Source organism: Psychrosphaera ytuae (assembly GCF_017638545.1).
Classification (GTDB): Bacteria; Pseudomonadota; Gammaproteobacteria; order Enterobacterales; family Alteromonadaceae; genus Psychrosphaera; species Psychrosphaera ytuae.
In genome coordinates this window covers 1383003-1440673 of record NZ_CP072110.1, presented here as the reverse complement: position 1 = coordinate 1440673, position 57671 = coordinate 1383003, and the positions used below count along the sequence as shown (strand labels likewise).

Here is a 57671-nt window from a genome sequence, read left to right as displayed (position 1 = left end):
TCCGAATTCAATTAGGCGTTGTATCTCTACTCTGCGAAAAGCACTAAAGGATGACGCTAAACAACTAATTTCGACTCATGCTAAAGTCGGATATAGCATTAATATTTTACCGACGTTTATAAATGCTCAAACATCGGCTCATCGCAAAAACAATTCTTCAATATGGATTGTGGCCTCAATCCTTTTCTTGTTATCTATTGGGATTTATTGGCAAATAATACCTAGTACGCAACAACAGCTTTTGAATGTAACTGGATTACAACCGATAACGGCAACAGAGGTAATTGAAGATTTTATTGCAGTCTCTCCTGACGAGTCTCTTTTGGCATTTAGCCGCTACCCACAAAGAGGGTTGGATGAAGGAGAACTCTGGATAAAAGATCTAAATAGCTCGACAGAGACAAAGTTGAATTTACCGCTGGCCCACAGACGGAACTTGGCATGGTCCATTGATGGTACTTCACTTTATTATGCTTATATTGGTGACAAGGCTTGGCAAATAAAGGAGTTCTCGTTAACAAAAAAAGCGTTAATGGAATCGAACTCTGAAGTTTTAAAAGAAAGGTTGGTCGTAGAAAACAACGGTGACCAACCGAGCCGCTGGATTGGATCGATTCATCCTAGCCCTGACAAGAAGTTATATTTTGTTGCCAGTGATAGCAGCACTCGTCATGTTTACGAACATGACATTGCTACTAATAGTTCAAGCAAATTAATGGTATCTAATACAGATTTTAAACCTTATGAACTTGCGTTATCTAAAAGTGGAAAAATATTAGCCGTTTCAGGCCAGTTAGAAAATGGCCGAAATGCCATCCGACTATTGTCATTGGAGCTGACAAATAAAGGCCAAGTACTTCATTCGATCTTATTGAGAGATCAGCAACGCGTATCGGTTGAGTGGTTAAATGGTGATTCCGGCTTATTGCTAAATGATGGTAGCCAACTCTTTTATACATTCATTGATGAAAACTCAAATGGTTTCACTCACTCTATTCCATCGCAACTCAACTTCCAACAAAGTCACTTTTTGCGCTTTGCCAAAGTTGGTCCTAAAAGTGGTGATATATATTTTATAGAGTCTAGGCTAGACCACGACCTAATGTTGTTTGACTTAACGTCACAGACTATAAAGGGAGCAATCGACAGCACAGCGATGGATTACTTTCCTGTGTTTTCTCCCAATGAGCGACACATTGCTTTCTTCTCAACAAGATACGGCAAACCTCAATTATTTTTGCATGAATTAGCTAGTGGGACCGATACTCAGTTGTTTGAAAATCCGAACGACTATTTAAATGTCGATCATGTCGCTTGGAGTAAAAGTGGCGGAAAGTTAGCTTTTAGCATGGGTTACAGTGTACATGTGATTCTAAATCCCAAAGCACCAGCAAAAACAAAGGTCAATGTATTAGAAACAGTTCAAGGTATAGCGTTAGCTTGGTATCCCAATGAACGAGATATTTTACTAGAAAAGCAAATCGGTGAGCGTAAACAGTTAGTTAAACTAAACTCAGAAACACTCGACCTTGAGATCATCACTGAGTTTTCAAAAGGCCGTGCTTCCTTGTCTCAAGAGGGTAATCTATTGTTAGTCAAAGACGACGCTATTTATGAATGGCATGAGAGTGAGGGGTTCAAACACAAACAGTCGTTTTCTAAACCTATTACAAGAAGCGTTGCCAGTGAGAAGGGGATTTATCTACAGTTTTCTGGTGAAGAGTCTACGTGGTCATTCTGGTCTTTTGACACCTCCATTGTAGAGAGTCAGTTTGAGTTACCCATCAAAGAGCGAGTGGCAGAATTCAATACTCTGGGTAATAAAGCCTTAGTATCAAGGGGGCACACAGAAAGAGAAATTGCGAAAATTTCAATTTCGAAGGGCGACCCCTAATTTAGAACGTTACTTATTGGCGTACAAATACCGCAGTGGTTAACGGTGGTACTGTAAAGCCTTCCTCTTGCGCCTCTGAGCGCTTAACTACGTCGTCGACACCGTCTGCAAGGACAGGGTGTAATTCGTAGTCGCTGCCGTCGGCACGAAACGTCTGAGTACGATCGTCGTTGTTAAACACAACCACAATTGACTCGTAGTTAGGATCGATATCTTTCACCCCATCGTCCGATAAATGCATCACAATAAGACCGCGTTTGCTCAGTGTGTCTTGATTCAAAAAGCTAACATGAGCTTTGACTTGTTTAGCGGTTCTGAGCCTGAACAACGGTGAGCTCATGCGAATTTCAATAAACTCTTGGAACTTGGCTGAAGCAAACGCTATGTGTTCAGGTGTAACCATGTCACGACCTTCGTTGTTTTCTAGTACCGTCGTTACGACAAGCCAGTTGTCGCCATCTTTTTGGGCTGGTGGTAGGCCAACATTGTAGTTATTGGTTTGATATGAAAAATCGACTTTGTTAAACCAATCACCGTAGTCATAACTGTCGCGTAAAAATGACTTCGAACGCAACAATTCTGAACCCATGTGAATAAACGGAATACCTTGGCCAAACATTGGATAAGACAAACTCAATAATTGCATACGAACGCGTTCGTCCGTCGTCGCGTCGTATTTAATACGGTATTGATTGTTATCCCATAGCGTTTGGTTGTCGTGCTTAGATACGTAATTCACCGTATCTGCAGGGTCTTTGGCATAACCTGCAGGGCCTCCACCATAAGGTACGTCTTCACCATTGACCGCACGACCGAATGTGTTGATAAATTTGAAGTCGATTAAGTTAGCAGCCAATCCCAATTTAACTTGGTCCATTGACTTTAAGTACTCTTCGATTTGCAAATAATTATTTTGAAGGTCGTTAGGGACTACCATTAAGCCATTTCCAATACCTTGGTCATGACGCAGGCCCATGGCACCAGTTTGGAAGTTACCACCGCGAATGGCATCGCGTAAGCGGTCGGTAAAAGTACCAATTTCGGTGCCAGCAAGTTCGGTTTGTGATGCTTGAACAAACTGTGCGTTGTTGGCGACTTCACCAAAATTCCAGCCTTCACCATAGAAATAGGTGTCACTGTCGACGCGTTTTACCGCTTCACGAGCTTTTAACATCGCATCTTTTGGTTGGTGGCCCATTAAGTCAAAACGGAAACCATCAATTTTGTATTGGTCCGCCCAAACCACGAGTGAGTCGGTCATCAGCTTTGCCATCATGACATTTTCGGTAGCAGTATTGTCACAACACGTAGATGTCTCGAGGGCACCTGTAATTGGGTTATAACGGTGATAATAATTAGGTACGATTTTGTCTAATACGGACTTTTCAGCAACACCTGATGCAAATGTGTGGTTATAGACCACATCCATGATCACGCGGAAGCCTTTTTCGTGTAATGACATCACCATCTCACGAAACTCAACAATACGCGAAATACCATCTGGGTTTACCGCATAACTGCCCTCTGGCACTGTGTAGTGGTATGGATCGTAACCCCAGTTGTAATTGTCGTAACCACGGATTTGTTCCATTAAGTCTTGTGCTTCAGGTCCGCTTGGATCATAGCTTTTTAGCAACGCTTGTAAGCTTAGTTGTTTTACTGCACTGTCGCGGCACACGTCTAAACCTTCAACTAGATCACAAACTTTGGTCATAGGATCAAAAAGGTCGATGGCCTGACTTGGATCTTCGTTGATGGTTGATAAATCATACGTTGGCAATAAGTGAACCGTATTGAGACCTGCATCGCGAAGTTTGGTTAGGTGTTGCATGCCGTAACTGTCGGTTTCGCTGAACGCTTTGTACTTACCTCGATACTCAGGAGCACTTAGCTTAGTGTCAAAGGCACTAAAATCGCGAATGTGAGTTTCGTACAAAATCAAATCTTCTGGTGCCTCTACCGTCGGAATTGAGTGTTGAGACCAACCCTCAGGTTGTGTTGATGGGTCCGCTAAATCGACAACTTGTGAGTACTTACTATTTGTTGATAGTGATAGTGAATATGGGTCAGTTGTTACTAGTTTTTCAAACTTCCCGGTACGAGGGTGGTAAACCTCAACTTGATATTGGTAAAAGTCAGTCGCTTTGGCTTGTTCTGTGGTGACTTGCCAAATACCGGTTGCTTTGTCTTCGGTCAGCGCAATAGGGCCTGATTTTGGCGATTTATCTTGGTTATAAAGAGTCACGTAGACTTGTTGAGCGGTCGGGGCCCAAAGACTAAATTGAACACCTTGGTCGGTGATCAAAGAGCCAAGTTGGTCAAACTCATCCGCATCGTTAGTGCCAGAGGTATAAATCGAGTCTATGACCGCCGCGTGTTGGACAGGTGCTTCACTTAAAACTTTTTTGCCATTAGCTAACACTAAGGTGTTTTTGCCTTTTAAACGCTGTTTCACATTGTCGCCATCAAACGAATATACGGTCATGTTACTTAAATGAGGGAAACGCGTAGCGACCCAGTCTGGCATAGCCGTTGCGATAAGCTTGGTTTTTAATAACTTTCCTTCAGGCGATTGTGTGTGTAAAAAAACAGACTCGTTCGACACAGCTGAAGAAATTACCAGTAAATCTGGGGTAAGCCAGTGTGCCCCAAAAGGTGCGCTTGTCTCTGGATTTGCACTTGGATTGATGGATTGGCTGTCTGCCTCAGGTCCAGGCTGGCAACCTGCTAACAATGCGGTGGTAAGCACCGCTGTTAGAGTTAAATGCGTTTTTTTCATTGTCGTTCCGTTGTTGTTATTGGCAACGTCGACCATAAAACTTAAGTGGGACGACGTTGGCTAAAGTACTGTTGACGTTCGAGTTCGGTTTTAAAAGTCCAGGCGACAAATCGGCTGATTTTACTGCCTTGACCCATTTGAATGATTTTTATTTTGGCCGGCTTTATTTTAGCCAGTTGGGCCTTGATTGCAGTGAGGCTGTCTTTTTTGGCAACCAAACTAGAAAACCATACCACTTGATGCTGATACAAGACACTTTCTTCAATCATATTACATACGAATTCAACCTCACCACCCGGGCACCATAACTCACTGTTTTGTCCACCAAAGTTTAGACCGTGAGAGGATTTATGTTGTTTTAAATGTTGATTGCGACGCAGGTTCTTTTGTTTTTGTTGGCTACCTTGCTCTGCTTCTTCGGCAGACTTATGAAACGGTGGGTTACATAGGCTAAAGGCATACTCTTGATCTGCCTTTATCACACCTTTAAAAAAGTGCTGAGGGGATGATTGACTTACCAACTTTACGTCGCTCTTTAGCAAGCGATTACTTTGAATCAGGGTTTTGGCACATTGGATTGATGTAGGGTTTACATCCGAGGCTACAAATGACCACTGATACTCACTGCGGCCAATAATTGGATAAACCAAGTTGGCTCCGGTACCGATATCGATACCCTTAAAGCGCTTACCTTTAGGTAATTGACCTTGGTTGTCTTCTGCCAACAAATCAGCAAGGTGGTGAATATAATCCGCTCTGCCGGGAATGGGCGGGCACAAAAACTGATCAGGCAACTGCCAAAAGTCCACCTTGTAATAGGCTAACAATAGGGCTCTGTTGAGTTCTTTTACGGCTTTAGGGTCTGAGAAGTTTATTGTTTTATGTTGGTTGTCTAACGTTGTGACGTGCGGATTTAGATCCGGGTTTGCCTTACAAAGCTCGTCAAAGTGATAAGCTACGCCATCAATGACTTGATGGCGATTTCTTGGGTGTAATTGTGGTTTCATATTGGTTAGCGTTAACGCCATTTACCTAATTGTTTGTGTAAATTACAAACCGACTATGCGTCAACAAACTCGCCTTTATCTTCATCATAGATTTCGACGTTTCCGGTTTTGATGTCGTACATCCAACCGTGAACTTGCACTTCTTTAGTACTCAATCGGGAAAAGACCGATGGATGTGTTTTTAAGTGATTCATCTGCAAAACAATATTTTGTTTTGTGACTTCGTCAAGATGCTCGTCGTTAAGGTGTTCGTGTCGGTGTTCAACCGCTTCTTTTGCGGCGCGGCAGTGATCAATCCACACTTTTACGTGTGGTAATGATTCGACGCTATCTGGTGCCATAGCGGCTTTCATTGCACCGCATGAGCTGTGGCCACAAATAATGATGTGTCTAACTTTTAATACCGATACGGCATATTCGATAGAAGCTGTCATACCACCGGTTTCATGAGAGTGTGGCGGTACAATGTTTCCGGCGTTGCGGCAGATGAATAGCTCACCAGGATTCGACTGTGTGATCAAGTTAGGATCAATTCGCGAATCCGAGCAGGTGATAAATAACACATCCGGATCTTGCATATCTGCCAATGCTTCAAACCTATCCTTGTGAATTGGATATACTTCTTCTTGAAACTTCTTAAGGCCGTGAATGATTTTGTCCATTAGCGTTTTCTACCCCATTAATAATTAATTATTGATTTAACAAAGGTGCCAAGTTTTTTGCTAAGCCTTCTGGAATAAAGGCTTTAACTTGCCTAACTGTTTGCAATAGTTGTTCAGCGGTATTACCAACAACATTGATGTGGCCCATTTTGCGTTTTGGGCGCACGCTTTTATCGTACCAGTGTAAGTGAACATTTGGCACTGCAAACAGGTCTGCTTTCGGTTTCGCATGACCGACATAGTTGATCATAGCGACGGGTGAAAGTACCTTAGTTGAGCCTAAAGGGAAGCCCGCTACCGCTCTAATGTGGTTTTCAAACTGACTGGTGGCACAACCTTGTTGAGTCCAGTGACCTGAGTTGTGGACGCGAGGCGCAATTTCATTAACCAACAAATCTTCGCCCACTTGGAAAAATTCAATAGCAAGCACACCACAATAATCTAATTGCTCAGAAATCTTTTTGTAAGCAATTTCAGCTTTTTGCTGTAACTCTGGAGTGACTTTAGGTGCGGGAGCGATAGATAAAACCAATTGGCCGTCGGCGTGGTGATTTTCAGTCAGCGGATAAAATAAATGGTTACCGTTTTTATCGGTGATACCTATTAAAGATAATTCTCGTTGAAAGTTGATACAACGCTCTGCAACGAGTGGCATTTTGTCGAAGTTATGACTGTGTAACTCTTGTTTAATATTGACAAAGTCTTGGTCCGAAAAAATACGCCATTGGCCATATCCGTCGTAACCATCTCGGCTGGTTTTTAGGATTATGCGCTCGCCTAATTCGGCTTTGGCTATCTCCAAATCATCGAGTTGACGAATAATCACGTGTTGGCAGTTATTTATGTTTAGCCCGGCTAATAACTGTTTTTCGACGATACGGTCAGCGCCTGCAGCAATGGCTTTGGCATTGGGTAAAAATTTACCTGTCGCTTCTGCCTTTTCGACTAATTCCAATGGCAAGTGTTCAAACTCAGAGGTTATCGCAACTGCCGCAGAAAAAGCTTCATCAACGGAAAGCGGCAATACGCTCTTGTTGACAGGATTTACGACTTCCTTGGTGTTAGCATTGACTGCGACAATGTTGAGACCAAGTTGAGTGGCTTCTAAATACATCATTCGAGCTAGTTGACCGTGTCCAAGAATAACGATCAAATCGGATTCGCTTTTTACAATTGAAGTGTCTGAAAAGTACGACTGAGCCATTGGGGTTTCCGTCTTAAAAGTCTAGTTTGTGATTTTCTAATACGTCTTGAGTTTGTTCTGATCTAAATTGTTTGATCTTTTCGCTGACATCTTGGTCACTCAAACCAATGATTTGAGCCGCTAGTAATCCTGCGTTTGCTGCACCCGCTTCACCAATTGCAAGCGTACCTACTGCAACACCTTTAGGCATTTGAACAATAGAATACAAAGAATCAACGCCACTTAACTTACTCGATTTTACCGGTACACCAAGGACTGGAAGGTGTGTATAAGCGGCAATCATGCCTGGTAAGTGAGCAGCACCACCAGCGCCAGCAATAATAACTTGGAATCCTTTGTCGGCGGCAGTTTCTGAAAATTCTTGGAGGAGGTGAGGAGTGCGGTGGGCGGAGACAACTTCGGCGTGATATTCGATGCCGAATCGATTTAACATGTCGGCGGCGTGTTTCATGGTTGGGCCATCGGACTGTGAGCCCATGACAATAGCAACTCTCTTCATCGTTTTCTCTTTAGTAGTCAAAGCGCTTAAATTGCACGACATTTTAACAAAGGTCTGAGTTTAGATCATTATGCAAATGATTGTAGTCATACAATATTTTTCCCAGTTCGAGTATTATCGACTAAATTTGTAAGAATAATAGTGAGATAGTCTCACTGTTATACTATTTATTGACCCTTGAATTTTTGAGAGCAAACATGAACCAGACTGACCACAGTTTTATCCGCCAGTTTTTCAAAATGGAATCCTCAGGCGGGATTTTACTGTTTTTATCTGCAATATTAGCCATTATCTGCGCAAATACTGCCCTTGTTGAGCATTACGAACTGTTTTTATCAACCCCTGTGGAAGTCAGAGTGGGTGCGTTGCATATCGCTAAGCCTTTACTACTTTGGATAAATGATGGCTTGATGGCGGTGTTCTTTTTCTTAGTTGGCCTTGAGTTAAAGCGTGAGCTAATGGAAGGAGAATTGTCGGATAAACGAAATATTATCTTACCGGGCGTAGGTGCGATCGGTGGTATGGCATTGCCAGCCTTAGTTTATGTGTATTTTAATCACGATGATCCTGTGGCTGTGCAAGGCTGGGCTATTCCAGCCGCAACGGATATTGCCTTTGCCCTTGGTGTTTTAACTTTACTGGGCTCTCGGGTGCCTGTTGCTCTGAAGGTGTTTTTGACGTCATTGGCAATCTTCGACGATATCGGAGCGATATTGATCATTGCCTTTTTCTATACCTCAAAAATATCCCTAGGGGCGTTGATTGTGGTGGCGTTGTGCTTACCATTACTGGCTTGGTTAAACAAAAAGAACGTGGTGTCGTACAGCCCATATATTTTCATCGGTATCGTCATGTGGGTGGCGACTTTAAAATCTGGCGTTCATGCGACTCTCGCAGGTGTAGTAATGGCCATGTTTATTCCTATGCGAAGTAAAGAAAACCCCGATTTCTCGCCTGTAAAAGAGCTCGAACACGACTTGCATTCCGTGGTCGCATTTTTTGTTTTACCGGTTTTTGCTTTTGCAAACGCGGGTCTTAACTTAACTGGTGTTGGCATCGAACAAGTCTTTCACAACGTTCCTGTGGGGATTGCTTTGGGCCTTATAATCGGTAAACAAGTTGGTATTTTTGGCTTGTGCTTTATTGCTATCAAACTGGGTCTTGCCTCCCTGCCTAAAGGGATGAATATGATGTCTTTGTACGGTACCGCAGCGCTTTGTGGTATTGGTTTTACCATGTCACTGTTTATTGGTGGTTTGGCGTTTGAAGAAACGGGCGTGAACTTACTGTTTGACGAGCGTCTGGGCATCATTGTTGGTTCGTTAATCAGCGGAGTAATTGGCTTTTTAGTCTTAAAGGCAAGCTTGAAAGACAAACCCACCGTCTAATGGGTCTAACTTATCACGTATAAAAAAACGCAGCTCCAAAGAAAGAGCTGCGTTTTTGTATGTAGACGCTATTCGTTTGCAATGTTTGCTCGGTTATATCAATACCAAAGATGCAGAGCCTAAAAAGACAAAAAATCCAACGACGTCTGTAACCGTAGTTAAAATAACAGAGCCCGCCAATGCAGGGTCGATATTTAATTTATCTAATGCAACAGGGATCAAAATACCAAACAAGGCAGCCACGAGCATATTGACTACCAGTGCTATGGCTATGACTCCTGATAACATCGCGTTTTCGAACCAAAGTCCCGTTAAAACCGCGACTAATACCGCCCATAGCACCCCATTGAGGCTAGCGACTCTTAGCTCTTTGTTTTGCAATAAGCTGATGTTGGCATCGCCTAATTGACCTGTGGCCAACCCTCTAATAGTTAGGGTTAAAGTCTGGCTACCGGTAATACCACCCATGCTTGCGACAATCGGCATTAATACCGCTAAGGCTACAACCTCGGCCAGTACAGTATCAAACACGCCAATGACAAAAGATGCCAAAAATGCAGTAGCTAGGTTAATACCTAGCCACACCGCTCTGCGTCGAGCACTGAGTAAAACCGGAGCAAATAAGTCTTCGTCGCTGACTTTACCTAAGTGAGCGATCTGTTCTTCATAGTGCTGTTGAAATACAATCAAGGCGTCGTTGACGTCAAATCGACCCAATAATTCACCGTGCTCGGTCACCACAGGTAACATCGACTTGTTGGTGTTTTTTAACTGGTTAGAGGCATCGAGCAAGCCATCTTCTGCTTTGATGATTTGCTCGGGAAAATGACTCAGGCCCATCACGCCTTCTTCCGGCTCTGCGCTAAACAACTCGTTAATGGTGATTTCACCTAATAACTTATTGTCTTCATCGACGATCAAAAATGAGTCTGTATAGTCTGGTAAGTCATTGCTTTTGAGCTCTGCACGTAATTCACCAACACTTAATCCAGTTGGAATTGTGTAGACGTCATGGTTGGCATAACGACCGACTTGATCCTCGTCGTAATTCAAGTTCGCTTTGATGTGAGCTTGGGTCTCTTTGGTCATCCGCTTAATAAGTCGAGTCGCGACTTTTTGCGGAAGAACATCAATAACCTCAATGGCTTCTTCTGCGGTACTATCTGCTAGCGCTTTGGATAGTTCTTTTGATGAAATACCACTAACAAACTGTTGTCGAGCGTCATCTCGCATCGCTGCAAGAATCGAACTGGTCTCTTTACCTTCTAGTTGTGGCCATATGATGATACGTTGCTCATTGGTCAAACTTTCTAGTAACCAAGCCCAGTCATCTACTTGAAACTCGTCGGTTAATCTAGGTAACAGAGCAGAGCTAACACCGTCGTTTTTTGCTTGTAGGCTCTCTTGAAGTTCCTCAAGAATTTCAATTCGTTGTTCTTTATTAACCACTGATTGTTTCTTCCTCAGAGGTAGACGCTATTTCTGGCGCTTTGTTTTTGTTTTGCAACAGTTGGTAATACAAGTCGTAAAACTCTTTGTTGAGTGACTGCTCAATTTGTTTGGCTTTGCTTGTCGGACAAAATACCGTAAATACAAATGCGGTTTTACCAATGTCAGTTGATTGGATTCGAATCGACGGTGCAGGACCTGAAATTTGAACCCCAAGACGATTTTCTATTAATTTGTTGTAGCGCTCTGCAACATCCGCAAACCCTAAGCAATAGCTCGATGCTTTTTCGATAAGGGGCTTAACCAAATCGTGTGGATTTAATTGCAGTCCATCCATAACCACTGAAAAACTATGGTTGGTATAGCGTTTCATGTAATTCATGTTTTTGATGGGCTGTGTCATCAATTGGTTATTAGGTAAAAATATGGTTTTACCTGTGTAAGCATATGTTTCTGAGTTGATCTCTAACACAGTTACTTTCGCCCAGTCTGTTGCGGCTACCTCGCCAAAGGATTGGTTTGTTTGAATCCAATCACCGACTCTAAAAGGACTGGTGGAGCTGATATACAAAAAGCCAATGAAGCACTGAATAAGTTCACGGGTAGCAAGAACGATAGCAACAACAAACGCGGCAATAGATAATGCGAAGTTTTGAAGTTCGTTACTCCAAAGCATCAACAAAGCAATAATAAAGATCATATTGACCGCATTTTTTGCGGTATTGATATGAATGCGTTTGTCGGTACTTTTGGCCTCAGAGTTGCGGTTGATGATTTTGATCAGACCAATTTTGGCTATCCATGCAATGGCCAATAATAAAAATGTGAAAAGTAATTGGCTGTTAATGGTGCTCACCTTTGATGTTTTTCCTTTTAAAAAATTACTGTTAAACGTAGACGGTTTTGAGTGAAAGTCGCAAGCCGATTGCGACCTTCTTTAAGGTTAGCATGCTAACTCTTTATCAGATAACAAAAAAGAAGCCGTGGCTTCTTTTTTTAATGACTAATTTGGGTTTTTGGCAAGGGAAGAATTATTTCCTTGCGACAAAATGGACAGTACTTGTAGCGCGCTGTAAAAATGCCCCTTCACAGTAACAAAGGTAGTAGTTCCAAAGGCGTTTAAATTTATCGTCAAAACCAAACTGAGTCAGCTCTGGCCACTTGTCGTTAAAGCGTTGACGCCATTCGTTTAGGGTCTTCGCATAGTCCAAACCAATGTCGTGTAATTCGTGTAGCACCATATCTGTGTCTTTACGCAAGTGAGTGGTCATTTTTTCAATGCTTGGCAAGCATCCGCCTGGGAAGATATAACGCTGAATAAAGTCGACATTGTTGCGATAGTGATCAAAGCGCTGATCGGCAATTGTGATTGCTTGGATAAGCATTTTACCGCCGGATTTCAACAAACTATTACACTTTCCAAAAAATTCGCTGTAATACTCAAAACCAACGGCTTCGATCATTTCAATAGATACGAGTTTGTCGTACTCACCCGTTAAGTTTCGATAATCTTCTTTTAATAAGGTGATTTTATTTTCTAGACCTAGGTCTTTGATCCTAGCTTGAGCGTAGTCGTGCTGTGCATCAGATATGGTCGTTGTAGTTACCTTACAGCCGTAGTTTTGAGCTGCAAAAATGGCAAGGCCACCCCAACCGCTGCCAATTTCAACTAAATGATCAGACTCTTTCAGTTCTAGCCTTTGGCAAATAAGGTTGAGCTTATTAAGCTGGGCAGCATCAAGATTGTCTGCATCCTCACTATAGATGGCGGCTGAATACATCATTTCAGGATCTAAAAAACGAGTATATAAGTCATTGCCTAGATCATAGTGGGCTAAGATATTTTCTTTAGAGCCGCTTTGGCTGTTCTTGTTACGCTTGTGAAACAATTTATTTTTCAGTTTGGTAAACCAAGACATGTGCTTTTCTAATTCATCAAGCTGTTGTTGGCAAACCGCGAACACTTCAATCAGCCTTGTTAGGTTTGGGCTAGACCATTGGTTATCAATATAAGCCTCGGCCGCGGCGATACTGCCTCCGGTTGCCAGTGATTTATAGACATTGGCATCGTGAATGTCTATTTGGGCTTGGAGGCTAGCGGACTCTTCCCCAAAAAAGTGAACGGATGGTTTGGTCGCTTCGTTTTGCTGGCTCATATCGCGAATCGTAATGCCCACACCAGTGATGCGACGCAACACGGTAAACACTAGTTTCTGATAAAGGTTATTCGCAAAGCTCGTGTTCAATGGCTTGTCGGCACTGATAGTCGAGGCTGTCTTTTCCATCGTAATTCCTTGGTTTACATCTCGTATTTAACTATTAAAAACTTAATTTTGTTATGTGATTCAATTAACTATAGCGCTATTTTGCGGTATTCGGCGAAGTGGTTCCCGGATGACCTATAAAAGGTACTCTTTTGGCGAACAACTTTGCGGCTTGCCAATAAATAGCTGCACTAATCTTTACGGTCATCATAGGAACTTTGATCAATAACTTGGTTAAGTTTGCTGACGTGAACGCTTGTTTTTTCAACGTCATAGTGGCGTCAAAGACTTTATATTGACCTGTCCCACTTTGCTGATCTGGGTGTTGCCAGTTTTCTATGTGGACATTGAGGTGTTTGGCTGGAGGGGTGATTTTCCAAACGTAATCCATATCCATTGGCATAAAAGGTGACACGTGAAATGCTTTAGGATTACGTAATTCGCAGCGCTCATTTTGTTTTGGGACATCGATGAGATAATAGTGTTTTTCGTTCCAAGGTGTATTACTCACCTCAGCGAGCATCGCAATACACTTGTCTTTGCGAGTGTTATGTCCGTGATAACAGAAGTATAAATTGATAGGACTAAAATAAACACCTAAGCAACGCGCTTGGGTCACCATGACTATTTTCAATTCGTCATTTTTACACCCATTTTCGAACTGCTGTTGTTTTGATAATGGGCTCGTAAGTGTCAGCTGTTTTAATTTGTCGATTACAGATGTTTTAATAGTGTGTTTGGTTGAGCCAAAGTGATCTTTGTTGGTTATTTTAAATGGATTAAACCAACGCTCACCTATTAACGCAAAGCGCTTAAATAGGGTAGGTGCCTCGTCGAGATCTAATGCGAACATATACATGTTGTACCCAAACTGGTGGACTTTAGGACTAAACCTGCGATGGCGGACTATGCCTTTGTATATGCCACTATTAAATTCATCTGGGATCATAACTGGCACCCGAATCGTTTTCCGACATCGACCGCACTTCGTACTCCATCTTCATGGAAACCGTTGTACCAATACGCACCGACAAAGTGGGTACGGTTGTGACCGCAGATCCTGCTGCGTTCTTGTTGAGCTTTTTGTGACTCAGTGCTGAAGACCGGATGTGCGTAGTTAAAGCGTCTTAATACTTTGTTTGGGTCAATCTCGTCTGACTTGTTTAGGGTCACGCAGAAAGTAGTATCAGACTCTATTCCTTGCAAAATATTCATGTTGTAGGTCAGTGTTGCAAGGGCGTCTTGGTCTTCCGATAACAAATAGTTCCAGCTTGCCCAGGCCAATTCACGTTTCGGGAGCATATTGGTGTCGGTATGCAGGACAACCTCATTGTTTACATAGGGCAATCTACCTAATACATCTTGTTCTGCTTCTGTTGGTGTCGCTAGCAGTGCCAACGCTTGATCGGAATGACAAGCAAACACCACCTCATCAAATGACTGGCGCTCGCCATCGGTAAACACCAAAGTAACATTGTGCTCGTTGCGCTCGACTGTTTGAATTTGGCTATTGAGCTGCACAGGATTTTTAAACTGGCTGACAAGTGGCTCAATGTAACTTTTGGAGCCTCCAGGGATCACATACCACTGTGGACGATCTTGAATGTTTAACAGACCGTGGTTGTAAAAAAACTGAATAAAAAACTTTAGCTCAAACTGCTTAACTTGGTTGAGGCTCGACGACCAAATTGCGGCGGCCATTGGCAAAATATAATTTTGAGCAAAATAGTCGTTGTAGTTATGCTCTTTTAAGAAGTCACCTAGATTGACGCCTGGCTGAATCGCTTTGTTCTCATAAAGTGACTTACACTGCTTGTTAAACCTTAATATTTGGCGGATAAGAGACCAGAATTTTGGATTGACGATATTGCGACGCTGCGCAAATAAGGTATTTAAGTTGTTACCATTGTACTCTAAACCACTTAATAGGTTGTGAACGCTAAAGCTCATTTCAGTTGCTTGTTTGTCCATGCCGAGTTGGTCGAGTAATTTTAAAAAATTCGGATACGTTTTGTCATTAAAGACGATGAACCCTGTGTCAATCTTGTAATCTTTGCCATTGTGTTGGACATCTATTGTAGCGGTATGACCACCGATATAGTCGTTGGCTTCAAACACTTGGACGTCGTGTTGCTGATTCAATAAGTAGGCGGTTGTTAATCCTGAGATCCCCGATCCTATTACTGCTACTTTTTTCATTTTATATCCTAGTTAAATCGTTCCAAATCAGGGTTAGTTCTGATCACTGTTAAGCATTATTTTTCGCCACCATTTGGCGGGTAAGCATTTAGCGACTCTGAGTGACCAGATTAGTCGCTTGGGAAAAGCGATATGTCTTTGGCGCTTTTCGATACCTTGGTAAATACGTTCTGCGGCTTCGTCACTGGTCATCAAAAACGGCATAGAAAAATCATTTTTATCGGTCAAAGGGGTTTTTATAAACCCAGGTAACACCAGAGATACATCGATATTGTGAGGCTGTAAATCGATGTACAATGAATCTGCTAAATAAGCGATTCCGGCCTTTGAAGCCCCGTATGCTTGTGCCCTAGTAAACGGAACCATGGAGGCCGATGACCCAACTAAAACCAATTGTGCGGTGTCGGTTTCGCGATTGAGTTGCGGTAAAATCTGTTGCAATAGACTACCCACCGATGTCAGGTTGATATCGATAACACGTTTGAATAAATCTGCGTCAAAGTTAAGCGCATCATCTATGTATTCACAATCACCTGCGTTTAAAATTGCAATGTCAATCGGGTCTAAGTTTGCCAGTACCGACTTCACTTCTGATGTATTGAGCTGGTCAAATTGAAGCGCTTCAATTCCACCGTGTTGAGCTAACTCATTGAGCTTTTCTTGGTTACGTCCACAGGCGTATACGCTATGGCCTCTGCCAGCGTAGAGCTCGGCTAGACTTTTACCAATTCCAGACGTTGCGCCTGTGATCAATACTCGTTTACTCATGGTGTTCTCCTCAGTGCATCGCTTGTTGGGCGGCTGCTAAGCTGTAACTCGTTAGCCAATTCGGCTCTTAATCGCTTTAATGATGGACCCAATAATTGGCACGTGCTCATAAACCATGCTGCTGACATCAAAATAGTCTCGTTGGTATACGACTTTACCTTCGGTTTCTTTAAGTAGGCTGTGCCCTTCTACGACGACATCTTGACCAGATTTTATTTTTTTGTGACTGAAGGTCATTGTCCAATAAATTGCGGCTTGATGGCCATTAGCGACAGTGTTGGTGATGACAAACTGGCACTGGTTCATGTTGAGATATAAGTTATTGAAGTAGTCTTGAAGTTGGTTAAGGCCTTCGATTTTATGAACGGGGTCGACAAACACCACATTGTCTTGATAAATCTCAGCCAATCGATCTAGGTTGCCGGCGTGAAGTTCGTTGTAGGTATTAACATAGGTACGCAACCAGTCCGGTTGATAAGGGACCTCGTCGCTGGCTGAATAAGTCGTCGGGGAAGACATCTTGTTATTTCTCGCTACTTTTATAAAAATCTAATGCGTTTTCTCGAGCTGTTTTGTGCTCGACTATCGCAGGCCAATAAACATTACTTTTTTCCGCCTTTAACACCTTGTGCGGAAAGTGAATATCTTTATTCGAAAAGTTTTTTAATTCAGGTAAATAGCTACGAATAAAAGTGCCCTCAGGATCAAATTTTTGGCTTTGGGTTATCGGATTAAATATTCGAAAGTAAGGTTGTGCGTCACAGCCGGTGCCCGCAGCCCATTGCCAACCGCCATTGTTGTTGGCCAAGTCGTAATCAATTAAGTGCTGAGCAAAAAATGCTTCGCCTAAACGCCAATCGATCAATAGATGTTTGGTCAAAAAACTTGCGACGATCATTCTCAAGCGATTGTGCATCCAACCAGTTTGAACAAGCTGTCGCATGGCAGCATCGACGATAGGGTAACCGGTTTTGCCTTCTTTCCACGCTTTAAATAAAAACGGGTTGTTAGGCCAGTCTAAACGGTCATATTTGTCGTTAAAGTTGTTGTGCTTGCACAGCGCTGGGAAGTGGAACAATAGATGCCGATAGAAGTCGCGCCAAATAATTTGATTTAACCAGGCAAACTCAGCAACACTTTGGTTGTCCAAAATATTAGGCACGTTATGCATCAGCTGGAATACTAAGCGTTTGGGGCTTACCGCACCGATTGCTAGGTATGGTGATAGCTTAGAGGTACCGTTGATAGATGGGATATCTCTATCTTCGCCGTATCGAGCAATTTTTTGATAAAAATCCGGGACTAACTCTGTGCGAAGCTCTGTCACGAGTGGCCAAGCACTCGAGTCCACTTTGTCGGCCTCAAATACTATGTCTGGGGACTTTATATCCCCATTGGCTAAATCGGAGCTTTGATATTCAATCAGTGCGCGTTTTGAATCTGCTAACGCAAAGCCTTGATTGATAACTACGGACAACCACTCTCGTTTAAAAGGAGTAAAGACTTTGTACATTTCACCTTGTTTGTTGCGGACCTCACCCTTACTGGCAACCACATCTGCTTCAAAGGTAAAAAACTCAGTTCCCAAGAGTTGGTCGCGAACTCGCTCATCTCTTTTTACTTCGTTGATTTCTAACTCTGCATTAGCGTACAAGCCCACAACGTTATCGCGTTGGCAGAGCTCTACGATAAGCTCAACTTGCTCTGAAAAATCTTTGCAGTGAGCTAGTTCAAATTCGATCCCGTGGGCTGTGAGTTTGTCTGCGACAAGTTGGACATGTCGCTCAAGAAAATCCACTTGAATTGCAGCTCGATCGTGCTTTTTCCATTGTTCTGGAGTGCTAATAAACAGTGCTTTAACGGCCCGGTTATTGGCTAAACTGTCTTTTATAGCAGCCTCAAGCGCGGGATTATCGTCCAGTCGAATGTCCGTTCTAAACCATATAATATTCATTGTTATAATCCGTATCGCAAGCGCAAATCCGCAGGGTAAGGGTCAAGGTATCTTTGATTGCCGATGTATTCATTAGGATGAATGCGCTGGTAGTGTTTGAGCAATGTCAAAGGGGCCATCAACGGAACCAAGCCTTGTCGATACTGTTCGATTTGTTCGGTTAACTCGGCTTTTTCTTCTTTTTGCATATGCTTACTGAAATAGCCTTGGATGTGCATTAGTGTGTTTGCATGAGCTCGACGACTGGCGATTTTTTTCAACGCAATCATAAAGTTTACTATGTAGTGTGATGCTAGCTCTTCGGTTGGTAAGTCACTTGTGCCTAAAAAGTTACCTAGCTCTTTATAATCCTTTTGACTATGGCTTAGGAGCATGTACTTATGTCTTGCATGAAATTGCAAAATATTGTGTTTGGTCAGGTCGGCTTCGACGTTTTTCTTCCAGTCGTCATAGGCAAACACTCGCTGTACAAAGTTTTCGCGAATGTTGGGATCATTGAGTCGGCCATTTTCTTCGCAAGGCAATGCTGGGTTGTGCTCCATGATTTGTTTGGCAAACATGCCGACTCCCGTCATTTCACTGCCTGTCGCTTTGTGATCTTCATCGATGTGATAAATTTTGACTCGCTCCATGCCACAGCTTGGGCTTTTAGCGGTAAAAATAAACCCACTTAAGTCACCAGACGCTTTGGCAACTTTTTGGCCATACTCAGCAAGCGCTTCGGTTACATCTCCTGAGCCATCTGGTCGGCATACTTTAATGACGCCATTGTCTATAACTTGTCGAATCGTTGGTCTTGGGATAGGTAAACCGATAGCGACCTCTGGACAAAAGGTTTTAAATTCGACATGACGGGCGAGTTCGTTCATAACGAAGTTCGACTTTTTGTGACTTTTATCAAATCTAACCTCTTGGCCCGCTAAACAAGCACTTAAACCTATTATGATGGACATTGATTTTCCTAAAAAATTAACGCACTGGATGTCTATTAGAATAGCGTACGCTAAGAAATATGCACGGGATCAACACACTGATTTGATTGATTAATTTTGCACCAGAGTCGCAGTCAAAAAAAAGCCACAGTAAAGAGGTTACTGTGGCTGGAGACCCAAAGTAGTGGGCTTTGGGAGAGGGGGATAGTCACTGTCTCGTTAGTACAGCAAACTACCAATCGGGTTAAACAGCTTATGGAAGCCTTCGGTAAACTGCAGAGCGTCATCGGCGACTGTGTAACACAAGCAACCTTCGATGGTTTTGGGCTTGTGATTGTGCGCGCCATCTAACTCGATGAAGTCGCCAGCTACATAGGTACCCATTTCGTCTTCAAAACTACCATCTAACAAAAGCGTAATCTCAAAACCTTTGTGTGTATGAGTCGGGACCTCTCCACCAGCATCTATGTGTAATAAATGACTGTGCAATGGACCTTCGTCTAAGTTAAGACTACTTCTCGATAGTTTTCCGAGGTTCAGCCAGTTGGACATTCGCACGTTGTTGAGCGCTTTTGGAAGCTCGTAATTTTTATCTTTAATCCGGATCAAGGCGCTCTTCGAGACTGCCTGCTCGGATATTTCATCGTCGGCAGTTATCGCATCGATCATGTTTCCAAAATCCATGCTCGCCATGTCACTCGTAATAATATTGTCTTCTATACCGTCGTCAAACGAGCTTGACTCCATTTCTGCGAACTCTTGGATTGCCAATCGTTGAGTCAACTCTGCAATTTTGTCTCGACATTGCTCGCACATTTGCGAGTGGATTGATACGCCGATAGCCACAGACGCGGGTAAATCGCCCGCTACAAACCCGGCTAGTAAATTCAGGCTTGGATGGTGTTTAATCATTATCGGCTCCCAACTGCTGTTTTAACTTTGTTACTGCCAATCGAATACGAGACTTAACGGTGCCCACGGGGATATTCAATTGTTTTGCTAACTCTTCGTGTGTTAATTGTTTAAAATATACCGCCGTCAACGCTTCTTGTTGATTTGGCGGAAGTTTCTTAACGAGTTCGGACAGCTGTCTACTCATTAAGTGGTCCTGAAACGGAATTTCTTCTGAAATTTGGTCTTCAATTGGCCAGATGTCATCGCTCAGAGATTCTGCTTGTTGCGTTTTGTTCTTTCGCATCGCATCGAAGATGACGTTACGCATCACTGTATATACCCAAGTCGTCGCTGCACCTTTCTCAGGCGAGAACAAATGCGCTTTTCGCCAAACTCTCGTCATTGTTTCTTGCGTGATATCAAAACCGGCAGCGTCATTATTAAGTTTTTGAGCTGCTATACGTTTGATTTTCGGCGCAAACCACGCAAACAATTTGGCAAAAGCCTGCTTGTCTCTGTCGGCTGCGACAGCCATCAGATAGTCACTTAATTCTGCGGGTGCCTTGTCTTCGTTTTGGCTTTTCATCCGTCTCGACTTAATCGTTGACGTGTCCCGATGAGAATTTTGACTCAGAGTGTGCTGTTGATTCATGTCATACCTCTTTCGCGTACTTAAAGAGGATAACGCTCAGATACTCACATCGGATCACTTAAGTGTGAAAAATATTTAGCCACTGTATCTTTTATTCAAAAACAATAGAACTTAAAAATTGAAAAGCACGTCGAAACGAGTTGGGTTGGGCAAAGACGTTTTGTTCTGTGCGTTTTAACGGAAGTAACTCAAGCCAGCGTCGACACACCCAAACTTTAGAATCAAACATAGTGGTAGGGTACATTTCACTCAGTTCAGGATTGTGGTCAAACAACACTGCAAGATTATCGGCTAATCGTTGCGCATCGTCAGAGACTGCGAACTCCGGATCAATGGTATTTGAAGGCCAGTGGTCGACAGGCGCACAGGTACCACGTTTGAGCTCGTCGTGCTCGATTTCGAAATCTGCGACCTCAACCATGCCGATACACTCAACGTCAATGTGCAACAGACCGTCATTACCGGTCTCAAAATCAACGATTTGCACGTGACTGCCCCAGCGACAAATCGGATCGTCTAGGTTGGGCAAATTTTCATACGGTAATATCACAAAGCCTGTGTCGCCAGCGGACTCTTTTACTAGCCTTTTATATCTAGGCTCGAACACACGAAGTCGTGTTCGGCCTTTAGGCAATAAAAAAATAGGCAGTGGAAACAACGCTAACTTCATATACATCTCTCTATAATTCGATGATCACATTTACGAGATGTAGGCGGCGCCCGATCATTGATTGTTAAAAAAGATGCCATATATTACGGATACCAACTAAAGTATTAATAAGTCATTAAAAGGAAATAAAAATCTTAACTATGCAAAGCGTTTTACTCATACTTGCTCACCCTAATTTAGAGCAATCCAAAATCAATCGTCATCTTATTCAGCGTGCATCGCGTTTGGATTTTGTCACTGTGCACGACCTTTACGACGAGTACCCTGATGGGGTCATTGATATTGAAGCAGAGCAAAGACGTTTAGCTCAGTTCGATAACGTGGTTTTTCAGCACCCGTTTTATTGGTACAGCTGCCCGTCGTTACTAAAAGAATGGTTTGATTTGGTATTGCAATACAACTATGCGTACGGTCCAAATGGCGATGCACTAAAAGGCAAAAACTGGTTGTCGGTGATCAGTACTGGTGGTGGTCAAAGGGCCTACTGCGAGACGGGCCACAATCGATTTACTATGACGCAGCTACTCGCACCTTATGACCAGACGGCACACCTGTGCCAAATGAACTACTTATCGCCGTTTATTATTCATGGTAGCCGCAAGCTGTTTGCAGATAAGCCTCGGCTTGAACAGGTGACAGCAGACTATATTCAAACACTTCAAGACTTAAGTGAAGGGAAGTTATTATCTGTTAAAGATAAGGAATGGGACACGCTAGCGGAGGGACAAGAGTAATGGAACACAATCTTCTCTCAGATGCGGTAATGTATTTACTCGCTGCGGTGGTATCTGTGCCTATTGCAAAAAGGCTAGGGCTTGGCTCGGTATTGGGCTATTTAGTTGCAGGGGTAATCATTGGCCCTTATGTATTGTCATTTGTAAGTGACACCAAAGATGTGATGCACTTTGCTGAGTTTGGCGTCGTACTCATGTTGTTCTTAATCGGCCTTGAATTAAAACCCAGCCTTTTATACCGAATGCGAGTGCCGATCATTGGCAGCGGTGGTTTACAGGTTTTTTTATCAACGCTAGTGATAACGGCAGTCGGCCTTGGTTTTGGCCTGCAGTGGCAGCAAGCCGTTGCGATAGGTATGATTTTAGCGCTGAGCTCAACGGCCATTGCATTGCAAAGCTTACAAGAAAAAAACCAAATGAAATCAACGGCAGGGCAGAGTTCGTTTGCTGTCCTGTTGTTCCAAGACATTGCTGTCATCCCTATTTTGGCCATTTTACCGTTATTGGCAACTAGCGACGTAGCTAGCATGGCGGCGCACTCAGGTGAGTTGCACGGTTGGAAAAAAGGCATGGTAGCGGCGCTATTGATAGGGGCTATTATTTTTGGTGGTCGCTATTTGATGAACCCAATTTTTAGCTTTATTGCCCAGTCACAGATCCGTGAAATTTTTACCGCTACCGCGTTATTACTGGTTATTGCTGTAGCCCTAGCAATGCAATCTATCGGTTTATCGCCGGCATTAGGCACGTTCTTAGCTGGTGTGGTATTAGCAGAAAGCGATTATCGCCACGAGTTAGAAAGCAATATAGAACCGTTTAAAGGATTGTTACTTGGTCTTTTCTTTATTTCGGTAGGGGCGAGTATCGATTTTTCTATTTTTGCAGAAAACCCGAGTCTGATTGTATTTCTTACTTTAGGGCTAATGATTTTAAAATTCTTTATTCTGCAATTTGTCGGACGCCTTTCAACGATGGATAAAGCTGACCGATATACCTTTTCGTTTGTGTTATCGCAAGCGGGCGAATTTGCGTTTGTATTATTTGCGTTTGCCTTGACTGTAAATTTATTACCCCAGTCTATCGTCTCGCAATTAACCCTGGTCGTTGCTTTGTCTATGCTGTTAACACCATTGTTTTTGATCTTAAACGACCGTTTGATTCAACCGAGATTTGGGCAAAGAAAAGAGGCACCAGAGTCGGACCCTATCTCAGAAGACAATAAAGTAATCATCATTGGCTTTGGACGATTTGGTCAGGCTGTAGGTCGATTACTTGCCGCCAATAAAATAAGCGCGACAATTTTAGATCACGACTCGAGCCAAATCGATATGGTCAGAAAGTTTGGTTACAAAGTGTATTTTGGTGAAGGTGAACGCCATGAGTTATTGCATGCTGCGGGGGCAGAACACGCCGATGTTATTGTTGTCGCAGTTGACGAGCCCGAGCGCAGCTTGAGGATCATAAGTTCTATCCAGAAGCATTTTCCACACGTGAAAATTCTGGCCCGAGCAATCAATCGACCTCACGCGACCGAGTTATTAAAAGCTGGAGTTGTGGACGTCGAACGCGAAACCTTAGCAGGTGGCCTTGAGCTCGGCGCAAAAGTAATGCAACAGCTTGGCTGGCGACACAACAGTGCCTGGCGTGCAAGTCGCTTATTTAAACGACACGATGATGAAATGGTTGAGCAATTAGCCACCATGGAAAATGACGAAAAAGTCTTTATTAATCACTCGCTCAAAACTCGTGAGTTTATTAAACAAACTCTAGAAGAAGATCAATACTGGGAGCATGAGGTCGACGAACACGCATGGGAACGACCAGGGCGGCTTAAAAAGAGTAAATCTTCGATGAAAGACGTGGATTGACGGTAGCTTTCACCAGTAAAGAGTTACAACTTAACAACTACAACGTAGCAACTTCAAGGTAATAACGATAAGGCAAGTACAAGGGACTTGCCTTTATCAATTTTGTCCAATCCCTGGGCTTTTACAGGCAATTACTGCAAAAGTGTAATAAACGTCGGACTTGGCGTCTTGTTTGATGGTTAATATCTCATAATCATTAAGCTCGACGACTCGAACGTCTTTTGTATGCTCACAACGAGAATACGAATCTGCTTCAAAGTGATAGACAAAAGAGGCGACCAAGAACTTCATTAACTGAAGCAAACCCTCACTATTTTTAGACAATTCGTCTGCGAGCTTTTTGTTTTCTTCAATTGAAATGCGAATAGCCGCTTCTTGCTCTTCTGTGAGAGGTTGTTCACTGTCGCGGCTGATTTGGGCGATGTATTCATCGGTGCTATTTGTTTTGTCGTCACTGGCGACGTCTTGAGGTGAAATGTCTGTACCGGGTAAATCATCGTGATCTTCAGTAAATCCCTCAATTACATGACCGACGAAAGGGGTTGTCTGATTAATAAATCCTACTTTACCAGCGTAAGTTGCTATAACAGCTAATAAAATCCAGACCCAAACATAACGAATTAGGGCTGTACTAAACACATACTTGTAGTGTGGCGGGTGCCATAAACCATGAATACCAAAAGGCTTGAGTATTAGCAAAAATATTAAGTAAACCGGCATCAACAACGAGATACTCAACAAACTCAACATCGTCGTCAATATAAACCAGCTCGGAACGTGCAACACCAATGCAATGTTGTGAGAGTAGGGTAGTGCATCCGAGCTTACTCCAGTGACTTCATTGACGAGTCCACCAGAACTTGCAAGCGCAAAATTAGCTAAGATGGCATAAAAAGTAAGAATTAAGGTTTTACCAATCAAACTATCCCACAGCCGTAAAAACTTTGGCCAGAACTCCAAACACAATCCAACCACCACCATGATTGAAAGTAGAGCAAGAGTCGAAAAACCAAAATCAATGTCGGCAAAAAACATCAAAATGACCAGCAATGTTGGGGTCAGATATAAGCGCTGTGGTGTGTTAAGGCTATGCCAAAAGGAAGTCAGCCGAGTTTTATATTCAATAAACGGACGCATCAATGACGCTTTGTCAGGTATTGGGGGCAGAGATTGTCTAGCGGCTATTTTGGCAGCGACAAGGCGACGACGGTTTTTGAATGACAGTTCCATGTGTTTTATTTCTTACTTTTTTTTCGATTATTAACTAGTTATCGTCAAAATAACAGCCCTATAAAGTTTTGCATTTGACCAAAAAAACAGCGAAGACGATAGGTATTGTACAAAACACCAATAAAACAACTTTTGCTATTTAACAAAAGGCGTTACACTTATTACACACCAATACGGCATTGCCCGTTGGTCCAAGAATTTTATACCCGCTTACGGGGCTGATTCAGGATTCGACAGGATTGATGATTCCGGAGGTGCACGTCGAGGGGCGGTTGGCCTCGTAAAAAGCCGCAAAAAAATAGTCGCAAACGACGAAAACTACGCACTAGCAGCTTAATAACCTGCTAAGAGCTCTTCTACCCTAGCTTCCGTCCGTAAGACGGGGAATTCTAGAAGATCAAAACCCAAACGGAATAGTGGCGCGACTCCCGCCTGAGAGGCAACCCACGAAATTTAATTCAGGATAGTCTAGTTGTGGCGTGTCCGTTCGCAGCAGCTAGGTGAATGTAATAACGAGACTAAGCGTGTAGGACCAAAGGGTGACCTTTTCTGGACGCGGGTTCAACTCCCGCCAGCTCCACCAATAAACAAACCTCGACCTAAACAGTCGGGGTTTTTTTATGTCTAAAACAAGTCAATTTCACCAGTAATTTCTTGTTTGTTTTCGACTTCTTCATCAATGTTAAAAAACGTAGCTTGATTGCGCCCATTCTTTTTACTTTCATAAAGGGCTTTGTCTGCGTAGTCCAAAATCGTCATGTAAAAAATATTGTCTTTTAAGGCGCACACGCCGCTACTGATGGTTAATTGGGATATGTTAGGAAACTCTGTTTCAGCTATACGCTGGTGGACTTTGTTGAGTAAAGCTTCACAGTTTTCTTGTGTTATGCCTTTCAGTAATAAAACAAATTCTTCGCCGCCAAAACGAAACAAGAAGTCATCACTTCTAAAAGAATCTCGAAGTTTATTAGCGACTAAGATCAAGACTTCATCACCAAATAAATGACCGTAGTCGTCATTGATTCGTTTGAAGTGGTCAATGTCGAAAACAACCACGTAGTTTTGCTCGTTTTCTCTTTCTTGACGCTTTTCTCTACCTAGGTAATTGGTTGGGTTGGCGTACTCCCAAAACCTCGTAATTGCAGTATCAAACGTTTTGCGATTGAGTAATCCGGTTAGCTGATCGGTTTGTGAATCAATGATCAAATCAATAAAGTTTTTGAATACCTGAAACAACCCTGACAACAAGTCGTATTCGAATTTGTCGACTTCACGATCTCTTTCCATCAAATAAATCAAATCAGAACTCGGAGAGTGATTGACCATTAATATGAAATAGTAATGATCATTAATTTTTTCTGAGTGGCTTTCGACTTTTTGTTTGGAAAATGCACTCAATAGATCGGCAAATCGATCGGGAATCTTGATTTCCGTTGTTTTGTGCTTTTTTTGATCTTCTTCCAAAATAAATTGGCTGACAATTTTACCCGTTTTAGAGCGGCGAATAATACATTGATATGGAGGTGCAAGAATATCCTCAACGCTTTGAAGCAAGCTGAACGCTATCAGCTCTTGGTCTTGTAAAGAAGTAAACCTTTCAATGTGGCTTACTACTTTCTTTGTTAACTGCAAAGTTAACCCCCTAAAAACAAAGTACAAATCGACTTAAAAAGTGTAGACGATAATTTTTATTTGGATGGCAAAAAATCGGAACTTGGTAATTAATAGTCGTTATTGAGAGAATATTTAACCTACCGACATTTTTTGTATATTCAGCGACAGGGTTTGTAAGCTAACGTAAATTACTTTGTCAGTATTATTTGCTCGTAGTCTAATCTAACGTAGAAAAATGACGTATATCGTCATGAAAGGATTAACTTCGAGGATAAATAAGTGTCCAAGCTAACAAGCATGGTGTTTTCTGTTGTTGCAGTGTCGGTATTGTCGGCCTGTAGTAGTCACTATTCAGAAAATGAACATATCAAACAGCCCAAAAATGTCCCCATAGAATGGCAGTCTGACTTTAAAGCTGCGCTCACTGAAAGCACAGAACGCTCTCAGTCTTTATCAATACTGAGCAATCAGCAATTACGTGACTTTTTGGTATATGCATTAGAAACCAACTTCAACTTAAAACAAGAGTTTTTGTCACTACAGCAAAAACGCCAAGCTTTGACGGTTGCAAACTCGGCACTGTGGCCGTCAATCGAAGCTGGGTTATCGGCGCGTCGGACTAAAGCAGAAGAGGGGTCAATCGGAAATAAATTTGAGGCAGGGTTAGATATTCGATACGAATTGGACTTGTGGCAAAAGTTATCTGATGCAGAGCAACAAGCCCAGTTGGCATATTTAGCTGCAGAAGCGAGCTTTGAGCAAGCTAAACAAACCCTTATCGCCAATGTTATTACTGCTTGGTTTGACGTTATTGAAAGTAACCGTTTGCTTGAACTTGCCAAACAGCGAGTTGAATTAACTAAACAAAGCTTGGACATAATCGAGCGCGGATATCAGCAAGGTTTGAATGAAGCTTTGGATGTGTACTTAGCTCGTAATGATTTCAACACTGAGGTATCGCGACTTAGCCAGCAAAAAGCGACACAACAGACCGCTATTCGAGCATTACAAAGGTTGTCTTCAGACTACCCAACAGGACAGTTCGAACTTGATTCAGAGCTTCCGTCTTATCAGCTTGAGTCTTTATCAGTGGTCCCGTCTGATTTAGTTGAAAACAAACCATCGTTACAAGCGAGCTGGTATGAGCTTATGGCTCAAAACGCCAATCTCGCCTTTGTTCACAAAAAACGCTATCCCAGTTTTGTCATCACGGGTTCTATAGGTGATGAAGGACAGAAATTAAGGGATTTGTTTGATGGTTCGGGGCTGGTGTGGTCACTGTTAGGCAATTTAACGGCACCTATTTTTAACGCAGGCCAACTCAAAGCCAATGAAGAAACAGCTCGTTTACAGCTAAAACAAGCTGAGCAACGATATTTGGACAACTTGTATCAATCCTTTGAAACGGTTGAAAATCGCATAACAGACGCAGTTAGTCTAGAGCAGCGATACCGTGCCATCTTAGACGCTAAATACAACGCCCAAATGGCCGCTGAACTGTCGTTTGGGCAATATCAGAGTGGTCTTGTGACATACACGACTGTACTAAATGCACAAGCTCGGGCATTTGATGCTGAAACGTCAGCGGTTCAGTTACACAAACAGCTACTCGTTAATCATGTCCAGCTGCAACTCGCGCTTGGCAAAACTCCCCAATTCAATCAACAAAATGAACTCGCAGTGAATTCACAATTACAACCTCAATTACAAAAAGACGAAGAATAACTCATGGCAAAGCTAACAAAATTAATATTACCTGTTTGTATTATCGGCGTTACGGTTTTGGTCGCTCAATTTATTCGTGCAAACCCGCCAGAGTCTAATCGTCGAGCGCCATCAAAAGCACCGCAAATGACGGTCGAGGTTTTGCCTTTGAAAGCGCAATCTTATCCAGTAATAATCGAAAGTTATGGCACAGTTCAACCGCAAACACAAAGTGCTTTAGTCAGCCAAGTGAGCGGTCAAATCACTCATATCAACGAGCAATTTAGAGAAGGGGGCTTTTTTGAAAAAGGCCAAGTCTTAGTCGAATTAGACGATCGGGATTACAAAGCCGAAGTAAAAGTCGCTCGCGCAGGTTTGTTATCTGCCCAGCAAACTCTGCTGGAAGAACAAGCTCGAGCACAACAGGCAGAAATAGATTGGCAACGCCTAAATAACGGTAAACCAGCTAACGACCTAGTGCTTCGTAAGCCTCAGTTAGAAGCCGCCAAGGCGAAAGTGTTATCAGCCCAAGCTCAGTTAGAAAAAGCCGAGCTCGCCCTTGAGCGTACCAAGGTAACTGCGCCTTACTCGGGCCGTATTTTGTCTAAGGCCGTGGATGTAGGCCAAGTAATTTCGAGTAACACTAAGTTAGCTGATATTTACGCAACGGATTACGTCGAAATTCGCTTGCCGATTAAAAACAAAGATTTGAGCTTACTGTCTTTGCCAGAAGAATACCGCAATGGCCAAGGTCCAGCTAAACCAAAACCAGTCACCTTCACGTCTGATTTAATTGGCAGCCAACAATGGCAAGGTAACTTGGTTCGCACCGAAGGTGCCATCGACACAAATTCACAGCAATTATACGTTGTTGGGCAAATTGATGAGCCGTTTTCAAAGGGCAATCAAAAAGCCAACAAAGTATCGATAAAAATCGGTCAGTACGTGACGGCCGAAATTCCGGGTCAGTCGCTTGAACAAGCCTTGGTCATCCCTAACCGTGCCATTTACCAAGGCAGTTATGTGTATTTGGTCAAAGAAGGCTTGTTAAAACGCACCGAAATAGAAGTACGCTGGCAAAACGGTGAAGAGGCAATCATCAGTGCCGGTTTGCAAGAAGGTGATCAAGTGGTTATATCTCCACTAGGTCAGGTAAGTTCAGGTACACCAGTGTCGATACTGGGGCAAGACTCTCCACGTCGGGCCAAAGGGGAGCGTCAAGCTAGTGGCGAGAGACCAGCTAAAGCAGGAGCTCGCTCATGATTGCTTGGTTCGCGAGAAATGGCGTTGCCGCCAATTTGTTAATGTTCACTATTTTGATTGCAGGTTTGTTTAATCTGTTCAATCAAATACCTTTTGAGGTGTTCCCTTCGATAGAGTCAGACCGCATTACCGTTAGCGTGACCCTCCGTGGTGCGACTCCTGAGGACACTGAGCAAGGTATTGCGATTCGAGTTGAAGAAGCGGTGCAAGACTTAGAAGGCATCAAGAAGATCACAAGTCGTTCGTCAGAAGGCTCAGCGTCAGTTTCAATTGAGGTCGATAAAGGGTATGACCCTCGTGATATGCTCAACGATATAAAGAGTCGCGTTGATGCCATTAACACGTTCCCGGCAGATGCGGAGAAGCCAGTGATAGCACTGGCCCAGCGCAAACGAGAAGTGATTGCCGTTGCCTTGTCGAGCATTTATGGTGAAAAAGAGTTAAGAGAGTTTGCAGAACAAGTACGCGACGAAATACTCAAACTACCCGGTGTGACTCAAATCGAATTAAGTGGTGTAAGGGATTACGAAATCGCCATAGAAATGTCGACCGACAAATTACGTCAATACGATCTAACCTTAGCGCAAGTCTCTCGTGCCATTGCCAATTCCAGTTTGGATATTTCAGCTGGTACATTAAAAACTCGTGGTGGAGATATTTTATTACGCTCTAAAGGACAGGCTTACCGTCAAAATGAATTTGCCAACATTGCAATCAAAACCAACCCAGACGGCACAATCATAAGATTGTCAGACGTGGCGACAGTAATCGATGGTTTTGAAGAAACTCCTGTACGCACTCGTTTTAATGGTAATCAAGCAGCCTTTTTGGATGTGTATCGAATTGGTAACCAAAGTGCTATTGAAGTGGCCGAGCAGGTAAAAAAATACATCGAAGATAAACAGTTATCCTTACCTAATGGCTACGAGTTGACTTACTGGGATGACGACTCTCAAATCGTTAAAAATCGTATTTCAACCCTGACCACAAGTGCTCTGCAAGGTGGCTTTTTGGTTCTTTTGTTACTGACTCTGTTCTTGCGTCCCGCCATCGCATTTTGGGTATTCATTGGTATCCCTGTGTCATTTATGGGCGCGTTTATTGTCATGCCTTGGTTTGGTATTTCTCTTAACGTTATGAGTTTGTTCGGGTTCATTTTGGTATTAGGTATTGTCGTGGACGATGCTATCGTAACCGGCGAAAACATTTATACCCACCTCAAAAATGCGGACTCAAGTGAAGATGCCGTTATCAGAGGCACTCAAGAAGTCGCAACACCCGTTACCTTTGGTATTTTGACGACGGTCGCGGCCTTTTTGCCTTTGGCGTTTATCGAAGGAAACCGCGGTGCATTGTTCGCTCAAATTCCCGTAATCGTCATTCCTATTTTATTGATGTCGTTGGTCGAGTCGAAGTTTGTTTTACCCTCTCATTTAAAGCACATTAAATTGCGCCATCAAAAGGGCGAAGTGGGAAAACTTGAAGCGTTACAGCACAAATTTGCGGACGGTTTTGAACATGCAATTATGAAGTACTATCAGCCAGTGTTGAAGCTTGCTCTTCGCAACCGCTTTACTACTGTCAGCATGTTTGTCTCAGTGTTTGTGATCATTTTAGCGTTGATAATGAGTGGTTGGACTAAGTTTATCTTTTTCCCTCGGATCCCAAGTGAGACAGTCCGGGTGAATATCTCCATGCCAGCTGGGACACCATTTGAAGTGACCAATAAACACGTCATTAAAATGGCTGACAAAGCGCGTGAATTACAACAAAAGTATGTTGATGAAGTCTCTGGTGAAAGTGTCATTATTAACATTCTGGCAACGACCGGTAATCGCGGTGGTGCATCAAACGCGGGCGGTGTTCGCTTTGAGATCATTCCTCCGGAACAACGCACATCTACCATTACTGCCAATCATCTAGCCAGAGAGTGGCGGCAAATGATTGGCGCCATTCCTGGAGCTGAAAGTGTAACTTTTAGAGCCGAGATTGGGCGTACGTCAGATCCGATTGACGTGCAGTTGTCGGCGACCTCTTTAGAGACATTAAAAGAAGTTGCAGAGCGAGTGAAACAGCGACTGGCAACGTATCCAACGGTGTTTGATATCACGGACTCACTGTCCGATGGCAAACAAGAATTACAAATCGAACTGACACAGCAGGGCATCGCACTTGGCTTAACTCGAAGTGACGTAGCAAGCCAAGTCAGAACTGCGTTTTTTGGTTCTCAAGTTCAGCGAATACAGCGTGGGCGAGATGATGTCCGTGTGATGGTTCGCTTACCTTTAAAAGAACGTGAATCAATAGCAGAGCTGCAAAGTTTGTTAATTCCGACACCAGCAGGGGGCACGGTTCCATTGTCCCATGTTGCGACGTTGACGCCAGGTCAAAGCCCATCTGCAATTTATCGAATCGATCGCTATCGAACGGTTAACGTAACTGCCGATGTAGATAAAGAAAATGTAAACATGACAGTGCTACAAGCCGACCTTAAAGCGTACTTGGATGAATTGGTCGAACAATATCCTGGTGTTAGTCATTCATTAGAAGGTGAAGCAAAGGAGCAAGCTGAGTCATTTGGCAGTCTAGCTTGGGCGTTAATTTTTGTATTTTTTGTCATTTATGCCCTGTTGGCCATACCTTTTAAGTCTTATAGCCAGCCACTCATAGTGATGAGTATTATTCCATTTGGCATGATTGGGGCGGTTGCCGGCCATTGGATTATGGGGATGGAGCTAACTATCATGAGTTTGTTAGGTATGCTTGCCTTGATTGGTGTTGTGGTCAATGACTCGCTTGTTTTAGTTGATTACATCAACAAACGCCGAGACTCAGGTTTTGATATCAAAGAAGCGGTATTGACAGCGGGTAGCGCTCGCTTCAGGCCAGTAATGTTAACCAGCTTAACTACATTTATTGGTTTGATGCCGTTGTTATTCGAAAAATCAACACAGGCACAGTTCTTAATCCCAATGGCTGTATCTTTGGGATTCGGTATTTTGTTTGCGACCTTTATAACCTTGATTTTGGTCCCTGTGAATTACAGTTTAATGGCTGGACTAAAAAACAAAATAACTTAATTTCTCTAATAAGATGAAAAAACCGGGCTTCGTGCTCGGTTTTTTGTTTGTTGGGCACCCATTAACAAAGAACCTCTTTTTCGTTCTGACCCTGCGAATTTTAAATGCCTGTCTATACTTAGTCTAAAACCGCCAACATCAAACGATTCGAAAGAGGTCCTAATGTCCATCCAAAGAAAGTTTTTATTCGCTCTAGCTATCTTTGTGGTTATTTTTTCTGGCATTCGCATTGGTATAACTTGGTTGGATGCCAACGCGTCTATTAAGAAAAATATCGACGTTCAAGAACATGAAGCAAGCAAAGAAATTACTGCAATACTCAACGTAACCGATGAGGTTTTTTCTGCGCGGGTGAAATCCAGCCTAAAGCTGTTAAAGGACCGTGCAAAAGACATTGGAAGGCCTGAATTGGGGAGTACTACACAAGTCAATGGCACACCTGCGAATCAGTTGTACCTGGGTAATTCTGCCATTGCCAATAATTTTGATTTAGTGGACTCAGTTACAGAATTAATGGGTGGAACGGCAACCGTTTTTTCGCGCAAAGGTGATGATTTTATCCGAATTTCCACCAATGTAATGAAAGAGGGTAAACGCGCGATTGGTACTAAACTAGCCCCTACGGGCAAAGCCATGGCCGCCATTAAACAAAAGAAACCGTATTTCGGCCAAGTAGATATATTAGGAAAGTCCTATTTAACTGCTTATGACCCAATTATCGACTCTAGTGGTGAGGTGATCGGAATATGGTACGTCGGTTATTTAGCTGACTTGGCAACGTTAAATGAACTGATCAGCCAAATGCGCTTACTCGATGAGGGTTTTGTTGCTCTCAGAGATGGTAAAAAGGTGATCCGCCAACACTCAAACCACCTTAAAACTTCAGAACTAGAACAGATTATTGCCGGTGATGAGGATTGGCAATTGACCACAGTTGAATACAAACCTTGGGGATATGACATTGTTCTTGGAGTGAAAAAGTCAGAGGTCTCTGGACTTATTTTTCAGGCAGTGCTGGTTGGTTTTTTAAAGCTGCTGGTCACTATGATAGCGTTTGGCGTAATGATTTACGTGTTGCTCAACAAAATCGTTATCGCTCCAATTAAAAAGCAAACGCAAGCTTTGGAAGAGTTGACTAAAGGCGATGGTGATCTCACAAAACGAATCAATGCGGGTCGAACTGACGAAATAGGCCAGATGGCTAATGCTTTCGATAACTTATTAGACAAGCTGCAAGGGACCATTAAAAACGTCAAAGAGCAGAGTCATTTACTATTAAACTCAGTTAGTCAATTGAGCGATATTTCTACTAGCATGACAAACGAACAAGTCGCGCAGCACCAAAAGGCTGACTTACTTGCCTCTGCGGTTGAAGAGTTTAGAGCAACTGCAAAATTAGTGGCAGACAATACGGATAACGCGACGGATTTGTCTAAAGGCGTATACGAAGAAGCTCGAGAGGGCTCTGACACGCTTAAAGATACAACTGAGCGCATCGCGCGACAATCGGCGAGTATTGCTGATTCCGAAGCCGTTATCGACGAATTAGCTAAGGACAGTGAATCTATTTCTACCGTCTTAGATGTTATCCGTAACATAGCTGAGCAAACGAACTTACTAGCACTTAACGCCGCAATAGAAGCTGCACGAGCCGGTGAACAAGGCCGCGGATTTGCGGTTGTTGCCGATGAGGTTAGGTCATTAGCTAGTCGAACTCAGCAGTCGACGGAAGAAATTAACACCATGATTGAAAAGCTTCAAAAACAGAGCCAGCAAGCTACCGAATTGATGCACCAAAACCGAACTGAAGCTGAAGAAAATGTAACCTTTACTCAGCAAGCGAATGCAGCGTTCCTCAACGTGCTAAATGCGATGCATCAAATCAATCAGTTCAATGATGAAGTTTCGCGTGCGGCTAATGAGCAGAGTCAGGTTTCTGAAGCGATAGCTGAAGATGTGACAGAAGTATCTGAGTCCAGTACTCGAAATTCAGAAAACGCCAAACGCACAAACAAAGCTGCACAAGAACTGCGAGAGTTAATCCAAGTTATGGACCGACAGCTTGGAGCGTTCAAAGTGTAGTTAGCAGTCCCTCTCTATTGAAATAATTACAGAAAGTTGGAGATTTTTACTCACAAAGGCATTCAATTAATTTGAGTGCCTTTTTATTTGCTTTGTAACTAACTAAATAATAAGCGCTTTATTTGAACTTCCTTAGGTAGTTTAAGCGGCACAACCTTTGCGTTATAGCTACATAACGATATCAAGATATGGAGTAAGCATGGATCTAAAAAGTTTGACTCATTACATTCAACTTATTGAAGAAAAACTCATGAGTTGGTTGGATACAACCGTACAGCACTTGCCGAATTTTGTGGTGGCGCTACTTATTGTCTTGGTGTTTTCGTTGCTTTCAAGAGTCATGAGCAAAACTCTGCGCAGCGTATTACATAAAACACTAGAGTCTCGTCAAATTGCCGATTTGCTAGCTGCCATTTTTAAAATTATCGTCATGACGATAGGTATATTTGTAGCGCTGGATTTTGTTGGCTTATCGGGCACGGTAAAATCTCTGCTTGCTGGTGCAGGTATTGTTGGTCTGGCGATAGGCTTTGCATTCCAAGATATGACCGAAAACCTAATCGCTGGTATTGCAATGGGCGTGCGAAAGCCGTTTCAAATTGGTGATGTGATTGAGGCCGATGGCGTATTCGGTACGGTTAAAACCATCAACCTTAGAAATACCCTAGTCGAAAACTTTTACGGTCAGTTGGATATAGTGCCAAACAAGGTACTGTTTAGAAATACACTCCGCAATTATTCGACCACTGGCGAACGAATAGTCGAAGTTCCGGTTGGCATCAGTTACGCAGATGACATACAAAAGGCCTCGGAAGTGCTCGTTGAAGCAATCAATGGTCTCGAGTTTATTGCTAAAAAAGATGAAACCGCAGTATATGCAGAGAGTTTTGGTGATAGTTCAATAAATCTATTGGTGTGGGCGTGGATTGATTACCCAGGTCATGTTGGATTTATGCAAGCGAGACACGAGTTAGTGGTAACGATAAATAACACACTGAGCGATAACGATATATTGATCCCGTTCCCGATCAGAACTTTAGACTTTGGCATCAAAGGCGGAGAAAAACTCGATGCCATGCTGTCTAATCGACAAGCACAAAAGGATCAAAATCAATAAATTGATTGCCCCAATATTGAATTAATAGTGGCTGATTCATATATGATGTTATATTATATCAGTGTTGTAATTTTTATTGGGGCAAGAGATGAGAGATATTTTAGGAGCATGGCTGTCGATACTTTGCGTATTGCACTGTTCATTACCTATTTTATTATTATCCTTTAGTGCGAGTTTTGGATTGGGAGAGCTACTGGAGAGCTTTCACAATGACTGGTTGCACGCGATTCTTATCGCTCCTATTGTTGCAATTTTAGCTGTGAGTATTCCTAAAGCGTATATAGCTCATCGCAATCCTTTGCCAGCCTATTTGGCCGTGTCTGGCGTTATCACCCTTACAGCTGGTGTGATGGCAGGGCACGACATTGAGACTTTCTTTACTATCCTGGGCAGTGGTTTGGTGATCAGCTCTCATTTGATCAACCGTAAAACGCTAAAGTCTCGGATCTCGGCAGTCGCTAGCCAGATTTAAGCAGAATCAAAAAAGGTGAGTTGTTACTCACCTTTTTGCTTATACAATGTTTTAAATTTCATGGGTAAATTAGCGATTAATCTCCACACTTCGCCATGTATCTGAATCACTAAAATGTAAACTCGTTGTTTTGTCTAACCCATCGACATTAACGATGTTAAATTGCTCGGTCCAAATCTCACGTAACGCGTCGTGACGGATCCTAAGTCTTGTTAAGTCCTTAGGGATCTTTACTTCCTGATAAACCCATAGGTAACCAGCGTCGTTTTGAAAACCAATCATTTCTAAAGGTATGGCCTCGCCATCTTGATTTTGGAGAGCAAATCGAGTGTCGACATAGGCAGCAAATTTAGCTTGGGTGAGTTCATCAGCAATGATGTCCGATTTTGCATCAAACAGCTGCCAGGCAGCTTCTTCTGCATCGTGTAAAACAAAACGGTGCATTACTTCTAGATTGCCAGTTCGGTCGTTAAACAACACTATGGTAAATGCACTTTTCATTTTGTGTGCATGCGAAGTGAAGTTAGATGAAACCAATATAATGACTAATAAAACCACCAGCTGTTTTATTATTTTTTGTACCACGACCCTATTCCTTACCTGAGAATAATGATGACCAAAATCGATATAACCGTATTTTACCGACAAAAAAGCCCAGCAAAAACTGGGCTTCTAATTTAACAGACTGACTTGCAAGAAAACACTGTTTTAATGCAAGGATACGTTAAAGCGTATGGCTTAAGCGTCAGACTCGTCAGACTTTTCTTGGTTTTTTTTGTCTTCTTCTTTTTCGTCTTTTTTCAGTTCTGTTTTGATGTCTTGCATGATGTCACGATACACGCCTTTTGAGCTGCGCTTGTTCTTGTATGCTTCAACACGTGAAGGAATGATGCGACGAGGATAAATGTTATTTTCGTTATCTACGTCCGCAGTTTCCCAGTGTGGGTCGACAACAACACTAACTAGCTCTTTGTCTTTATCTGCAACGATCAATTTCTTAACGTGCTTAGGAGTACGACGCCAGATCTCAGCAGGGATATACTGGTCTTCTTTCGTGCCGTCAGCATAGTGAAGCTGTAGAAGAATTGGCATTACTAAGCCACCTAAGTTGTTAAACTCGATAACGTAGTAGTTTTTGTCTTCTTCAATAGCGCGTTCAAATACACGTTTTTCCCAAGGCTTGAGGCCTTTCAAGAAGCTGTTGTATGCGTTGCGTTCTTTGTTAGTTACTGTGAAACGGTCGTTTTCGTCGTAGAAGTCAGTAATGTCTGGGTTTTTCTCAACCCAAGTTTTCATACCCGCTTCTTCGTTGCGCTTAACAAACAACGGCTGAGGTTTTTCCATTTCGATGTCACGTAAGCGACCAAAATCGATATCTGGGTTTTTAGTGTCCATGCGCAATTTGTATACCGCATCAACAGAGATATCTACGTGATCGGTGGTGTAGAACCAACCGCGCCAGAACCAATCTAGGTCAACACCTGATGCTTCTTCCATTGTACGGAAGAAATCTGAAGGAGTCGGACGCTTGAACTTCCAGCGTTGAGAGAATTCACGGAATGCAAAGTCAAATAACTCACGACCCATGACCACTTCACGAAGGATGTTTAATGCAGCCGCTGGTTTTGCGTAGGCATTTGGACCCAAACGTAAAACACTGTCAGACTGAGTCATAATTGGAACCTGTACGTCACTCTTCATGTAGTTAGTGATGTAACGTGGCTCAACACCCCAAGGAATGTTTGGATCCCACTCACGACATGCTACTGCGTCTAGGAAGCTATTAAGACCCTCGTCCATCCACGTCCACTGACGCTCGTCTGAGTTAACGATCATTGGGAAGTAGATATGACCAATCTCGTGGATAACAACACCGATTAAGAAACGCTTTTCAGCTTGGGTGTAAGTACGAGTACCGTCTTTTTGTAGTTTAGTACGTGGACCGTTGAACGTGATCATTGGATATTCCATACCACCAACCGGGCCGTTTACCGACTGAGCTGTTGGGTACGGGTAATCAAACGCAAAGCGGTTGTATACTTCCATGGTGTGGATAACGGCTTCAGTCGAGTACTTCTTCCAAAGGTCGCCACCTTCTTTCGGGTAGAAAGACATCGCCATTACGAATGGCTGGTCTGCACCACCTTGGTCAAAACCTTTGGCATCCCACATAAACTTACGAGATGTTGCCCAAGCAAAGTCACGTACGTTTTCAGCTTCAAAACGCCATGTTTTAAGCTTGTCTGTGCCTTCTTTTTCGTTTTCTAAGGCTTCTTCAGCTGTTACAACGAATACTGGACGTTTTGCTGTTTTTGCTTTTTCTAAACGAGCGCGTTGTTCGCTAGTAAGAACGTCACGAGGGTTATCTAACACACCAGTAGAAGAAACGATATGGTCAGCAGGAACCGTCATTTCTACTTCGTAGTCACCAAACTCTAGCGTAAATTCACCACGACCAATGAACTCTTTATTGTGCCAGCCTTCGTAATCACTGAATGCGTGTAAACGAGGGAACCACTGTGCAAATAAGAAGATGTCGTTGCCGCCTTCGCGAGCATCGTCAGGGAAGTGCTCATAACCCGCACGCGCAGATACAGCGTCTTCTTCAACGATGTTAAAACCAAAGTCGATAGTGAACTCTACTGATTTACCAGGCTTAAGAGGGCGCTCTAAGTCAACGCGTAGGTTAGTACCTACTACCGTTGCTTTTAATGCATTGCCTTTACTGTTTTTAACTCGTAATACATCATAACCAAGCTCGTGGTCTTCCAAGAACTGTTGACGACGTAATTCACCAAGGCTTAGTTTTGCTGGCGTATTCGCGTCGCCCGCTGAAGTAGCTGGACCGCGACGACCGATACCGGCAAATGACGTACCCGCCTCAGCAATTGAGTCTGGCTTGTATTTATTCTGTTCTAATTGAAGCCACAAGTACTTCAACGTGTAAGGTGAGTTGTTTTTGTAGGTAATTTCTTCAGTTGCGTCGATTCGGCGTTTGGCTTCGTCTAAACGAACTTTGATTTTGTAGTCTACTTTTTGTTGCCAGTACTTTTCACCTGGCTCACCCGTTGCCGCACGATAGACGTTTGGCGTCGGAAGAATCTCTTCCATTTGGCGAAACTTGTCTTCAAAGTCGCCTTTGGTTTGTTTTACAGCATCCGCTGCTGCTGTCGCACTGACAGAGACAGCGAATACAAGCGTCAACAAACGTTTGATATTACGAGTAGTCATAATGATTCCACGTTCCCTAGGTTTTGTTGCGGTTTTATAAGCTCAGATTTTGTTGATCTGATTGTTATTTTGCAGCCTAAAAGCATAGCAAATTGAGCGTTAAAGTGACACGCCTTTATCCGCCACAAACCGTGACTCATCGAAATTTATAAAAACGACTGGTGTTTTTGACATACTTGGATAGAATCGCTTCCTCATTTTTTTTATTCGGGTCAGAAAAGAGACAATTTTTTCATGATTACAGTAGGTATCGATTACGGCACGTCAAACTCAGAAGTTGTATGGTTTGACGGTAAAGAACATCACTATATAGAACTAGATAAAGAGTCGCGTACACCATTTAAAATACGCTCGTCTGTGTTTATCTATTACGAAGATGATCTGCCTTTGCCACCGGTAGAGGTGATCCAACAAAAAGTAGAGCGGATCAAAACCTCGATTCAAGCTCAGTTGGATAAAGCCAAAGACAAATACGAAGACGCGACGACGCCAGCGGAGCAAAAGCGCTACCTAACTCAAATCGACCAGTTACGCGGTGAGTATCACAACACACCTAAGCTTCAGCGCCGCGCGATTAACGAATTACAAAAAGACCAATCAGTGGATGACCTACCGCTGCACACCATGGTTGAAACCGGCACATTCTTGTTTGGTGAAGCGGGTTTTAAGCAGTATCTCAAAACCCCAGAAAAAGGCCGTTTGATTTACTCACCAAAGAACTTCCTTGGCGCTAACTTGTTAGAAGGTCAACAAACCGCGTTTGTGGGCTTGATTGCCAAGCAGTTGCAGTTTTTTAAAGAGTCTGCTGAAAAGCAACTTGGGCAAAAGGTGGGCGGGGCCGTTATTGGTCGTCCAGTTAAGTATCACGGTACTCGTGGTGAAGAAGGCAACAGACAAGCGATTGATATCATGACCAAAGCGGCTGCTTTGGCTGGATTTGAGCAAGTCGACTTTTTGGAAGAGCCAATTGCCGCGGCATACCGAATTGAACAGCAGCTCGATAGCGAAAAAGTGGCACTTGTTGTTGATATTGGTGGTGGTACAACGGATATTTGTGCGATTCGCCTTGGTACTCAAAAACAACAAGACTACGACCGTCAACAAGATGTTCTGTCAGTGACTGGCACGCGTTTGGGCGGGATGGAATGCGATAAAAACCTAATCCTAAAATCTATCGCACCTTCGATGGGCCTAGGTACAGAAACGACCAACGGTATCCCTATTCCACCTCTGTACTACAACGATATGGTGGCCGTTGACGACATTCCGCGTCTTAACAAGTTCTTCTCTGACGAAATGGGTCTGGAAATTGCCCAAACAATGTCTGTTGCAAGAGAACCAGACTTACTTGAGCGTCTACTGATGGTTCAAGAAGAAAAATTATCAGCGCGACTGGTTAACTCGTCTCGTATGGCAAAAGAAATGTTGTCTGACAAAAATCATATTGTTTTGCCACTGAAATACATCGAGCCAGACTACCAAGTCGAACTTACCGAAGCAGACCTTAAACGCTCGATGAATGCTTGGATGGGTCGTGTTAAAAACCTCATCAAAGAGTGCTTGGACAAGAGCCCAGAGTCACCAGAAATTCTATTTATCACTGGTGGTATGAGCTTGTCGCCAATCGTGCAACAAGAAATCAAAGCCATGCTTCCGGACTTACCAACGGTAACGGCCGATGCGTTTAAGTCAATTTCTGAAGGTCTGAGCATTCAGGCGCAACGTAGATAAACTTTTCTCTTTTTTAGTTGTATAGGAGGTAGCTACAAACCTCCTTTATGACTTGTTTAGTGTTCATTTCTCATTTTTATTAACATTTGGTTGCATTTATCTCTATGTGTAGCACTTTTAGTGCTCTAGAGTTTTCGCTAAATAATGCGACCGTTTTTCTGCTCACGCAATGTTTGAACTCGAAAACCAGTATAGAGAATATTCTAAACTCTAAATGCTTCTAGCATTCCAAGCTGCTCTTGCCTACTAATACCAATATCTGACGCTATCGCTTGCCAGTTTTTTACTGAGAGCATCACTTCGTCGTAGATTTTCTTAGCTTCAGATTCTTTTAAGTTAAAGTAATCAGCGACATTAAATGCCAAACCATAATCTAGCTCATTTGACATATCATCTATGTTTAGGTGTAAGCCGGTCTTATCAATCGATGGGTTTAAATCATATGCAGGTGACAGTGCCCATCCTTTTTTAGTTAGCAAGAAGCCATGATTACGTAGATGGTCATCGGTATTAGATACCGCAATATTAAACACAATACGACGCCATAACTGCGCTAAATCTTTTTGAGTTTGCGAGCCGTTTATAGTTAGGAATTCTGCTAGCTCTAAGTAACTTGCATCTTCTGTTTCGCCCCTGCCGTCATAGTACTGAAGCTGAGTCATAGCTGATGAAAAATGTATTCGCTGACCTTTATTTCGGTCAAATCGTTTAGTGATAAACGTATGATGAGTCGAGTTAAACTTTTCAATGTTACATGGATACATGTCAATGCCAGCACCAAGAGCTAACTTGTGACAAACCATTTCCCAAGCACCGACATCTGTCGTGTCGTTACTATTGGGAAACTTGGCTATCCATAAATCATTGTTATCATCATGCACACATGCTTTAGGGCGAGCACCACCTAATGAGGAGCCTGGTGCAATCAGCATGCTTAGCCAACGGTAATACTCATCGCTATCAATGTTTTCATCGTTTTCGATCATTATTGAAGCGTATTCTAGTTGTTTAAGTGACGCCATTGGTGGTGCAGCATACTCAGCATTATCATCCAAAAAATTACTCTCTGGCGATGTTTTAAACCGTAAACCTCCCATCCGGAATGTGTCATGAACACCAAGCAAATAATCCATGGCTGTCATTCTGGCGGTTTCTCTGTGGCCATTTTTAAAATCGAGAGCTGCACGCCGTTTCATCAATAATTCACCCCAACGGTCTGGGCAAGAATCTAGAAATACGCGGAAGTTCTTATCACTTCTATCGTTGTAATGCTCGCCAGAAGTTAATGCCAGTGACGGATCAAGCTGCATGCGAAACGGAGATGTTAAGAATGCTTTATCGTATTCAAAGCTAAACACGCCACCTCGTGATGTTTCCTGAAATAAAAGGTGGCCGGCTAAAATAGGCGCTTTTATTGGATGCCAAGCAGCATAAACCTCAGCAGTTACTCGACTCATCGCTTTTTCTCCAATAACTTCATGTCTTGAAGTTTACTTCCCAACTCATCGTGCCCGGCCATATCTGCAAAATTGCTTTCCATGCCAAACACCGCCATCACTTTTAAGTACGCGCCAATAGCAACACCTGGGTCGCCGTTGAATACTTTAGTGATGGTTTTAGGGTCTAATCCTGTCCGCTCTGCTACCAATGACTTGGTGAATTCTCTGCGTTTCATGGCGAGAAATAAGTCTTCACCAAACGTAGTAAGGATCTTCTTTTGCTTTGGAAACAGCTTTTTGTGGCCTGCTACACTTGTCATGCTTAACTCACTGGGGATTATTATCCCGTTAATTGGGTATTAATACGGATAATTATCCCTAAAAAATAAAATTGATCAAGTTGTTGCTATGATACTAAAAGCTCAAGTGGGGATTATTATCCGTTGATGCTTGTTATTTTGTGGATAATTATCCCTACTTTACTGTGGTTGATCGCAGGTGCCCCGTTCATGAACTATTTGCTGTTTCAGATAGTTAAGAATCTACAGTTGGCCGATGAGAAGTCTTCTATTGTATTGGAGACAGATATCAACGGCCAAGCAGTTACGCGACACGACTATAGTGCTTATGGCGAACCAATGAACGACTCTCCATCACGTTTTCGCTATACTGGACAAGCACTCATTCCGGGTACCGAGCTTTATTACAACAAAGCACGGATTTATCATCCAAAGCTAGGGCGCTTCTTACAGACTGACCCTGTGGGTTATGAAGATCAGATGAATCTTTATGCTTATGTGGGGAATGATCCGGTAAACATGGTTGATCCCACTGGAAAGTGGGGCGTTGCTGGCGCTATTTGGGGAGCTGTTTCTGGAGGCGTTGGTGGTGCTATAACAGGTTACAAACAAGGAGGTTGGTCAGGCGCACTGAAAGGTGGTGCAGTTGGAGCAGGCACAGGAGCAGTTGTCGGATTTGTTGCACCAACTGCGGCAGGTGCATTTGCGACTAATGCTACTGCCAGTATCCTAGGTCAGATGGGTGGTAATGTAGCTAACGGTGGAAATGCGACTGATAATGTAAGTGTTGTATCCGCAGTTGGAGCTGGTGTAGGTGGAGCTATTGCCAATAGTGCCAAAGCCGTAGGAGCCGTAGCACCAAATATCTACAAGGAAGTTGTAGGTAAAGCTGTTACAGCAAACACTAGCCCAAGCAAGGCTATCGGCTCAGGTATCGTAGCAGTTAGTGAAGGAGTTGGTGCCGCTGTAGGTGAAACTGCTGGGCAGAAATGGAGTGACCTAAAAGATCAAATGGTTGAAGAGATTAAAGAGGGGAGCAACTAGAAATGATAAAATCTAAAAAAATAGAGATTAATGATGCTTAGAAATTTCGCTATATTAGCTTTCATAATTATTGGGCTTTGTGAATTTTTGATCGTAATAGCTCTATTGGCTATAGGTTTGTTTGGTGTTGTAGAAGAACCTAGGGCAACAGAATTAGTCAAGGAACTGTTTTTGACAGGAGCCGTTTTGTTTGGCCCATTTCTGTTTAGCCGATGGTTTATAAAATGTGATTCTTGCGCTAAAAATTTAGTTACATTCAATAATTTTGACGGTAAATCAGTTAGCTGGGATGACTTATTGATTTCAATGGTTAGTAAGAAACCTGTGCAATGTCCTTGTTGTCGAAAACCAAATTACCTTCGAAATAATAAGTCGAATATTTAAGTTAACACTTTGAATCCAAAGCCTCGCTAGTCGGGGCTAGGATTCAACCAAACTAGCAATACTTGCTCTCAATCCAAAGCCAGCGGAAGCTGGTTTTGTTTTTTGGGTCAATGAAAATAGTCGTTTGGTGCCAAATTCAATTGGGTGATCTGCTCAGGCGGGTGATCTTTTAACAAGAGAGCCGTGCCGAAGAAGTTCAAAATCTTTCATCTGGACTTCAGCTTTTTTGCCTTCGCCAATAACTTGATAAAATATCCCCTAGCTTTTACTCCACAACCTTAGCATCAAATTCGCCATCGGCGACTTTAACTCTCACCTTGTCATCCGCTTTGACCATTTTACTGTTGGTGATCACTCTGCCTTGCTCTGTTGTCGCGATGGCGTAGCCTCGGGTGAGGGTGGCTAATGGACTGACAATGTTGAGTTTTTCGGTGTTTTTTTCAAAACGACGCTGGGCGTCGGCCATGCGCTGGTTGAGTAATTTAGGAAGTACTGCTTGGTACTGAGTAAGCTGCTGTTTTGCCATATTAAGTGCGTGTTTGGGCGACTGACTTAACAAGCGCTCTTGATTGACTTCGAGTCTTTGTTTGGCGTTACTTAACCTTTGGTTAAATGCGCGATTAAGGGCGTTATTTAAGTCATCGGTTTGTTGCTGGGCCATTCTCAATTGATAGTTTGGATGCAACAGGCTCAATGCTCGTTTGAGTTGGTTGTGCTGGTTTTTGTTTGCTTGATGCTGGTGCGCATAGGCGCGTACCAAACGATTGCGAAGTTGTTGCAACTGGGCCAAGCGCTCGGAGTTATCACTGCTGACAATCTCCGCTGCAGCCGATGGCGTAGGCGCACGTAAATCAGCAACAAAGTCGGCAATTGAGACATCTATTTCGTGACCAACGGCACTTATAATAGGGATGCCCGAATTATAAATGGTATGTGCCAAGCCTTCGTCATTAAACGCCCACAAATCCTCTAATGAGCCACCACCGCGACCGACAATCAGTACATCGACCTCTTGTCGCACATTGGCTGTATTTATCGCCCAAATAATATTGCCCGGCGCGTGTTCGCCTTGCACCATGGTCGGATAAATGATGACTTCAGTTTGTGGTGAACGACGTTTGAGCACGGTCAAAATGTCATGCACTGCAGCACCAGTCGGACTGGTGACTAGACCAACGCGCTTGGGAGCAACAGGAATGGCTTGTTTGACGTCTTGGTCAAACAACCCCATTTGGCCAAGCTGATGTTTGAGTTGTTCAAATTGTTGTTTTAACAGGCCTTCACCAGCAGGTTCCATAAACTCGACGATGAGTTGATAGTCACCGCGCGGCTCGTAAAGGCTTAATCGTCCGCGAACCAAAACTTGACTGCCATTGTCGATAGGGGCGCTAACATGACGGTTATTGCCTTTGAACATGGCGCCTTTGATTTGGGCTTTTTGATCTTTTAACGAAAAGTACCAATGGCCACTGGAAGCACGGACAAAATTTGAGATCTCACCACTGATCCAAATGTTTAAAAACTCGCCTTCGAGCATCATTCTAACTTTTTGATTTAGCTCAGATACTTGAAATATCTTAGGCTGGCCAACACCTGTTGGGTCGGTTTGTTCGTGGTCTAAAGTCGAAGGTGGGCGAGATGATTGAAACACAGTAAGACTCTTTTGTTGTTGGATAGCAGAAGTCTAACGTTATCCCTGAGTTTGCGCAATCGCAGGGTCAAAGAGGGCTCTGGGCAAACTTGGTAACAAATGTTTAGTAAACTAGTAATTGATTAAAAAATGAAAATGTTTGTTTACCTGAGTCGCCATTTCAACTAAAATGCCTCCGCAACATCAACCCATCTACTTTATGTAAGGTAAAAATTGCCATGTTGCGGATAGTCAAAGAAGCCCTCACGTTTGACGACGTTTTATTAGTTCCAGGTCACTCCACCGTTCTTCCTCACGAAGCCAATTTAAAGACGCGCTTAACTCAGAATATCGAGTTAAATATACCTATGGTCTCTTCTGCTATGGATACAGTAACGGAGAGTCGTTTAGCCATTGCCTTAGCACAAGAAGGTGGTCTCGGTTTTATTCATAAGAATATGTCGATTCAGGCGCAAGCAAACGAAGTGCGCCGCGTTAAAAAATTCGAAAGTGGTGTCGTATCTGACCCAGTCACTGTTTCATCTGAGATTAGCCTTGCAGAAGTGATGCAGCTAGCCGATGAACACGGTTTTTCGGGTTTTCCTGTTGTTGACGAAAACAACAACCTTGAAGGTATTGTCACGGGTCGTGACTTGCGTTTCGAAACAAACTTAAAAGCCAAAGTTAGCTCTGTCATGACGCCTAAAAATAAGCTTGTGACGATTCATGAATCTGCTGAGCGCAGTGAAGTGATGGAGTTAATGCACAAGCACCGTATCGAAAAAATCCTAGTGGTTGATGATGCATTCCGCTTAAAAGGCATGATCACAGTTAAAGATTTCCAAAAAGCCGACAGCAAGCCAAATGCATGTAAAGATTCATTAGGCCGCTTACGTGTTGGTGCTGCAGTTGGTGTTGGCCCGGGCACTGACGAGCGCATTCAAGCGCTAGTTGATGCAGGTGTTGATGTGTTACTTATTGATACGTCACACGGTCACTCTCAAGGTGTACTAGACCGAGTTAAATGGGCACGCCAAAACTTCCCTAATTTAGATATCGTTGGTGGTAATGTTGCGACCGCTGAAGGTGCCAAAGCACTGGTAGAAGCGGGCGTAAATGCGGTTAAAGTGGGTATTGGCCCAGGTTCAATTTGTACGACTCGTATCGTTACAGGCTGTGGTGTTCCACAGATTACTGCAATTGCCGATGCGGTAGAAGCGGTTGCAGGCCAAAACATTCCAGTTATTGCCGATGGTGGTATTCGCTTCTCGGGTGATATCTCTAAAGCGTTAGTTGCTGGTGCAAGCTGTGTAATGGTCGGCTCTATGTTAGCAGGTACCGAAGAAGCACCAGGTGACGTAGAACTTTACCAAGGTCGTTACTACAAATCTTATCGCGGTATGGGTAGCTTAGGTGCAATGAACCAAAGCCACGGCTCATCAGACCGTTATTTCCAAAAAGACGACAACAAAGAGAAGCTAGTACCAGAAGGTATCGAAGGTCGTGTTGCGTATAAAGGTCCAATCGAAAACATCATTCACCAACAGCTTGGTGGTATTCGTTCGGCAATGGGCTTAACAGGTTGTGCGAGTATTCCAGAAATGAATACCAAACCTCAGTTTGTTCGCGTGACCTCTGCCGGTATGGGCGAGTCGCACGTACACGATGTACAAATTACTAAAGAAGCACCGAACTACCGTTTGGGCTAATCGTCAGTTTTAACGTTTAAACTGACAGGTAATTCATACTCAGACCGAACCCATTCGGCGTTCGGTCTTTTATCACTTAGTTAACTATAATCATTAAGTTAACTCATAATTAAAAGGCTAAAACATGTCCATGACACAAGACATTCACCAGCATAAAATTTTAATTTTAGATTTTGGCTCCCAGTACACTCAACTTATCGCTCGTCGCGTTCGTGAAATCGGCGTTTATTGTGAGCTTTGGGCGTGGGACGTCACCGAAGAACAAATCAAAGAATTTAATCCAAACGGTATTATCTTAGCCGGTGGTCCTGAGTCAGTAACCGCTGACAATTCGCCACGTGCTCCAGAGTATGTATTTGAAGCAGGCGTGCCAGTCTTAGGCATCTGTTACGGCATGCAAACTATGTCACAACAACTGGGCGGTGCTGTTGAGATTTCAATGGAGCGTGAATTTGGTTACGCCCAAGTTGAAGTGGTTGCTGAATCAGCATTGACTAAAAACATCGAAGACTCAATCGCTGCAGATGGTAATGCATTATTAGACGTTTGGATGAGCCACGGTGATAAAGTCAGCGCTATTCCATCAGGCTTCCAAATCGTTGCAAAAACAGACAGCTGTCCGTTTGCAATCATGTCCCACGAAGAAAAGCGTTTTTATGGCGTACAGTTCCACCCTGAAGTAACTCACACTAAACAAGGTCTTCGTTTACTTGAAAACTTTGTATGTAACATCAGTGGCTGTGAAAAGTTATGGACCGCAGGTCGTATTATCGATGACGCAATTGAAAAAATGCGTGAGCAAGTGGGTGATGACGAGGTTGTACTTGGCTTATCAGGCGGTGTTGATTCATCGGTTGTGGCTATGTTGTTGCACCGAGCAATTGGCGACAAACTGACTTGTGTATTTGTAGATAACGGCTTGTTGCGTCTTAACGAAGGCAAACAAGTTATGGAAATGTTTGGCGACCATTTTGGTCTGAACATTGTTCATGTTAATGCAGAACAGCGCTTCTTAGATCGCTTAAAAGGCGAAAACGATCCTGAGAAAAAGCGCAAGATCATTGGTAATGTGTTTGTTGAAGTGTTTGATGAAGAAGCTAGTAAGCTCAAAAACGCTAAATGGTTAGCACAAGGTACGATTTATCCGGATGTAATCGAGTCTGCTGCATCAGCAACAGGTAAAGCACATGTGATCAAGTCTCACCATAATGTAGGTGGTCTGCCAGAAGACATGGAGCTAGGCTTAGTTGAGCCACTACGTGAACTATTTAAAGATGAAGTTCGCAAAATTGGTCTAGAGCTAGGTTTGCCATACGACATGTTGTACCGCCATCCGTTCCCTGGACCGGGTCTAGGTGTGCGTATTCTTGGTGAAGTTAAAAAAGAGTATGCTGACTTACTTCGTCGTGCCGATGCGATTTTCATCGAAGAATTACACAAAGCCGATTTGTATAACAAAGTAAGCCAAGCGTTTACGGTATTTTTACCTGTACGTTCGGTCGGTGTTATGGGCGATGGCCGTAAATACGATTGGGTTGTCAGCTTGCGTGCTGTTGAAACCATCGACTTTATGACGGCGCATTGGGCTCATTTGCCATACGATTTCTTAGGTCGAGTATCGAACCGTATTATCAACGAAATCGATGGCATTTCGCGTGTCGTTTATGACATTAGTGGTAAGCCACCGGCGACGATTGAGTGGGAATAACCTGTACGGGTTTAATTAGATTTTAAAACACTAAAAAGGCGCTTTTAATGAGCGCCTTTTTTAGTTTCGAGCCGCTCGTTTTCTGATGAAAGTTTGAAAAGCTTGACCCAGAATGCACCTTCAAATAAGACGCCAAGGGCAATCACCAAAAAACTTTCCGCTGCCATGCCAAGGGTATAAAGCACTATGGCAATGACTAAAAATGCGACTGGAATTAAACTTTTTAATAAGCGTTCCATTAGTCTTCTCCTTCAAATCGGGCAGTCTTGATGGTTATCAACAATAACTAGCTAACGCGATCTAGAGATTCAATTTCACTTTTTAACGAATAGTTTTTGTCAGTTACAATTTTTTCTAGTACAGCAACTCGTTCTTTCAAGCGATCGATTTCGGCTTGGGCATCGTCACTGACGCCTTTGTTTTGATTTTTTTCTTTGGCGATTTGCAGTTTTACTTTCTGCTCATACGCTGAATAAAATAGGCCACCGACAATTGCGACGATAGCAACGAGAATTAGCAAGGGGTCCATGATATTGTCCTTTTTTTGAACTGATAGTTAAGTTGTAATGCATAATTGCTTGTTGAGCAAGGTTCAATTAGCGTGCCAAACTGTAATGCTTGTTTTTAAAGGGAATGTGCCAGAATAACTGGTTTTTTTAATGGTACAACTCGCCAACAAGTGAGAAAATTAACCAATATTTTTATAGATTCAATCATCATGACCACACTCGACCAAGATATTAAATTTATGCAAAGGGCTATGGCTCTTGCATCACAAGCGGAGCAACTCGGTGAAATACCCGTCGGGGCCGTTTTGGTTCGTGATGGCGAAATTATAGGCGAAGGTTTTAATCAAGCCATCACCCGCCATGATCCTACCGCTCATGCAGAAGTCATGGCTTTGCGAGACGCCGGAGTTCAGGTCGAGAATTATCGTTTGATCAATACTACTTTGTACGTAACGTTAGAGCCCTGTGTTATGTGCTCAGGTTCTTTGGTACATGCACGAGTTGACCGTTTAGTTTATGGTGCAAAAGACTACAAAACCGGTGCCGTTGAAAGCGTGATGCAATTGTTGCGACACGATAGTCACAATCATAAGGTTGAATGTATTGGTGGTGTGTTAGAGCAAGAATGCAGTCAACAACTGTCTGATTTTTTTAAGCGTCGACGAGAAGAAAAGAAACGGTTAAAGCAATTGCGCCAGACCCAAAACGCAAAAGACAACGATTAATCGTTGTCTTCGTTGTGTGCGTCTTCAAAGCGCATGGTCACTTGCTTTATACGGCGATGGACCACTCTTTTAATCGCGGCTTTTCTGGCCACGCGACGTCGAGTTTTATCCAAGAACCGTTTGTCACGCGCAAGTCGCGGGGTTCTTCTTCGTTTGAACATGGTTGTTCCTTGTTAAATTTGAGCAAAGTGTATGTCATCAGTTTGACATTTGTATGACAGAGCGCCTTTTGGGCTTATTCTGAGTCGTCAGACTCGGCCTCTTGTTGGCTGACTTGTTGTTTTCTCTGTTCTAACTTTTGTTCTAGTTTTTGTTCTATTTTTAATTGTTGGGCCGCTTGCTCGTCAATCCAAGTCAGAGTGTCATAATAACGTCTGATATTTGAGACGTAAGTGACGGCTTCGTCACCGCGAGCAAACCCATATCGAGTGGTCTTATAATACTTCTTTTGACGCAACTTAGGTAGATGTTGTTTTACGTCAACCCACTTATCTGGATCACCACCGAGTTGTCGTGTTAGCTTTCGCGCATCTTGTACGTGCCCCCAACCGACATTGTACGCTGCTAAAGCAAACCAAGGGCGGTCAGACTCATTGATCCTATCTGGTACTCGCTGAATTAGCAGGTTGAGGTATTTGGCACCGCCTCGGATATTCGACTCGGCGTCGAGCCGGCTTTTAACTCCCATTTGTTTCGCGGTAGGCTGAGTTAACATCATGATGCCCCTCACACCCGTTGGAGATTTGGCGCGTGGGTTCCAGTGTGACTCCTGATAACTTTGAGCTGCGATTAAGCGCCAATCCAAATCTCCAGAATAATCTTGAAACCAAGTTTTATATTTAGGTAACACTTCATCGACAGCTTTCATAAACAAACGTGTATCAACGTAATTGAACTGCTCGACGTGACCAAAATACTTATCTTCTAGGGCTGTTAGTTCACCGGATTGATGTAACTCGCCAAAAAACTCAATCAATACCGCATATAACGAATCATCGTCATTTTTGTTCATTAACCAACTGAGCGGTAACTCTTCTCTTACTGTAAACGCAACGCTGATATCAGGGTAATAGCGGCGAATCAAAGCCAAGCTGTGTGAGTCGGCGAGGGTATAATCAATTTCTTCAGCCATGAGCTGCTCGAGTAGATCGTTTTGGTCTGCAAGATCAATGTTTTCAACCTCAAGATTGGGAAACAAGGTTTGCTGCGCGGCCATTAACTCAGCGTGATTTGTATGGCTGCCTACGGTAATTGGAGCATCTACTTCTTCAAACGATTTTGGGCGTTGCCTGCCTTGTTTAAAAACAAGTTTTTGGTCGATGTAAAAATACGGCGGTGCAAATCGAAAGGCCTCGGCACGAGATTCTGTTTTGGCGATGCCACCTATGACAATGTCGACATGACCAGATTTGAGCTTGGGCAGCAATTCCGCGATGTGAAAGCTAGGAACTAAGTTTACGTCGAGATTGAGGTATTCTCCTAAACGTTGGCTGAGCTCGTATTCAAAACCTGCAGCACCACTTGCATCGATGTAGTAACTAGTTGGATTAAATAAAATACCAATGTTAATAACTTGTCGTTGTTGCAACTTTTCGAGGTGGCTTTTTTCCATCTGCGGCGAGCAGGCTAATACAAACAGGCTAAGCACAACGGCTAACACCGAGCGCCACTGAACTTGCCGAATAGTATAAAAGAAGCCTGCGTTTTGTATCATTATTGGGGTCGCCATCAAGGTTTTGCTATGTTGTTCTTCAGGATTGAAAAAATTTGATCTTTATGCCCTTAAACTAACACACAATTCTGTTTATTGGTAAAGTTTGCAGGTATACTGCGCACCTAATTTTTTTCCTTTCAACATGAACGGTGAATTGGCAATGTTAATCCTTCGTGGTGCTCCGGCTCTCTCTGACTTTCGAGTCAACAAATTAATGTCTGCGTTTAATCAGCACGGACTCAATATAAAAGATATTTATGCTGAGTTTGTCCATTTCGCAGAAATAGAATCTGAACTATCCGACTCCGAATTAGACAAACTCAACGCCTTATTAGAATATGGCCCCAAAATTGAGTCTCATCCCCCCAGCGGAAAGTTAATTTTAGTCACCCCTCGTCCCGGCACCATTTCTCCTTGGTCCACCAAAGCAACCAACATCGCCAACAACTGCGGCCTAAACAAAGTAAAAAGAATTGAACGTGGTATCGCTTACTACGTAGAAACCTCCTCCGAACTCTCATCTCAACAGCTTCAAGTTATTTATTCAGAATTACACGACCGTATGACCGAGTCTGTGTTTGATAGCTTACAATCGGGTAATGCCTTATTTGTCCAAGAAACACCAAAGCCATTAACTTCTGTTGATGTGTTAGGCGGTGGTCGCGATGCATTAGCTAAAGCAAACTTAGACATGGGCCTTGCACTAGCTGAAGATGAAATTGACTACTTAGTTGAGAGCTTTAAGAAGTTAGAGCGCAATCCTAATGACATTGAGCTTTATATGTTTGCCCAAGCAAACTCTGAGCATTGTCGTCACAAGATCTTTAATGCGGATTGGACCATCGATGGGGTTGAGCAGCCTAAATCTCTGTTCAAAATGATAAAAAATACGTTTGAACAAACGCCAGAATACGTCACCTCAGCATACAAAGATAACGCAGCGGTAATGCACGGTTCGGAAGCGGGTCGCTTTTTTGCTGATCCAGTGACGAGTCAGTACAAGTATCACCACGAAAACATCGACATTTTGATGAAAGTCGAGACGCATAACCACCCGACGGCGATTTCACCATACCCAGGTGCGGCAACAGGTTCAGGTGGTGAAATTCGTGATGAAGGTGCAACAGGACGTGGTTCTAAACCTAAAGCCGGTTTGGTTGGTTTTACGGTATCTAACTTGCGTATTCCGGGTTTTGAACAACCTTGGGAAAACGACTACGGCAAGCCAAGTCGTATTGTTAATGCCCTTGATATTATGACCGAAGGCCCACTAGGTGGCGCGGCATTTAACAACGAATTTGGTCGCCCAAATATCTTAGGTTATTTCCGTACCTTTGAAGACAAAGTTAACAGCTTTAACGGCGAAGAAGTTCGCGGTTATCACAAGCCTATTATGATTGCTGGTGGTCTTGGTAACATTCGTCGTGAGCATACCAACAAAGGAACCATTCCTGTCGGTGCCAAGCTTATTGCGCTTGGCGGCCCTGCAATGAACATTGGCCTTGGTGGCGGTGCAGCTAGCTCGATGGCATCTGGTCAGTCAAACGAAGATTTGGACTTTGCGTCGGTACAACGTGAAAATCCAGAGATGGAGCGTCGTTGTCAGGAAGTTATCGACAAATGTTGGCAGTTAGGCGACGCAAACCCTATCGCATTTATCCATGACGTAGGCGCAGGTGGCCTTTCAAACGCATTCCCTGAGCTCGTTGATGACGGTGAGCGTGGCGGTCGTTTTGAGTTACGTAACGTACCAAACGACGAGCCAGGAATGTCACCATTAGAAATTTGGTGTAACGAATCTCAAGAGCGTTATGTATTAGCAGTTGCGCCTGAAAACATGGCTAAGTTTGAAGAGATTTGTCAGCGTGAGCGCGCGCAATATGCAGTGGTTGGTGAAGCAACAGAAGAGCGTCACTTGACCTTGACTGATGAGCACTTTGATAACAAACCAGTTGATTTACCGCTTGATGTTTTATTAGGTAAGCCACCAAAAATGCACCGCGATGTTGAATCAAAGCACACCACTGGTTCTGAGCTTGATACTTCGGCTATTGAGCTGGCAGACGCGGCAGAGCGAATCCTACGACTTCCTACAGTGGCAGAAAAAACCTTCCTTGTTACTATCGGTGACCGCTCGGTTACGGGTATGGTTGCTCGAGACCAAATGGTTGGTCCTTGGCAGGTTCCTGTTGCGGACGTTGCTGTAACCGCAGCAGCACTGGACAGCTACCACGGTGAAGCAATGGCAATGGGTGAACGCACGCCAATTGCACTGTTAAACTACGGCGCTTCTGCGCGTATGGCCGTAGCAGAGTCAATTACCAATATTGCAGCTTCTGATATTGGCGAATTAAAACGTATTAAAATGTCTGCAAACTGGATGGCAGCGGCAGGGCACCCAGGCGAAGACGCGGGTTTATACGAAGCGGTAAAAGCAGTGGGTGAAGAGTTATGTCCAGCATTGGATATTACGATTCCAGTCGGCAAAGACTCAATGTCGATGAAAACTCAATGGCAAGATGACAACGGTGAAGACAAGTCTGTGACTGCACCTCTGTCATTGGTTATTACTGCGTTTGCTCGTGTTGAAGATATTCGCAAGACATTAACGCCACAGTTACGTACTGACAAAGGCGCGTCCAAGCTGATCTTGATTGACTTAGGTAACAAACAAAACCGCATGGGTGCGAGTTGTTTAGCCCAGGTTTACAACCAATTAGGTACGCAAGCACCAGACGTAGACTCTCCTGAGTTACTGAAAGGCTTTTTTAATGGTGTTCAGGCGCTATTAGCTGATAACAAATTGATGGCTTACCACGACCGTTCAGACGGTGGTTTGTTCTCAACCGTAACTGAAATGGCCTTCGCGGGTAAAGCCGGGGTTGAGGTTGACCTTGATGGATTGGGCAATGATGCGCTCTCTATTTTATTCTCAGAAGAACTAGGTGCGGTTGTCCAAGTTGCTGAGTCCGACTTAGATTCAGTTATGGCGGTATTGGCAGATAACGGTTTAGCTGAATTGAGCCATGTAATTGGTTCGGTCAATGACAATGATAAAGTGAGCTTTGCCTTCAACGGTGACGTTGTTCTTGAAAATACTCGTACTCATTACCGTACAGTATGGGCCGAAACGACCTATCAAATGCAAGCTCGTCGCGACAACCCAGAATGTGCTAAACAAGAATTTGACGCTAAGTTTGATGCCGCCGATCCAGGTCTTCACGCAGAGCTAAGCTTTGATATTAATGAAGATGTTGCTGCCCCTATTATTGCCAAATCAATGGCCAATGCAGCACCTAAAGTAGCGATTTTACGTGAGCAAGGTGTGAACTCACATGTCGAAATGGCAGCCGCCTTTAACCGAGCTGGGTTTGATGCCATTGACGTTCACATGAGTGACTTACAAAGCGGTCGTGTAACCCTTGAGTCGTTTAGAGGTCTTGTTGCTTGTGGTGGTTTCTCATACGGTGACGTTTTAGGTGCCGGTGAAGGCTGGGCAAAATCTATTTTGTTTAATGAAGAATTGGCCGCTCAATTTAAGGCTTTCTTCCACCGAGAAGACACCTTCAGCCTTGGTGTGTGTAACGGTTGTCAGATGATGTCTAACTTGCGCTCACTTATTCCGGGTGCAGATCACTGGCCACGTTTTGTGACTAACAAGTCAGAGCGCTTTGAAGCGCGCTTTAGCTTAGTTGAGATCAAACCAACGCCTTCAGTATTCTTTGCTGGAATGGAAGGTTCGCGCATGCCGATTGCGGTATCACACGGTGAAGGTCGTGCAGAATTTGCTAACGCTGATGCCATCGCTCAGGCTGTCGAATCTGGCACAGTAGCTATGCAATACATCAACAACCGTGGTGAACAAACGGAAGTGTACCCTGCTAATCCAAATGGCTCTCCGCAGGGTATTACATCACTGACGACAACAGATGGTCGCGTTACCATTATGATGCCACACCCAGAACGTGTGTTCCGTACCGTGAGTAATTCTTGGCACCCTGACGAGTGGCAAGAAGATAGCCCTTGGATGCGCATGTTCCGCAACGCGCGTAAGTGGGTTGGCTAGTCTAGTAACTTAACGCTATAGTTGAAGGGCTATTACCAAAAAGTCCTATTAGCAACATGGCTGTTAGTTATTGACCAATCTGTGTAGAAAAAGCCATCGATGAGATGGCTTTTTTGTTATTTTATTAATTTTTTTGAAAATAAATGAAAGATTGCCCTTTATAATCGTGTCTATTGACGCCATAAAGAGCCTTTAAATCGAGAGCTTTAAGGAACGATTGTATTTTGACTACATTACAACAACGTCTGGACGAACTTTCCTCCGCTGAGTACACCGCTGCCGTTAAAGAGATCCGTCGTGGGATCGAGCGAGAAACCTTAAGAGTTTCTCCCGAAGGTAAAATTTCTCAACGAGAACACCCTAAGTTATTGGGCGCTGCGTTAACGCACCCATACATTACAACGGACTACTCAGAAGCGTTGTTGGAATTGATCACGCCTCCTTCAAACAATATTGAGGAAACATTTGGTCAGCTTCAAGATATTCATCATTTTGTCAGTAAAAACATTGGCGATGAGGTTTTGTGGCCAATGAGTATGCCTTGTTTTATCAAGCATCAAGATGAAATTCCGATTGCCTATTACGGTGAGTCGAATATTGGCAAAATGAAGCGCACTTACCGAAAAGGCTTAAAAAACCGATACGGCTCGATGATGCAAGCGATCGCGGGCATTCATTACAACTTTTCATTACCTGGTGAATTTTGGGAGCTTTATCAAAAGACCCAAGGAGACACCTCAGATCTAAACACGTTCCAATCCGAGCAATACATGAGAATGGTTCGTAACGTGAAGCGTTACGTGTGGATCATTACTTATTTGTTTGGTGCTTCCCCGGCTATGTGTCGTTCGTTCCTAGAAGGTGAGGACGATGTGCTGCCTTTTGAATCGCTTGGCAAAGGCACGGTTTATTTACCTCATGCTACGTCGTTGCGAATGAGTGACTTGGGATACACGAATTCTGCGCAATCTTCGTTGAATGTTGAATACGGTACGTTACAAAACTACATCACTAAGCTCAGAAGGGCCATTCGTACCAAGTCTGAAGAATATAAGGCAATCGGTATTAAAGTTGGCCAAGATTACCAACAGCTTAACGACAAT

45 protein-coding genes and 1 other RNA gene (2 of these 46 cut by a window edge) are annotated in these 57671 nt (G+C 43.3%); 18 read left to right on the top strand and 28 right to left on the bottom strand.

Annotated elements, in window-relative coordinates; translation table 11 throughout:
• A protein-coding gene (locus J1N51_RS06285; protein WP_208833081.1) for a winged helix-turn-helix domain-containing protein crosses the window boundary here: on the top strand, positions 1–1894 show its 3' portion. Its footprint begins 212 nt before the window's first position; only the last 1894 of its 2106 coding nucleotides appear in the window; its start codon lies off the left edge, out of view; its stop codon occupies positions 1892–1894.
• Between the two features lie 13 nt (positions 1895–1907).
• Here the strand turns inward: J1N51_RS06285 and pulA are convergent, their stop codons facing one another.
• From pulA to purE, 5 genes are read right to left on the bottom strand one after another with little or no spacing between them, the layout of a single operon-like run.
• Positions 1908–4673: a pullulanase-type alpha-1,6-glucosidase gene (pulA, locus tag J1N51_RS06280; RefSeq protein ID WP_208833080.1), complete on the bottom strand. Its 2766-nt coding sequence runs from the start codon at positions 4671–4673 to the stop codon at positions 1908–1910.
• Positions 4674–4714: 41 nt separating this feature from the next.
• Positions 4715–5701 (bottom strand): 23S rRNA (adenine(1618)-N(6))-methyltransferase RlmF, encoded by a 987-nt coding sequence (gene rlmF, locus J1N51_RS06275; RefSeq protein ID WP_232842876.1) that lies wholly within the window; start codon positions 5699–5701, stop codon positions 4715–4717.
• A gap of 32 nt (positions 5702–5733) precedes the next feature.
• Positions 5734–6342 carry a carbonic anhydrase gene (locus J1N51_RS06270; protein WP_208833079.1) on the bottom strand — a complete coding sequence of 203 codons (609 nt, stop codon included), beginning with the start codon at positions 6340–6342 and terminating at the stop codon, positions 5734–5736.
• 28 nt (positions 6343–6370) lie between these two features.
• Complete coding sequence (locus J1N51_RS06265) at positions 6371–7546, bottom strand: 5-(carboxyamino)imidazole ribonucleotide synthase (protein ID WP_208833078.1); 1176 nt, start codon at positions 7544–7546, stop codon at positions 6371–6373.
• A 13-nt stretch (positions 7547–7559) separates the two neighbouring features.
• Complete coding sequence (gene purE, locus J1N51_RS06260) at positions 7560–8045, bottom strand: 5-(carboxyamino)imidazole ribonucleotide mutase (protein ID WP_208833077.1); 486 nt, start codon at positions 8043–8045, stop codon at positions 7560–7562.
• Positions 8046–8242: 197 nt separating this feature from the next.
• On the opposite strand from purE, the gene nhaA reads away from it, so the two are divergent.
• Complete coding sequence (gene nhaA, locus J1N51_RS06255) at positions 8243–9433, top strand: Na+/H+ antiporter NhaA (protein WP_208833076.1); 1191 nt, start codon at positions 8243–8245, stop codon at positions 9431–9433.
• Between the two features lie 93 nt (positions 9434–9526).
• On the opposite strand, the gene J1N51_RS06250 is transcribed toward nhaA, so the two are convergent.
• The 12 genes from J1N51_RS06250 to J1N51_RS06195 all read right to left on the bottom strand — a co-directional run bounded on the left by J1N51_RS06250 (position 9527) and on the right by J1N51_RS06195 (position 21215).
• Positions 9527–10882 carry a magnesium transporter gene (locus J1N51_RS06250; protein ID WP_232842875.1) on the bottom strand — a complete coding sequence of 452 codons (1356 nt, stop codon included), beginning with the start codon at positions 10880–10882 and terminating at the stop codon, positions 9527–9529.
• Positions 10875–11738, bottom strand: coding sequence for a mechanosensitive ion channel family protein (locus J1N51_RS06245; protein ID WP_208833075.1), 864 nt, complete (start codon positions 11736–11738; stop codon positions 10875–10877). Before J1N51_RS06245 ends, J1N51_RS06250 begins: the two co-directional genes overlap by 8 nt.
• A 175-nt stretch (positions 11739–11913) precedes the next feature.
• Positions 11914–13167, bottom strand: coding sequence for an SAM-dependent methyltransferase (locus tag J1N51_RS06240; protein ID WP_208833074.1), 1254 nt, complete (start codon positions 13165–13167; stop codon positions 11914–11916).
• A gap of 76 nt (positions 13168–13243) precedes the next feature.
• Positions 13244–14095 carry a DUF1365 domain-containing protein gene (locus J1N51_RS06235; RefSeq protein ID WP_208833073.1) on the bottom strand — a complete coding sequence of 284 codons (852 nt, stop codon included), beginning with the start codon at positions 14093–14095 and terminating at the stop codon, positions 13244–13246.
• Positions 14092–15345 carry an NAD(P)/FAD-dependent oxidoreductase gene (locus J1N51_RS06230; RefSeq protein ID WP_208833072.1) on the bottom strand — a complete coding sequence of 418 codons (1254 nt, stop codon included), beginning with the start codon at positions 15343–15345 and terminating at the stop codon, positions 14092–14094. The genes J1N51_RS06235 and J1N51_RS06230 overlap by 4 nt, the downstream gene beginning before the upstream one ends.
• 33 nt (positions 15346–15378) lie before the next feature.
• Positions 15379–16113: an SDR family NAD(P)-dependent oxidoreductase gene (locus J1N51_RS06225; RefSeq protein WP_208833071.1), complete on the bottom strand. Its 735-nt coding sequence runs from the start codon at positions 16111–16113 to the stop codon at positions 15379–15381.
• 51 nt (positions 16114–16164) lie between these two features.
• Entirely contained in the window at positions 16165–16632 is a 468-nt protein-coding gene (locus tag J1N51_RS06220) for a nuclear transport factor 2 family protein (protein WP_208833070.1), read from the bottom strand.
• Between the two features lie 4 nt (positions 16633–16636).
• Positions 16637–18067, bottom strand: coding sequence for a deoxyribodipyrimidine photo-lyase (gene phrB, locus J1N51_RS06215; RefSeq protein ID WP_208833069.1), 1431 nt, complete (start codon positions 18065–18067; stop codon positions 16637–16639).
• 2 nt (positions 18068–18069) lie between these two features.
• Complete coding sequence (locus J1N51_RS06210) at positions 18070–19020, bottom strand: YbgA family protein (protein ID WP_208833068.1); 951 nt, start codon at positions 19018–19020, stop codon at positions 18070–18072.
• A 198-nt stretch (positions 19021–19218) separates the two neighbouring features.
• Entirely contained in the window at positions 19219–19911 is a 693-nt protein-coding gene (locus tag J1N51_RS06205) for a ChrR family anti-sigma-E factor (protein ID WP_208833067.1), read from the bottom strand.
• On the bottom strand, positions 19904–20545 hold the full coding sequence (locus J1N51_RS06200) for a sigma-70 family RNA polymerase sigma factor (protein WP_232842874.1): 642 nt from the start codon (positions 20543–20545) through the stop codon (positions 19904–19906). The genes J1N51_RS06205 and J1N51_RS06200 overlap by 8 nt, the downstream gene beginning before the upstream one ends.
• 91 nt (positions 20546–20636) lie before the next feature.
• Positions 20637–21215 carry an LON peptidase substrate-binding domain-containing protein gene (locus J1N51_RS06195; RefSeq protein WP_208833066.1) on the bottom strand — a complete coding sequence of 193 codons (579 nt, stop codon included), beginning with the start codon at positions 21213–21215 and terminating at the stop codon, positions 20637–20639.
• Positions 21216–21355: 140 nt separating this feature from the next.
• Here J1N51_RS06195 and J1N51_RS06190 point away from each other — a divergent pair, with 140 nt between their 5' ends.
• Together J1N51_RS06190 and J1N51_RS06185 are read left to right on the top strand one after the other, a co-directional pair.
• Positions 21356–21949: an NAD(P)H-dependent oxidoreductase gene (locus tag J1N51_RS06190; protein ID WP_208833065.1), complete on the top strand. Its 594-nt coding sequence runs from the start codon at positions 21356–21358 to the stop codon at positions 21947–21949.
• On the top strand, positions 21949–23817 hold the full coding sequence (locus J1N51_RS06185; protein ID WP_208833064.1) for a monovalent cation:proton antiporter-2 (CPA2) family protein: 1869 nt from the start codon (positions 21949–21951) through the stop codon (positions 23815–23817). The genes J1N51_RS06190 and J1N51_RS06185 overlap by 1 nt, the downstream gene beginning before the upstream one ends.
• Before the next feature lie 96 nt (positions 23818–23913).
• Here the strand turns inward: J1N51_RS06185 and J1N51_RS06180 are convergent, their stop codons facing one another.
• On the bottom strand, positions 23914–25047 hold the full coding sequence (locus J1N51_RS06180; protein ID WP_208833063.1) for a hypothetical protein: 1134 nt from the start codon (positions 25045–25047) through the stop codon (positions 23914–23916).
• A 214-nt stretch (positions 25048–25261) separates the two neighbouring features.
• Between J1N51_RS06180 and ssrA the strand changes: the two genes are divergently transcribed.
• Positions 25262–25630: a transfer-messenger RNA gene (gene ssrA / locus J1N51_RS06175) on the top strand.
• Between the two features lie 41 nt (positions 25631–25671).
• On the opposite strand, the gene J1N51_RS06170 is transcribed toward ssrA, so the two are convergent.
• Positions 25672–26679: a GGDEF domain-containing protein gene (locus J1N51_RS06170; protein WP_208833062.1), complete on the bottom strand. Its 1008-nt coding sequence runs from the start codon at positions 26677–26679 to the stop codon at positions 25672–25674.
• A gap of 261 nt (positions 26680–26940) precedes the next feature.
• Between J1N51_RS06170 and J1N51_RS06165 the strand changes: the two genes are divergently transcribed.
• From J1N51_RS06165 to J1N51_RS06140, 6 genes are all read left to right on the top strand, one after another.
• Positions 26941–28386, top strand: coding sequence for a TolC family protein (locus tag J1N51_RS06165; RefSeq protein ID WP_208833061.1), 1446 nt, complete (start codon positions 26941–26943; stop codon positions 28384–28386).
• 3 nt (positions 28387–28389) lie between these two features.
• Complete coding sequence (locus tag J1N51_RS06160; RefSeq protein WP_208833060.1) at positions 28390–29628, top strand: efflux RND transporter periplasmic adaptor subunit; 1239 nt, start codon at positions 28390–28392, stop codon at positions 29626–29628.
• On the top strand, positions 29625–32708 hold the full coding sequence (locus tag J1N51_RS06155) for an efflux RND transporter permease subunit (RefSeq protein WP_208833059.1): 3084 nt from the start codon (positions 29625–29627) through the stop codon (positions 32706–32708). The genes J1N51_RS06160 and J1N51_RS06155 overlap by 4 nt, the downstream gene beginning before the upstream one ends.
• Before the next feature lie 162 nt (positions 32709–32870).
• A complete protein-coding gene (locus J1N51_RS06150; protein ID WP_208833058.1) occupies positions 32871–34790 on the top strand; it encodes a methyl-accepting chemotaxis protein in 1920 nt (639 codons plus the stop codon).
• A 199-nt stretch (positions 34791–34989) separates the two neighbouring features.
• Positions 34990–35907 carry a mechanosensitive ion channel family protein gene (locus J1N51_RS06145; RefSeq protein WP_208833057.1) on the top strand — a complete coding sequence of 306 codons (918 nt, stop codon included), beginning with the start codon at positions 34990–34992 and terminating at the stop codon, positions 35905–35907.
• Between the two features lie 88 nt (positions 35908–35995).
• The gene (locus J1N51_RS06140; RefSeq protein ID WP_208833056.1) at positions 35996–36379 is read left to right on the top strand and encodes a MerC domain-containing protein; all 384 of its coding nucleotides are present in this window, start codon (positions 35996–35998) and stop codon (positions 36377–36379) included.
• 69 nt (positions 36380–36448) lie between these two features.
• Here the strand turns inward: J1N51_RS06140 and J1N51_RS06135 are convergent, their stop codons facing one another.
• Both J1N51_RS06135 and J1N51_RS06130 read right to left on the bottom strand, forming a co-directional pair.
• A complete protein-coding gene (locus J1N51_RS06135) occupies positions 36449–36964 on the bottom strand; it encodes a DUF6702 family protein (protein WP_208833055.1) in 516 nt (171 codons plus the stop codon).
• A gap of 153 nt (positions 36965–37117) precedes the next feature.
• Positions 37118–39610, bottom strand: coding sequence for a M1 family metallopeptidase (locus J1N51_RS06130; protein ID WP_208833054.1), 2493 nt, complete (start codon positions 39608–39610; stop codon positions 37118–37120).
• A 234-nt stretch (positions 39611–39844) separates the two neighbouring features.
• On the opposite strand from J1N51_RS06130, the gene J1N51_RS06125 reads away from it, so the two are divergent.
• The gene (locus J1N51_RS06125; RefSeq protein WP_208833053.1) at positions 39845–41341 is read left to right on the top strand and encodes an Hsp70 family protein; all 1497 of its coding nucleotides are present in this window, start codon (positions 39845–39847) and stop codon (positions 41339–41341) included.
• Positions 41342–41544: 203 nt separating this feature from the next.
• On the opposite strand, the gene J1N51_RS06120 is transcribed toward J1N51_RS06125, so the two are convergent.
• Both J1N51_RS06120 and J1N51_RS06115 read right to left on the bottom strand, forming a co-directional pair.
• Complete coding sequence (locus J1N51_RS06120) at positions 41545–42798, bottom strand: type II toxin-antitoxin system HipA family toxin (RefSeq protein WP_208833052.1); 1254 nt, start codon at positions 42796–42798, stop codon at positions 41545–41547.
• On the bottom strand, positions 42795–43100 hold the full coding sequence (locus J1N51_RS06115; protein ID WP_208833051.1) for a transcriptional regulator: 306 nt from the start codon (positions 43098–43100) through the stop codon (positions 42795–42797). The genes J1N51_RS06120 and J1N51_RS06115 overlap by 4 nt, the downstream gene beginning before the upstream one ends.
• A gap of 189 nt (positions 43101–43289) precedes the next feature.
• On the opposite strand from J1N51_RS06115, the gene J1N51_RS06110 reads away from it, so the two are divergent.
• Positions 43290–44123 carry an RHS repeat-associated core domain-containing protein gene (locus tag J1N51_RS06110; RefSeq protein ID WP_208833050.1) on the top strand — a complete coding sequence of 278 codons (834 nt, stop codon included), beginning with the start codon at positions 43290–43292 and terminating at the stop codon, positions 44121–44123.
• A 649-nt stretch (positions 44124–44772) separates the two neighbouring features.
• Here the strand turns inward: J1N51_RS06110 and xseA are convergent.
• Positions 44773–46047, bottom strand: coding sequence for an exodeoxyribonuclease VII large subunit (gene xseA, locus J1N51_RS06105; protein ID WP_208833343.1), 1275 nt, complete (start codon positions 46045–46047; stop codon positions 44773–44775).
• 329 nt (positions 46048–46376) lie between these two features.
• Here xseA and guaB point away from each other — a divergent pair, with 329 nt between their 5' ends.
• Positions 46377–47846 carry an IMP dehydrogenase gene (gene guaB / locus J1N51_RS06100; protein ID WP_208833049.1) on the top strand — a complete coding sequence of 490 codons (1470 nt, stop codon included), beginning with the start codon at positions 46377–46379 and terminating at the stop codon, positions 47844–47846.
• A gap of 130 nt (positions 47847–47976) precedes the next feature.
• Positions 47977–49554 carry a glutamine-hydrolyzing GMP synthase gene (gene guaA, locus J1N51_RS06095; RefSeq protein WP_208833342.1) on the top strand — a complete coding sequence of 526 codons (1578 nt, stop codon included), beginning with the start codon at positions 47977–47979 and terminating at the stop codon, positions 49552–49554.
• A 44-nt stretch (positions 49555–49598) separates the two neighbouring features.
• On the opposite strand, the gene J1N51_RS06090 is transcribed toward guaA, so the two are convergent.
• Together J1N51_RS06090 and J1N51_RS06085 are read right to left on the bottom strand one after the other, a co-directional pair.
• Positions 49599–49793 (bottom strand): hypothetical protein, encoded by a 195-nt coding sequence (locus tag J1N51_RS06090; RefSeq protein WP_208833048.1) that lies wholly within the window; start codon positions 49791–49793, stop codon positions 49599–49601.
• 47 nt (positions 49794–49840) lie between these two features.
• A complete protein-coding gene (locus tag J1N51_RS06085) occupies positions 49841–50083 on the bottom strand; it encodes a hypothetical protein (protein WP_208833047.1) in 243 nt (80 codons plus the stop codon).
• A 189-nt stretch (positions 50084–50272) separates the two neighbouring features.
• On the opposite strand from J1N51_RS06085, the gene tadA reads away from it, so the two are divergent.
• Positions 50273–50788: a tRNA adenosine(34) deaminase TadA gene (gene tadA, locus J1N51_RS06080; RefSeq protein WP_208833046.1), complete on the top strand. Its 516-nt coding sequence runs from the start codon at positions 50273–50275 to the stop codon at positions 50786–50788.
• Here the strand turns inward: tadA and J1N51_RS06075 are convergent.
• Both J1N51_RS06075 and mltF read right to left on the bottom strand, forming a co-directional pair.
• Positions 50785–50949 (bottom strand): hypothetical protein, encoded by a 165-nt coding sequence (locus J1N51_RS06075; RefSeq protein ID WP_208833045.1) that lies wholly within the window; start codon positions 50947–50949, stop codon positions 50785–50787. The genes tadA and J1N51_RS06075 overlap by 4 nt on opposite strands.
• Before the next feature lie 74 nt (positions 50950–51023).
• Positions 51024–52502 (bottom strand): membrane-bound lytic murein transglycosylase MltF, encoded by a 1479-nt coding sequence (gene mltF / locus J1N51_RS06070; RefSeq protein WP_208833044.1) that lies wholly within the window; start codon positions 52500–52502, stop codon positions 51024–51026.
• Positions 52503–52662: 160 nt separating this feature from the next.
• Between mltF and purL the strand changes: the two genes are divergently transcribed.
• Positions 52663–56568, top strand: coding sequence for a phosphoribosylformylglycinamidine synthase (gene purL / locus J1N51_RS06065; RefSeq protein WP_208833043.1), 3906 nt, complete (start codon positions 52663–52665; stop codon positions 56566–56568).
• Between the two features lie 224 nt (positions 56569–56792).
• Positions 56793–57671 carry the 5' portion of a glutamate--cysteine ligase gene (gene gshA / locus J1N51_RS06060; protein WP_232842873.1) on the top strand. The gene runs 690 nt beyond the window's last position, so 879 of the gene's 1569 nt are visible here — the first part of the coding sequence; the start codon lies at positions 56793–56795; its stop codon lies beyond the right edge, outside the window.

Excerpts from the sequence above, each read along its gene's own strand:
- J1N51_RS06205 (WP_208833067.1), bottom strand. The coding sequence starts at position 19,911 with ATGATTAAACACCATCCAAGCCTGAATTTACTAGCCGGGTTTGTAGCG.
- J1N51_RS06125 (WP_208833053.1), top strand. The coding sequence starts at position 39,845 with ATGATTACAGTAGGTATCGATTACGGCACGTCAAACTCAGAAGTTGTA.
- J1N51_RS06160 (WP_208833060.1), top strand. The coding sequence starts at position 28,390 with ATGGCAAAGCTAACAAAATTAATATTACCTGTTTGTATTATCGGCGTT.
- guaA (WP_208833342.1), top strand. The coding sequence starts at position 47,977 with ATGACACAAGACATTCACCAGCATAAAATTTTAATTTTAGATTTTGGC.
- J1N51_RS06190 (WP_208833065.1), top strand. The coding sequence starts at position 21,356 with ATGCAAAGCGTTTTACTCATACTTGCTCACCCTAATTTAGAGCAATCC.
- nhaA (WP_208833076.1), top strand. The coding sequence starts at position 8,243 with ATGAACCAGACTGACCACAGTTTTATCCGCCAGTTTTTCAAAATGGAA.
- J1N51_RS06140 (WP_208833056.1), top strand. The coding sequence starts at position 35,996 with ATGAGAGATATTTTAGGAGCATGGCTGTCGATACTTTGCGTATTGCAC.
- pulA (WP_208833080.1), bottom strand. The coding sequence starts at position 4,673 with ATGAAAAAAACGCATTTAACTCTAACAGCGGTGCTTACCACCGCATTG.
- J1N51_RS06110 (WP_208833050.1), top strand. The coding sequence starts at position 43,290 with ATGAACTATTTGCTGTTTCAGATAGTTAAGAATCTACAGTTGGCCGAT.
- J1N51_RS06075 (WP_208833045.1), bottom strand. The coding sequence starts at position 50,949 with ATGTTCAAACGAAGAAGAACCCCGCGACTTGCGCGTGACAAACGGTTC.
- purL (WP_208833043.1), top strand. The coding sequence starts at position 52,663 with ATGTTAATCCTTCGTGGTGCTCCGGCTCTCTCTGACTTTCGAGTCAAC.
- rlmF (WP_232842876.1), bottom strand. The coding sequence starts at position 5,701 with ATGGCGTTAACGCTAACCAATATGAAACCACAATTACACCCAAGAAAT.
- J1N51_RS06195 (WP_208833066.1), bottom strand. The coding sequence starts at position 21,215 with ATGAAGTTAGCGTTGTTTCCACTGCCTATTTTTTTATTGCCTAAAGGC.
- xseA (WP_208833343.1), bottom strand. The coding sequence starts at position 46,047 with ATGATGCTCGAAGGCGAGTTTTTAAACATTTGGATCAGTGGTGAGATC.
- J1N51_RS06150 (WP_208833058.1), top strand. The coding sequence starts at position 32,871 with ATGTCCATCCAAAGAAAGTTTTTATTCGCTCTAGCTATCTTTGTGGTT.
- J1N51_RS06210 (WP_208833068.1), bottom strand. The coding sequence starts at position 19,020 with ATGTCCATCATAATAGGTTTAAGTGCTTGTTTAGCGGGCCAAGAGGTT.
- tadA (WP_208833046.1), top strand. The coding sequence starts at position 50,273 with ATGACCACACTCGACCAAGATATTAAATTTATGCAAAGGGCTATGGCT.
- J1N51_RS06155 (WP_208833059.1), top strand. The coding sequence starts at position 29,625 with ATGATTGCTTGGTTCGCGAGAAATGGCGTTGCCGCCAATTTGTTAATG.
- J1N51_RS06120 (WP_208833052.1), bottom strand. The coding sequence starts at position 42,798 with ATGAGTCGAGTAACTGCTGAGGTTTATGCTGCTTGGCATCCAATAAAA.
- J1N51_RS06270 (WP_208833079.1), bottom strand. The coding sequence starts at position 6,342 with ATGGACAAAATCATTCACGGCCTTAAGAAGTTTCAAGAAGAAGTATAT.
- J1N51_RS06235 (WP_208833073.1), bottom strand. The coding sequence starts at position 14,095 with ATGATCCCAGATGAATTTAATAGTGGCATATACAAAGGCATAGTCCGC.
- J1N51_RS06185 (WP_208833064.1), top strand. The coding sequence starts at position 21,949 with ATGGAACACAATCTTCTCTCAGATGCGGTAATGTATTTACTCGCTGCG.
- guaB (WP_208833049.1), top strand. The coding sequence starts at position 46,377 with ATGTTGCGGATAGTCAAAGAAGCCCTCACGTTTGACGACGTTTTATTA.
- J1N51_RS06225 (WP_208833071.1), bottom strand. The coding sequence starts at position 16,113 with ATGAGTAAACGAGTATTGATCACAGGCGCAACGTCTGGAATTGGTAAA.
- J1N51_RS06180 (WP_208833063.1), bottom strand. The coding sequence starts at position 25,047 with ATGGAACTGTCATTCAAAAACCGTCGTCGCCTTGTCGCTGCCAAAATA.
- J1N51_RS06230 (WP_208833072.1), bottom strand. The coding sequence starts at position 15,345 with ATGAAAAAAGTAGCAGTAATAGGATCGGGGATCTCAGGATTAACAACC.
- J1N51_RS06115 (WP_208833051.1), bottom strand. The coding sequence starts at position 43,100 with ATGACAAGTGTAGCAGGCCACAAAAAGCTGTTTCCAAAGCAAAAGAAG.
- J1N51_RS06265 (WP_208833078.1), bottom strand. The coding sequence starts at position 7,546 with ATGGCTCAGTCGTACTTTTCAGACACTTCAATTGTAAAAAGCGAATCC.
- J1N51_RS06090 (WP_208833048.1), bottom strand. The coding sequence starts at position 49,793 with ATGGAACGCTTATTAAAAAGTTTAATTCCAGTCGCATTTTTAGTCATT.
- purE (WP_208833077.1), bottom strand. The coding sequence starts at position 8,045 with ATGAAGAGAGTTGCTATTGTCATGGGCTCACAGTCCGATGGCCCAACC.
- J1N51_RS06130 (WP_208833054.1), bottom strand. The coding sequence starts at position 39,610 with ATGACTACTCGTAATATCAAACGTTTGTTGACGCTTGTATTCGCTGTC.
- phrB (WP_208833069.1), bottom strand. The coding sequence starts at position 18,067 with ATGAATATTATATGGTTTAGAACGGACATTCGACTGGACGATAATCCC.
- J1N51_RS06200 (WP_232842874.1), bottom strand. The coding sequence starts at position 20,545 with ATGAATCAACAGCACACTCTGAGTCAAAATTCTCATCGGGACACGTCA.
- J1N51_RS06085 (WP_208833047.1), bottom strand. The coding sequence starts at position 50,083 with ATGGACCCCTTGCTAATTCTCGTTGCTATCGTCGCAATTGTCGGTGGC.
- J1N51_RS06220 (WP_208833070.1), bottom strand. The coding sequence starts at position 16,632 with ATGTCTTCCCCGACGACTTATTCAGCCAGCGACGAGGTCCCTTATCAA.
- J1N51_RS06240 (WP_208833074.1), bottom strand. The coding sequence starts at position 13,167 with ATGGAAAAGACAGCCTCGACTATCAGTGCCGACAAGCCATTGAACACG.
- mltF (WP_208833044.1), bottom strand. The coding sequence starts at position 52,502 with ATGATACAAAACGCAGGCTTCTTTTATACTATTCGGCAAGTTCAGTGG.
- J1N51_RS06145 (WP_208833057.1), top strand. The coding sequence starts at position 34,990 with ATGGATCTAAAAAGTTTGACTCATTACATTCAACTTATTGAAGAAAAA.